Consider the following 55375-nt stretch of genomic DNA (forward strand, 5'->3'; position numbering starts at 1 on the left):
CGCGGTCAGGGCCTGCGTCACGGCCTCGACCGCCTCGGCCACCGAAACCTGACCGCGTGCCTTGGCGACAAGCCTGGCGCCGATCCCGGCGAGCGCCCCGGCGTCGAAGGGCCGTACCGGCCGGCTCAGCGTCGGCACCGTCCCGGTGGCTTTGCGGGCGCGCGTCAGGGCGGCTTGCAGCAGGTCGTCGCCGGCAATCGCGTCGATCAGACCGGCGCTCAAGGCGTCCTGTGCGGTAATCGGCTTGCCCCCGGCAATCATCCGCAGCGCCAGATCGCCCGGCACCAGACGCGGCAGGCGTACCGTGCCCCCGGCCCCCGGGATCAGCCCGAGTGTCACTTCGGGCAGACCCAGCCGGGTGCCCGGGGCGGCGATGCGGATGTGACAGCCCATCGCCACCTCCAGCCCGCCGCCCAGCACCGTGCCATGCAGCGCCGCGATCCAGGGTTTGTCAGAGGCTTCCACGGCCGCAATGACATCCGGCAGATGCGGCGCTTGGGGCGGGGCGTCAAACTCTGTCGCATCCGCCCCCGCGATAAACGTCCGCCCGGCACAGCGTAGCACAACGGCGGCGACCGCCGGGTCGCGCTCCAGCGTTTCGATCCGGCTCAGAAGCGCCGCGCGCACCGCCTGCGAGGTGACGTTGACCGGCGGATTGTCGATGGTGACGATGGCCAGATTGCCGTCGTGGGTCAGCTCTACCGTCATGGATCGGCCTTTCGAACGGGTCGGGCGCATTGATATTAGTTTAGGCCTAAAATTTCAAGCTTGAAATAAAATTCGGTCAGGTTAATCTTGCAGGCGAGCAAACCAGGGAACTTGGATCATGCGCATTGCCTGCCTGGGCGGAGGGCCGGCCGGCCTGTACTTCGCCATTTCGATGAAATTGCGTGATCCCTCGCACGAGATCACGGTGATCGAGCGCAACAAGGCAGATGATACCTTTGGCTGGGGCGTGGTGCTGTCGGACGAGACCTTGCAGAACCTCGCCGCCAACGACCCGGTTTCGGCCGCCGCCATTCAACAGCATTTCGCCTATTGGGATGACATCGCGCTGCATTTCAAGGGCGAGCGGATCGTCTCGTCCGGTCACGGCTTCTGCGGTATCGGGCGCCGGCAATTGCTGCTTCTTTTGCAGGAGCGCGCCCGCGCCTTGGGGGTGGCGCTGCGTTTCGAGACAGAGGCCGCCTGTGCCGAGGACTACCGGAGCAAATATGACATCGTGGTGGGCTGCGACGGGCTGAATTCGCGGACACGCGCGCTCTATTCCGACACCTTCAAACCCGATGTCGAGGAGCGCCAGTGCCATTTCGTCTGGCTGGGCACCCGCCAGACCTTCAAGGACGCCTTCACCTTCATCTTTGAAGAGACGGAGCACGGCTGGGTCTGGGCGCATGCCTATCAGTTTGACGATGACACCGCGACCTTCATCGTCGAATGCGCGCCCGAGACCTTCGAGGCCTGGGGCTTCGGCCGGATGAGCCAACAGGAGTCGATTGCGGTTTGCGAAAGGATCTTTGCCCGCCATCTCGGCGGCCACAGCCTGATGACCAACGCCACCCACATTCGCGGCTCGGCCTGGATCCGCTTTCCCCGGGTGCTGTGCGAAACCTGGCATCACGAGAATGTCGTGCTGATGGGCGACGCGGCGGCGACGGCGCATTTCTCGATCGGATCGGGGACCAAGCTGGCGCTTGAAAGCGCCATCGCGTTGGCGACGTTGCTGGACAGCGAACCGACCATCGACGCTGCCTTCGAGAAATACACCGATGCCCGCAGGCTCGAGGTGCTGCGGCTGCAATCGGCGGCGCGCAACTCGCTGGAATGGTTCGAAGAGGTCGAACGGTATTTCAATCTCGATCCGGTTCAGCTCAATTATTCCATGCTGACCCGGTCGCAGCGGATCAGCCACGAAAACCTGCGCGCGCGCGACAAGGCCTGGCTGGAAAGCGCCGAGCGCTGGTTTCTGGCCCGTGCCGGGGTGGCGCAGGACACGCCACTGCGCAGCCCGATGTTTGCGCCTTATGCCTTGCGCGGCATGCGGCTCAAGAACCGCGTCGTCGTGTCGCCGATGGCGCAGTACATGGCGAAAGACGGCTGTCCCACCGACTGGCACCTGACCCATTACGGCGAACGTGCCAAGGGCGGCGCCGGGCTGGTCTATACCGAAATGACTTGCGTCAGCCCCGAGGGACGGATCACCCCCGGCTGCCCCGGTCTCTATACCGCCGAGCACGCGGCAGCCTGGCGGCGGCTGACCCGCTTTGTCCACGAATATACCGACGCCCGGATTTGCTGCCAGATCGGACATTCTGGGCGCAAGGGCTCGACCCAACTCGGCTGGGAAGAGATGGACGCGCCGTTGAAATTCGGCAACTGGGAGACGGTCAGCGCCTCGCCCATCCCCTGGTCCGATGCCAACCCCGTCCCGCGTGAGATCACCCGGGCCGAAATGGACGAGATCCGGGGGCAATTCGTCGCCGCCGCCGAAATGGCCGACGGTGCCGGATTTGACATGATCGAGCTGCATGCCGCGCATGGCTATCTTTTGTCCTCCTTCATCTCGCCGGTCTCCAATCGGCGCACCGACACCTACGGCGGCCCGCTGGACAACCGCCTGCGCTATCCGCTGGAGGTCTTTGCCGCGATGCGCGCGGTCTGGCCCGAGACCAAGCCGATGTCGGTCCGCATTTCCGCCAATGACTGGCTGGGCGAGGAGGGTGTGACGCCGGACGAGGCCGTCGCCGTCGCGCGTGCCTTCCGCGCGGCCGGGGCCGATCTGATCGATGTTTCGGCGGGTCAGACCAGCAACCGGGCCCGCCCGGTCTATGGCCGCATGTTCCAGACCCCGTTCAGCGACCGCATCCGCAACGAAGCCGGCATCCCCACCATGGCGGTAGGCAATATCTACGAGGCCGATCACGCCAATTCGATCCTGATGGCGGGCCGGGCCGATCTGGTGGCGGTGGGCCGGCCACATCTGGCCGATCCCTACTGGACGCTGCATCAGGCTGCCCTGATCGGCGACCGCGCCGCGCCGGACTGGCCCTTGCCCTATCATGCCGGGCGCGACCAGTTGTGGCGGCTGGCAGACCGCGATGCCGAACAGGTGCGGGCATGAGACGGGTTCTGGTCACCGGCGGCGGCACCGGCATCGGCCTCGCGATCGCCCGGGCCTTCGCGGCGGCCGGCGAGGGCGTCACCATTTCCGGCCGGCGCGAGGCGCCGCTGCGTGCTGCGGCAGCGGCCGGCGGGTTCGACTGGATCACCGCCGATGTCACCTGCGAGGACGACATGCCCCGGTTGTTCGCCCGGCCCTTTGATGTGGTCGTGGCCAATGCCGGCAGCGGCCAGCCCGCCAAGATTGCCGACCTGACGCTGGCGCAATGGAACGCGACGCTGGCCGTCAACCTGACGGGCACCTTCCTGACCTTCCGCGCGGCATTGGCCGGGATGCCTGCCGGCGGACGGTTGATCGCCCTCGCCTCCACCGCCTCCTTGCAGGGCGGCGCGGCGATCCCGGCCTATGCGGCGGCCAAGCACGGGGTGCTGGGGCTGGTGCGGTCGGTGGCGCAGGACGTGGCGCTGCGCGGCATCACCTGCAATGCCATCTGCCCGGGTTTCGTCGATACCGACATGGCGCAGGCCGCCACCGAGGGGCTGATGAAACGCTTCGACATTCCCCGCGACGAGGCCGTCGCGCGGCTGGTCGGCGGCAACCCGATGCGGCGGTTGATCGACCCCGAGGAGGTGGCGGCGACGGCGCTTTTTCTGGCCTCGGAGGGGGCTGCCGCGATCAACGGCCACGCGCTCAGCATTTCCGGAGGCGAGATATGACGCTTGACGAGAAGATTTCGACCCACACGCTGTCGAAAACCCGGCTGCGCCTCTGGCTACGGCTCCTCAAGCTGACCGGCAGCATCGAGGCCGAGTTGCGCCGCCGGCTGCGCGATCAGCATGGCACGACGCTGCCCAGGTTCGATGTGATGGCAGCGCTGGCGCGCCATCCCGAGGGGCTGAAGATGAGCGAGCTCTCGACATTCCTGCGGGTGTCGAACGGCAATGTCACCGGCGTTGTCGACCGGCTGACCGAAGATGGGCTGGCCTGCCGCGTGGCCTTTCCGGGCGACCGCCGGGCTCAGGTGGCGCGGCTGACCGAAGCGGGCAAGGCGGAATTCGCCGCGCTGGCGGTCGATCACGAAAGCTGGATCAACGACATGCTGGACGGGTTCGACGAGGACGAGGCGCAACATCTCCTGGCCCTGCTCAGCGCATCGACGGAGGGAGGACCCAGACCATGACAGGCACCCAGGCCGAACATTTCCGCTGCACGGTGTCGGGTGGCATCGCCCGCATCGCGCACGACCGGCCCGAGCGGAAGAACCCGTTCACCTTCGACAGTTACGCCGCGCTGCGCGACTGGTTTCGCGGGCTGGCCTATTCCGAGGACATCCATGCCGTGGTGATCCTGCCCAATGGCGGAAACTTCTCTTCCGGCGGAGACGTGCATGATATCATCGGTCCGCTGACCCGGATGAGCATGAAGGAGCTTCTGGCCTTTACCCGGATGACCGGTGATCTGGTCAAGGCGATGGTGCATTGCGGCAAGCCGGTCATCGCCGCCGTCGATGGCGTCTGTGCCGGGGCCGGGGCGATCATGGCGATGGCCTCGGATCTGCGGCTGGCGACACCCGAGGCAAGGACTGCCTTCTTGTTCAACCGCGTCGGCCTCGCCGGCTGTGACATGGGCGCTTGCGCCATGCTGCCCCGGATCATCGGACAGGGCCGCGCGGCAGAGCTGCTTTACACCGGGCGGGCCATGTCCGCCGAGGAGGGCGAGCGCTGGGGCTTCTTCAACCGCGTGGTCGCGGCCGAGGCGCTCGAGGGCGAAGCGGTGAAACTGGCCGAACGCATCGTCGCCGGGCCGACATTCGCCAATTCCATGACCAAGACGATGCTGGCGCAGGAATGGAACATGAGTCTGGATCAGGCGATCGAAGCGGAGGCGCAAGCCCAGGCGATCTGCATGCAGGGCCGCGATTTCACCCGCGCCTACGAGGCCTTCGTGGCCAAGGAAAAACCGGTATTCGAGGGCGACTGATGGCTGACACATCTTACCGTTCCTGGCCGTTTCTGGACGAGGCGCATCGCGACTGGGCCCGGCAAGTCGAAACCGTGGCCGCCGGGCTCGAGATCGACCACAGTGACACCGATGCGGCCTGTCGCCGGCTGGTCCAGGATCTGGGCGCGGCGGGGCTCTTGCAGGCCACCGCGAGCCCCGATGGCGCGCTCGAGGTGCGCAATCTCTGTCTCGCGCGCGAAATCCTGGCGCACCACGACGGGCTGGCCGATTTCGCCTTTGCCATGCAGGGGCTGGGCACCGGGGCGATTTCGCTGTTCGGCACCGAGGCGCAGAAATCGCGCTGGCTGCCAAAAACCCGCGCCGGCAAGGCGATTTCGGCCTTTGCCCTGACCGAGCCGGGCTCGGGCTCCGACGTCGCCAATTCCACCATGACGGCCCGCCGCGAGGGTGATGATTACATCCTCAATGGCGAAAAGACCTGGATCTCGAATGGCGGGATCGCCGATCTCTGCACGCTCTTTGCCCGCACCGGCGAGGCCCCGGGGGCCAAGGGGCTTTCCGCCTTTGTCGTCCCCGCCGATCTGCCGGGGTTCGAAATCACCGAGCGGCTCGACACCATCGCGCCGCATCCCCTGGCCACCCTGCGTTTCACCGAGTGCCGGATTCCCGCCAGCGCGATGCTGGGCGCGCCGGGGCAGGGGTTTCGCATCGCCATGTCCGTGCTCGACGTGTTTCGGCCGACGGTCGCGGCGGCGGCGCTGGGATTTGCCCGCCGCGCGCTGGACGAGGCGCTTGCTCGCGTCGACAGCCGGCACGTGCAGGGCGCGCCCCTCTTCGATCTGCAAATGGTGCAGGGCCATCTGGCTGACATGGCACTTGACGTCGATGCGGCGGCGCTTCTGGTCTATCGCGCGGCCTGGGCCAAGGACACAGGCACGCCACGGATCACCCGCGAAGCGGCGATGGCCAAGCTTTTTGCCACCGATCACGCCCAGATCGTCATCGACAAGGCGGTACAGATCTTTGGTGGCGAGGGGGTGCGCTCGGGCTCCACGGTCGAGACGCTTTATCGCGAAATCCGCGCCCTGCGCATCTACGAGGGCGCTTCGGACGTTCAAAAAGTCATCATCGCCCGCGCCGCCCGCGCGGCCCATCAGGGAGACCGCGCATGACACTCCGCCCCTCCGGCCACGTCGACACCTTTGCCCGCGACAACCTGCCCCCCGAAGAGAACTGGCCCGACCTGCTGCTTGACGGTTTCGACTATCCCGACCGGCTGAATGCCGCCGTCGAGCTGACCGATGCGATGGTCGACAAGGGCTTTGGCGACCACACGGCCCTGATCGGCAACGGGCGCAGGCGCACCTACAAGGAGCTGACAGACTGGACCAACCGCCTGGCGCATGTGCTGGTCGAAGACCTTGGCGTGCAGCCCGGCAACCGGGTGCTGATCCGTTCGGCCAACAATCCGGCCATGGTGGCCTGCTGGCTGGCCGCGACCAAGGCCGGGGCCGTGGTCGTCAACACCATGCCGATGCTGCGCGCCGGAGAGCTGGTGAAATATGTCGAAAAGGCCGAGGTCCAGTTCGCGCTCTGCGATACCCGGCTGATGGAGGAAATGACGGCCTGTGCCGGAAAATGTCCGAGCCTGAAATCGGTCATGGGGTTTGACGGCACCTCGAACCACGAGGCCGAGCTGGACCGGCTGGCGCTGGAAAAGCCGGTGCATTTCGACGCGGTCGACACGGCACAGGACGACGTGGCGCTTTTGGGCTTCACCTCCGGTTCGACCGGCGCGCCGAAGGCGACGATGCATTTTCACCGCGATCTGCTGATCATCGCCGACGGCTACGCCAAGGAAGTTCTGGGCGTGACGCCCGAGGATGTCTTTGTCGGCTCGCCGCCGTTGGCCTTTACCTTCGGATTGGGCGGACTGGCGATCTTTCCGCTGCGCTTCGGGGCCGCCGCGACGCTGCTGGAAACCGCCTCGCCGCCCAACATGATCGAGATCATCCAGAAATACCGCGCCACCGTCTCCTTCACCGCGCCGACGGCCTATCGCGTGATGTTGCAGGCGATGGAAGAGGGCGCGGACCTGTCGTCCCTGCGGGCGGCGGTGTCGGCGGGCGAGACATTGCCCAAGCCGGTCTATGACGCCTGGATTGCCCAGACCGGCAAACCGATGCTCGACGGGATCGGGGCCACGGAAATGCTGCATATCTTCATTTCGAACCACTTCGACGATCATCGCCCGGCCTGTACCGGCAAACCGACCGCCGGCTATCAGGCCAGGGTTCTGCAAGAGGATGGTCGCGAAGCGCCACGCGGCACGATGGGCCGGCTTGCCGTGCGCGGCCCCACCGGATGCCGCTATCTACACGGCGAGCGGCAGACGGAATATGTTCAGGACGGCTGGAACATCACCGGCGACAGTTTCGTGCAGGACGAAGAGGGCTATTTCCACTTCACCGCCCGCAGCGACGACGTGATCGTTTCGGCCGGCTACAACATCGCCGGGCCCGAGGTCGAGGCTGCGCTGCTGGCCCATCCCGACGTCTCCGAATGCGGCGTGATCGGTGTCCCGGACGAGACCCGCGGCATGATCGTCGAGGCGCATGTGGTGCTGATGCCGGGTGTCACGCCCTCGCAGGAGCTGACCACGCGCTTGCAAGAGCACGTCAAGGCCACCATCGCGCCCTACAAATATCCCCGGGCGCTGCGCTATGTCGACAGCCTGCCCAAGACGTCGACAGGCAAGATCCAGCGCTTTTTGTTGCGGGCGAAGGACTGAGGCATGGCCTTCGAGATCGCGCAGAAGGTGCTGTTTCGCCATTGCGACCCGGCGGGGATCGTTTTCTTTCCGCGCTACTTCGAAATGATGAACGATTGTGTCGAGGCCTTCTTTGACGAAACGCTGGGCTGGCCCTTTGCCGAGGTGCACAAGACGGCCGCCGTGCCCACGGCCGAAATCCGCACCGGGTTTCAGCGGCCGAGTTTTCACGGTGATCGGCTGACCCTGCGACTGGTCATCACCCATGTCGGGCGAAGTTCGCTCGGCTATGACATGCGTGCGATTTGCGGCGAAGAGCTGCGTTTTGCCACAGAGGCCGTGCTGGTGCATGTCGACGGGGCGGGCAAACCAGCGCCCTGGCCCGAAGAGATCCGGCAGACACTCCTGCCCTTGAAGGAAGCGAACCATGACACATGAGATCATTCACCCCGAAGGCTGGCTTCCCGCCAAGGGCTATGCCAACGGCGTTCTGGCCCGGGACGGCACGCTGCATATCGGCGGCCAGATCGGCTGGGACGGCAACAAGCAATTCGTTGGCGGCGGCTTTGTTGGCCAAATGCGGCAGGCGCTGAAAAACATCGCGGCCATCGTCGAGGCGGCGGGCGGGCAGGTGTCTGATGTTGCGCGGCTGACCTGGTTCGTGACCGACAAATCGGTCTATCTTGCCCATCAGGCCGAGGTCGGCGCGGCTTATCGCGAGGTCTTTGGCAAGCATTTCCCGGCCATGTCGATGGTGGTCGTCGCCGATCTGATCGAGGATGAGGCGATGGTGGAAATCGAAGCGACGGCGCATATCGGATGATGGAGCCGGTCTATATCTGCGATTACCTCCGCACGCCGATCGGCCGTTACGGCGGCGCGCTGGCGACGGTGCGCAACGACGATCTCGCCGCCCTGCCGGTCACGGCGCTGATGGCGCGCAACCCCGGGCTGGACCCGGCGGCGGTGGATCAGGTCATCTTTGGTGCCGCCAATCAGGCAGGCGAGGACAACCGCAACCTCGCGCGCATGGTGGTGCTGCTTTCGGGCCTGCCCGAAAGCGTTCCGGCGGTCACCGTGAACCGGCTCTGCGCTTCGGGCATGGATGCCGTTGTCGCCGGCGCGCGTCAGATTCAGGTGGGCGAGGCCGATCTGGTGATCGCCGGCGGCGCCGAGAGCATGAGCCGCGCGCCCTTTGTGATGCCGAAGCCCGAAACCGCCTTTTCCCGCGCCGCCGAAATCCACGACACGACCATCGGCTGGCGGTTCGCCAATCGCCGGATCGCCGCGCAATACGGCACCGAGTCGATGCCGGAAACCGCCGAGAACGTGGCCGAAGCCTTTGACGTGAGCCGCGCCGACCAGGATCGCCTGGCGCTATCCAGCCAGACCCGCGCCGCCCGTGCGATTGCCGACGGGCGTATGGCCGAGGAAATCCTGCCGGTCCCGGTCGCCGGACGCCGTGGCCAGATGAGCGAGGTGACGCAGGACGAACACCCGCGCGAGACCACGCTGGACAAGCTGGGTGGGCTGAAAGCCATCTGCCGCGATGGCGGTAGCGTGACCGCCGGCAATGCCTCGGGGGTCAACGATGGCGCGGCGGCGCTGATCCTGGCGTCGGAACGGGCGGTCGCGGCGCAGGGCCTGACGCCACTGGCCGAATATCGCGGCGCGCAAAGTGCGGGTGTGGCGCCACGCGTGATGGGCATCGGCCCGGTGCCGGCGGTGCAAAAGCTCTGCGCCCGGCTCGGCATGACGCCGCAAGAGTTCGACCTGATCGAATTGAACGAGGCCTTCGCAGCGCAGGCCATCGCCGTCTGTCGCGAGCTGGGTCTCGATCCCTTTGCCGCTCACGTCAATCCGCGTGGCGGGGCGATCGCGCTGGGCCATCCGCTGGGCATGACCGGGGCGCGGCTGATCGGCACGGCCGCCATGGCCATCGCCCGCGGGGAGTCGCGGACGGCCCTGGCCACACTCTGCGTTGGTGTGGGTCAGGGGGTGGCCGTCGCCCTGCGCGCACCCTGATCAGAGCACAAGAACCTTCAGCGGCATCCAGATCCCCATGACGATCATCATCAGGTTTTCGGTCAGGGAAACGAACCCGAGGGGCACGTTGCTGCTGCCGCCGACACAGGCGCATTTCAGCTCGCGCCGATCGATGTAGACCGCCTTGAAGACGGAGACCGCGCCGACCGTGCCGATGAAGAGCGCCACCGGCGCTGACAGCCAGGTCAGCGCCCCTGCGACCATGAGGATGCCGGCAAAGGCTTCGCCGAAGGGATAGATATATCCGTATCGCACCCAGCGCCGGGCGAGGAGGTCGTAGTTCAGGAACATCGTCGAAAAGCTTTCGACGTCTTGCAGCTTCTGAACCGCAAGGAAGCACATCGAGATCGCGATGAACCATTCGGCGGCGCGTAGCGTCAGGATCGAGCCGAACATCGCCCAGCTCAGGCCAAGCGCCATCAGGAAGGCGACGGAGAAGATGGCGATGACCGGCTGATAGCTGGTCTCGTCGGCATCCTGCGTCTCCTTGCCAAAGTGGACGCGCAGATCGTCGTAGCCGCCGATCCGCTCATCCCCGAGCCAGGTCTGGGGCGTGGTCTCGACGCCATGTTTCTCCATGAAGGCATCGGTTTCCTCGCGCGTGGTCAGATGGTGGTCCTCGACCGCATATCCCTCTCTCTCCAGAAGAGCCTTGGATTTCAGCCCGTAGGGGCAGAGGTGATCCGGCATGGCCATCCGGTAGAGTTTCGCGGTGCGCGAGGCGGGGTTTGTCTGCTTGTTCATGTCAGGCTCCACAGCTGTAGAAGCCGCGGTATCCGGCGCTGAGCCCGGCGTCGAGTTCGAGCACCATGGTCGCTTCGACCGGCTCCGCACCGGCGGCGTCGAGCGAGCTGCCGTCTTCGGCGGCTTCGAGACGGATCGTCAGGCCCTCGGTGCCGAGACCGGACGCGGTTTCCCCGATGCGGACCAGATCGTCGCTCAGCTTGACCAGTCCGGCAGTTTCGCCATCGGCCTCACCCAGAGCGAGCACCGGCGGGCCGCCGGGGGTGTAGTTGAAGGTGCAGCCCGGGCCGCCGGGCAGAAGCTGCGCAATCTCGTCCTCGGTCATGAAACCGGGGTCGATCACCGCGACATTCGCGGTCGAGAGCGCTTCCTCGAGGCTCACGATACTCGGCGTGGCGGGGTCTTGCGTTTCGGGGGCATCGCCGGAGTTTTCGATCTCGTTGATCAGATAGCGCATCTCGGCGATCTCCTTGTCCTGCGCATAAACGATCTCGTCGGCGAGCTTGCGCACGCGCGGATCGGAAATTTCGGCCCGGCTCGAGGTCATGATCGCAATCGAATGGTGCGGGATCATCGCGCGCATGTAGCTGGTGTCCCCGACCGTCACCTGGCTGCGCACGAGCCAGAGCGAGCCCGCAAAGGCCAGCGCGGCCCCGGCGAAAATCGCCGTGTTGATCGACTTGTTAGAATACATCGAAAGCATGAAGGCGAGCATGATGATCGCCATCGTCGCACCCATCAGAAGCGCCATGTAGGCCCGGGTTTCGGACCAGAACACATGGGAAAGCAGATAGGTGTTCAGATACATCAGGATGAACATCACGACCGTCGATGTCGCGATCATTCCGGCAAATCTCCAATAAGACATGTTTCGTTTCCTCTGCTTGGACGGATACCAATACAGATGGAAAACGACATTCCCGCGCTGGAATGTTCCGGATTTTTTTGCAGCAATCGCCAGAGACGCGATGTTTCAATCGGGTTTTCGCGTCACCACGAGAAAGAGGGTCGAGGCCGAGCAGCTTATCAAGAGAAAGCCGTTCAGCGCCTCGACGCCGGCAAGAAAGCGGAAATGGCCGGTCGGGTAAATGTCGCCCAATCCAAGCGAGGAATAATTGACCAGTGAAAAATAGAAGACATCCATGAATGAATTGACGTCCTCCTGCTCGAAACCGCCAATGCCCAGATTGTCGCCCAGCGAAAAGCCGATGGCGTAAAGCCCGGCTTCGAGAATATGCGCGCCTCCCAGCCCGTAGAGGGCAAGCAGGAGGCGCGCTGGTGTGGCGAAGGTCCGCCGCGTTGCGGCGGACATCACCCAGCTCATGGCCGCGACATGGACAAGACCGCTCATGCCAAAGAGGATGAGTGCCAGAACAATGGCCCAGCCCATGCCCGAACCCCGCTACGCCGTGTTCTCCAGCCGGTCTTCGCCGCTCTGCTCCTTGGCAAGATCGGCGAGGATCGGGCAATCCGGGCGGTGATCGCCGGCGCAGGCATCCACCAGATGCGCCAGCGTGGCGCGCATCTCCTTCAGTTCCGCGATCTTGCTGTCGATCCGTTCGAGGTGGTGTTCCGCGATATCCTTGACCTCGGCGCTGGCGCGATGTTCGTCTTCGTAGAGCGCCATGAGGTTGCGGCAGTCTTCGATGGAAAAGCCCAGCGCGCGGGCCCGGCCCAGAAAGGCCAGCTTGTGCGCATCGCTTTCGCGGAACGAGCGATAGCCGTTCGCGCTGCGCAGCGGTTTCACTAGGCCGATATCCTCATAGTAGCGGATCGTCTTGGCGGGCAGACCGGACAGGGCGGCCACATCTCCGATATTCATGTCAGTTCCTCCTTATTCAGCAACGAGGGGGGCAGGGGAGCGCGTCGGGGCCTGTGCAGGCCCCGGCATGCGGGATTCGTCCATCACCGCGCGTACGCGGCGCAACCGCAGGGCGTTGGTCAGCACAAAGACCGAGCTGAGCGCCATGGCACCGGCGGCCAGGACCGGCGACAACAGCAGGCCGAAGGCTGGATAGAGCAGGCCCGCGGCCACCGGGATCAGCGCGACATTGTAGCCGAAGGCCCAGAACAGGTTCTGTCGGATGTTGCGCATGGTCCGGCCGGAGACTTCGAAGGCGTTCACCACGCCGCGCAGGTCGCCCGACATCAGCACCACATCCGCCGACTCGATGGCGACATCGGTGCCGGTGCCGATCGCGATCCCGACATCGGCATGGGCCAGCGCCGGCGCGTCGTTGATGCCGTCGCCGACAAAGGCGATCTGCTTGCCGCCTTGCCGCAGCTCGTCCAGGGCGGCCACCTTGCCATCGGGCAGAACACCGGCGATCACGTGGTCGATCCCGGTTTCGCGGGCGATGGCAAGGGCCGTCTCGCGCTTGTCGCCGGTGATCATCGCGACCTTCAGCCCGAGATCGTGCAGCGCGCGGATCGCCGCCGCGCTGGCCGGTTTCACCGGGTCGGCCACGCCGATCACCGCCGCGACCTTGCCGTCAACCGCCGCAAAGAGCGCGGTCCGGCCCTGTTCCGCCAGGCGGCGTTCGGCATCGGCCATGGCGCCGATGTCGATCCCCTCGCGGGTCATCAGGCGATCCGCACCGACAAGCACATCATGCCCGGCGATCTTGGCCTGCACGCCGTAGCCGGTGATCGAGGCGAAATCCTCCACCTCGTGGCGCGTCGCGCCTTCGGCCTGGGCGGTGCGCACGATGGCCTCGGCAATCGGGTGTTCCGACAGCGCCTCGACCGCTGCCACCAGCGCCAGCACGTCGGCGCGGTCAAAGCCTTTGGCCAGCACCAGATCGGTCAGCTCCGGGCGGCCTTCGGTCACCGTGCCGGTCTTGTCCAGCGCCACCACATCGACCGAGGTCAGCTGTTGCAGGGCGTCGCCCTTGCGGAACAGCACGCCCATCTCGGCGGCCCGGCCGGTGCCCACCATGATCGAGGTCGGCGTGGCCAGACCCATCGCGCAGGGGCAGGCGATGATCAGTACCGAGACCCCGGCAACCAGCGCATACGACAGCGCCGGCGAGGGTCCGACCACCAGCCAGACCAGCACCGTCAGTGCGGCCAGGGCCATGACGGCCGGCACGAACCACAGGGTGATCCGGTCCACCATGCCCTGGATCGGCAGCTTGGCGCCCTGCGCCTGTTCGACCATGCGAATGATCTGGGCCAGGGTGGTATCGGCGCCGACGCGGGTGGCACGGAACTGGAAGCTGCCGGTGCCGTTGACGGTGCCGCCGGTCACCGGGTCGCCCTCGGCCTTGGCCACGGGCACCGGTTCGCCGGTGATCATGCTTTCGTCGACATGAGCGCTGCCCTGGGTCACCTCGCCGTCGACGGCGATGCGCTCACCTGGCCGAACGACAAGGATGTCGCCGGCGGCGATACGCTCGATAGCCACCTCCTGCGGTTCACCATCCACCAGAACCCGCGCGGTGCGCGCCTGAAGGCCCAGCAGTTTCTGAATCGCGGCACCGGTGCGGCCCTTGGCCCGCGCTTCCATCCAGCGGCCGAGAAGGATCAGCACCACGATCACCGCCGCCGCTTCGAAATAGACCGCGCGTGCGGTTTCCGGCAGCAGGGCGGGCGCGAACAGCGCCGTCAGTGAATAGAGATAGGCGGCCCCGGTGCCCACGGCGACCAGGCTGTTCATGTCCGGCGCGCCTTTCAGCAGGGCGGGGAACCCCTTGAGATAGAAGTGGCGCCCCGGCCAGAACAGCACCACCGATGTCAGCACGAACTGGATCATCCAGCTTGTCTGGTGGCCGATGGTGCGGCCGATCAGCTCATGCACGCCCGGCACGATATGCGCGCCCATTTCCAGCAGGAAGACCGGCAGTGCCAGCACTGCCGCAAAGACGGTGCGGCGGGCCAGCTCGCGGGCCTCGGTCTGTTTGCGCGCGCCGGGATCCTCGGTCGTGGTCGCGTCGGCCGGCTCTGCCGGATATCCGGCGTCGGCCGCGGCCTTGAGCAGATCGGAGAGCTCGACGGCGCCTTCGACATAGGTGACCGTCGCGGTTTCAGACGCGAGGTTGACGTTGACGTCGAGCACGCCGGGGACCGCTTCCAACGCCTTGTCGACGCGCCCGACGCAGGAGGCGCAGGACATGGAGGCGATGTTCAGGCGCACCGTGCCGGTGCGAGCGGGATAGCCGGCGCGCTCCAGCGCGTCGATCACAGCGGGAACGCGGGTGTCGGAATCGATCTGTGCCTGTGCCGTCTCGGACGCGAGATTGACGCTGACCGCATCGACCCCGGGCACCGCCGCCAACGCGCGTTCTACCCGGCCGACGCAGGACGCGCAGGACATATTCTGTACCGAAACCCGAATGTTTGTAGAGGGTGTCATGGCATCTCCTTCGTTGCTGGGAAGGTATCTAGGGCTTCCATTCACTGGAAGGTCAACTACTTTCGAAAGATTTTGTTTCCATCTTGACCTTCCCTGGCTGGAAGCACCCACATGACGGCAACACAGAAGGAGAAGGTCATGAGCAACTTCAAGGTTCCAAGCATGAGTTGCGGGCATTGCACCGCGGCAATCGAAAAAGCGATCAAGGCGATCGATCCGACCGCCACCGTCACCTGCGATCTCGCGGCACGGGCCGTCGCGGTCGAGACGATTCTCAGCGACCGCGCGGTGTCCGAGGCCATTCGCGACGCCGGATACGACGTGGCCGCCGAAGCTTCGGCCTGAAACGGGCCCGGCGCCGGATCTGTGGCGCCGGGTTCTCCCGAGAGCCCGGCTCTCGAAACCGGCACCGCGCGGCGCGCGCGGGCCTATCCCTATTCAGCGACCCGCCGCGGCGCTTCTTTCGGCTTGGGCCGTGCGCTGGCGTTCCGGCCAGGTCGATTTGATGTAGGCAATGATATTCCAGATTTCCGCATCCGACAGCTGCGCGCCAAAACCTGGCATTGTGCTATCGAACTCGACGCCCTCTTTCGCGAGCGCCTCCTTGCCCCCGAGCTTGGTGTAATCGAACAACACGCTGTCCGGGTGATGCCAGGTGTGCCCGGTCTCGTCATGGGGCGGTGCGGGCAAGGTGCCATCGGGTCCGGGCGAGCGCCAGTCCGGCTGGCCTTCGAGATTTGCGCCATGACAGGCGGCGCAGAAATCGCCGTAGAGCTGCTCGCCCTGCGCGATATCCACCGCGGCAGGCATGGTTGCGGTCGTCGGCGCAGCAAGCTCGCCGCGCATCCAGACCGTGGCGCCCACGCCGCCCAGGGCGATAAGCAGCACGATCAAGGTGCGTCGCTGCAATAACAAATCCGGCAGTTTCATCATTACCCCATTCTTCAGGAAAGGTGGGGCGCTGACGCGCCCCATCATACTAGTCGTAGGTTTTCTGCGGCGTCGACAAGGCGGCAACCGCGCTTTCTTTCAGGCCCTCGCCTTCCATCAGGTAGGTCGCCATCGCGCGCAGATCAGCCTGGGTCAGGAATCGTGTCCCGTTCTGCACCACCTCGCCCATGCTGCCGCCAAAGACGTCGCCGGATGGCGTGATCCCGCTTTGCAGAGCATAGCTCAGGTTGTCGACGGTCCAGCCCCTTTCCGCCAATGTCGCGGGAAGAATGGACGGCGCCTTGTTGCCACCCGGAAGAGCGTCGTTGCCGGCGAAAAAGGCTGACGGATCCCGCCCTCCGGCCAGGTTCCGGCCGGTGTGGCAGGCCGCGCAATGCGCGGCGCCGCGCACGAGCTCCCGGCCGCGGTTCCATTCGGCGCTCTTGCCGTCCACCGGCGCTGTTTCCGGGGCACCGAAAAACGCGGCCCGCCAGAGCTTGAGCCCCCATCGTTGATCGAAGGGAAAGCCGACGTCGTGTTCGGGCGTGGATTCGGCCACCGGCGCGACAGTCTGAAATGCCGCCCAGAGGTCGGCGATATCCTGATCCGAGAAATTCGCATAGAACGGATAGGTGAACGCCGGGTAGTAGGGAGTTCCATCGGGGGCGATGCCCTGCCTGATGGCCTTTGCGAATTGCTCCACGTCCCAGTTGCCGAGGCCGTGATCGGGATCGGTGGTCAGGTTCGGCGGATAGAAGGTGCCGAAATCGGTGTTGAGCGGCGCGCCACCGGCCAGCGCCGCACCACCTTCCTCGAAATTCGTGTGACATGCGACACAGCCGCTGGCCCGCGCCAGATAGGCGCCGCGCTGCACATCGCCTTCTGGTTCGATTTTCCTGGGGTCGCTGCCGATCGGCCAGGCCACGAGGGCCGCCACGGTGGTTGCGCCGGCAAGGGACAGCCCGGCGATGCCTGCAATAAGAAACTGCCTCATGTCACTTGGCCTCTTTCCGGAACCGCGTATGACAGGTCGAGCAGGTGTTGCTGACCAGCGAAAATACCTCGTTGGCCGGCATGTCCGCCAGCTCTTCACGGCCGAGCGTCGCTTCCAGCGCCATTCCTGTGCCCATCATCGACCCGGCGCCCATCATGCCGCCGCCGCCCATCATCGATGCCGCGTCGGCCATGCCCTGTTTTGGCGCGGCCGGTCCGTTCTCGGCGGCCAGGGCGAGCCCTTCGGAATAGGTGTGAAGGCGTTCGGCCAGTTCGGCAAAGGTGGCCCAGTCTTGCCAGATGGACGCCTTGACGTAAGACGCCATGTTTTCGTTGTCTGCCGGGAAAAGCCGCGTCATCGAGGCGCCGGCATGTCGGCCGATGGCCTCGGCGGCATCGCGCACGGCGGCGGCCTCGTACTCGGACGCGCCGCTCATCATCGGCGCGATGGTCTTGATGGCATCAGCCATGGCCGACATCGCGACCATCCTTTCGCGCACGATCCCCTTTGCGCCGGTATGCGCAAGCGCAGCCGACGCCAGCGAAAGTGCCGCGACGGTGGCAATAGTGAATTTGGTTCTCATTTCCTTGTCCTTCGTCTTACCGTTGGTGTTTTTCCAAATCAGTCAGACGAAGGGGCGCGGAGGAGGTGGGTCATATCCCGGGTCCAGCCCGGCCCAGAGGGCCACACGGGACCGAAATTTCTTGGTATCGAAGAGCGTCGCATGATCTTTCAGGGCCGGTTCGGCCATAATCGCCGAAACCGCGCAATCCAGCCCCGGGTGGCAATGGCCCAGGGCCTCTTCGATCAGAGAATGCGGGGCGTCGTCGTGCGCATCGCCGGCGCCGGCGAATGCCGTGGCAGAAGACAGGCTTTCGTCGGGGTGGGCGTCGTTGACCTCTGGCCCAAGGCCGAGCGCCAGCAGCACACAGAGGAGTGCCGTGCGCAGGATGGCCAGAGGAGAGCGCCCACCCCGCATCCCGCTAGAAGATTCCGTTCTCGGCTTGCAGTTCGCGGACGTATCGCGCGATCATCTTCACATCGGCATCGGTCAGGCCTTCGACCGGCGGCATGTTGCCGAATTGCCAGTGGTGGGCCCGAACGCCGTTCTTCGCGGCCATGACAAAGGCCATGTCGGAATGGTGCCCGGGTTCGTATGTCTTGTGCACCAGCGGCGGCGCGATACCGTTCTGGCCGGCGGCATTTGTCCCGTGGCAGGCCGCGCATTTGGCTTCGAAAGCCCGTTTGCCGATTTGCGCATTGGCGGACAGCTCGGCCGGCAGCGAAACTTCGACGATCGGCGCGCCGTCCGCGATATCGCTGGTGTCTGGCGGGGTCATCGAATGGCCCGCGGTCTGAGACGTGGATTGCCCCATGTTCAGATAGACCGCCAATCCGCCAAGCAGAAAAAAGGCCACGAGGGCCAGTAGAGATTTAGTCATGAATTTGGTTCCTTGCGGTCATCGGTTCGACTTGGGCCGATTTTCTCCGGGGCCGGGCTGTCATGGCCCGGGCGCCCTCGGCGCGCATTTCGCGGTCAACGTCGATGGACCCATTTGATGATTTTCTGCCATTCCTGCCGAGTCTCGCAGCGCTGCTTCCGTGGTAAGCGGATGCAACGACGCACATGCGATCATTCCGTGATGGCGCCTGCCCTGCCATGGCATGCACGCCCCTAGTTTCTTGCCTATTGAGGCAACGTAGAGCACCTTCCTGCGCAGGAAGGTCAAGCTGGTTCACCCTGACAAAACAGTGAAATTTGTATCTGATTGCAACATTGACCTTCCCGTGCTGGAGGCCGCTAGCCACCTCGGCAGGTCACTGGAGACAAGACGAACGATGGACACCAACGACAAGACGGCCGGGCAGGCCGGTAGCGACAAGATCATGAAATACGGAATGTGGGCCTGCTGCGCGGTGATGTTGCTGCCGCTGGGGGCTTTCCTTGTGTCTGGCGGGGCGTCGGGCGGGGCCGGGGGGCTCGCGACCCTGGCGCCGATCGTGCTCTGTGTCGGCGCGCATCTGGTCATGCACCGGTTCATGGGAAAATCCTGTCACGGAAAGGCGGAAGATGCTGAGACCAAGGCCGAGACGCCAGACCCCCGGGCCACTGCACGGGTCGCCGCGGAATAAACCCCGCGCGAGGATGTTTCGGTGCGCGGCCGGCATGCTGGTGCTTGCCGGTCTCGGTGCCTGTTCGACGACGCTGGCGGATTGCTTCGACCTGGAGGCGGCGCGCCTGTCCACAAACGGGGCCGAAGCGCATCTGCCGCCGGGATGCGAGATCACCGGGACCAGCGCAAACGGGGTGGCAACGCTGGCCTGTGCCGGCGGTCGCGAGGGTTTCATGGTGCTCGGGGCGGATCGCGCCGGGTAAGGCCCGCCCCCCTGGCCGCAGGACAGGGGTGTCGGGTCGCAGGCGGATTGTCAGGTCATGGCCCTCGTCGCCGTGGCCCGCGCCTCACGGCCGGTTTTGCGCAAGGACGGCACCCCGCTCGGGGGCGGTCGACGGCTCCCGGCTCGGGGTGTTGGCCGCTTCGAGCGGCAGTGTGACCGTCGCCAGCAATCCGCCTTCAGCGCGGTTGGAAAGCGCCACGTCGCCGCCATGGGCCCGGATGATGGTGCGCGCGATCGACAGCCCCAGGCCGGTGCCGCCGGTTTCGCGAGAGCGGGATTTCTCGAGCCGGAAGAACGGCTCGAACACCTGCTGAAGCTCGCTTTCCGGTATGCCGGGGCCGGTGTCGGAAATCAGTATCCGCACATGGCCGGGATCGGTCCGAAAGGAGACCCGGGCCCCGCCGCCATAGCGCTGCGCGTTTTCGATGATGTTGCGCAGCGCGCGGCGCATCGCTTGCGGGCGCAACCGCGCCTGGGCATCGTCGGCGGCGTCAAGCTCGAACCCGTTGATCATGTCTGCCTGCAACTGCTCAAGATAGCTGCGCAACTCCACTGTTTCGGAGGGTTCGGCGCTGGCCATGCCACGGGCAAAATCCAGGGTGGAACCGACCATCTCCTGCATTTCTTCGATCGAGGCGACAAGGCTTTCGCGGGTTTCGTCCTCTTCGACCATTTCCGCCCGAACCCGCATTGCGGTCAGCGGAGAGCGCAGGTCATGACCCAGCGCCGCAAGAAGCTTGGTCCGGTCCGCCACGAACCGGGTCAGCCGTTCCTGCATGCGGTTGAAAGTCTGCGTGAGCCCGCGCACCTCGCTTGGCCCGATCAGCGGCAGGGGATCCACGGTTTCCCCACGCCCAAACCGGTCGGCGGCGTGCGAAACGCGCAGCAGAGGCCCGGTCAGGCGGGTCAGAAGGAACCAGCAGGCCGCGACCAGAATGATCGCCGCGGTGATCCCGAAGCTGACGATGGAAATCCAGGGCCATTGCAGCGGCGGCGGCTCGAACCGGGTTCCGACGTTCAGCCATTGGCCGTCAGCCAGGGCGATCGAAAGCTGCATTTCGATGGCCGAGAGCTCGCCCTTCATCATGGCGAGGTGCATTTCCGCCATCTCGGGCACGAGATGGGGCATTGGCGGAATGCCATGCTCGACCTCGTGCAGCTCGACCCGGATCTCCCGGTGTTCCGCGCCGCCAAGCAGCCCGCGCACGCGGGCCTCGACAGCGCCGCCATCGGCATGGCTGGCGTGGTCGACGTCGGGGTTGTCCGCGAGTTCGAACCGCACGAGGGGCGAATTCGCCGCGCGCAGGATGGCCTGATGCAAGGACTCCGGCGCCTCTTCGAGCAACAGCGCCACATTTGCCGCCCGGCCGGCGGCCTCGAACCCCAGCGCCGCGCGCACGGCGAGGCCGCGTTCGTCGACGAACAGCCACAGGCTGATCGTCTGGGCGGCCGCCAGTGCCGCGACGATCAAGAGAACCAATTGCCCCCGGAGGCTGTCAAAGGGGCGCGGCATCAGCTCAGTTCGCGGACGTCTGATGCCAGGCAATAGCCGCCGCCGCGCACCGTCGTCACGATGCGGGGGCGCGACGGATCACGCTCGACCTTGCGGCGCAAGCGGCTGATCTGGTTGTCGATGGTGCGGTCAAAGACCGAGGCCGACCGGCCCGCCGTCAGATCGAGCAGCTGATCGCGGTTGAGCACGAACCGGGGCCGCTCCAGAAGGACGGTCAGCAGCTTGAATTCGGCGCTGGTCAGGTCGATCTGCTCGCCGTCGTCATTCGACAGCGCCCGGGTGTCGGTATCGAGGACCCAATGGGCAAACGCGATGCGCTTGCCCGAGAGCGCGCCGGCATAGGGTTCGGCCTTGGTGGTGCGGCGCAGGATGGCCTTGATGCGGGCAATCAGCTCGCGTGGGTTGAACGGTTTGGCAAGATAGTCATCGGCGCCGATTTCCAGACCGACGATCCGGTCGGTCTCTTCTCCCAGCGCGGTCAGCAGCAGGATCGGCACATTGCCATTGGCTGACAGCCGGCGGCAGACCGACAGCCCGTCCTCTCCCGGCATCATGACGTCGAGAACGATAAGATCGTACTGGCCATGGCCGAGCTTGGCGTCCATGTCGACCGCGTCGCGCGCAGAGGTCGCCCGCATTCCGTTCTGTTCAAGGTAGCGCGTCACGGCATCGCGGATTTCGCGGTGGTCGTCGACGACAAGAATGTGTGGTGGTTCGCTCATGGACCTTCTTTTAAACGAGTGAGGGGCGCTTTCCCGAAGATATTTGTCACGAAATGTAACCGCCACCGCCGTTGTGATCCGCCGATACAAAACCGTGGACTCCCCGGCATTTTGTCGCGACAAACCCCTGCCATATGTCAGGTATCGCAATACTGACATGAGGTGATCCGAATGAAACACAATTCTCTTCTCGCTGCATTTGCTCTGGCCGCGACCGTGCTTGGCGGGGCCGCTTATGCCGGTTCCGATCATGGCCACGGCGGCAAGACCGGCGGCAAATCCGGTGCGGCAGCGATGCAGGGCGGCGGCTCCGGCATGATGGGCGGCATGGACGGCATGATGGACATGATGAAGCGCATGCATGGCTCGATGATGGGTGGGGGCATGATGGGCGGCATGGGTTCCATGGGCGGCGGCATGATGAAGATGTTCGACGCCGATGGCGACGGCACCGTCACGCCGGAAGAGATGCGCAGCCAGCTGCAAGCCAAGCTGGCCGAGTACGACAGTGACGGCGACGGCACGCTTTCGATTGCCGAATTCGAAACCCTGCACAGCGCGATGATCCGGGAAATGATGGTGGACCGGTTCCAGCATCTGGACGCGGATGGTGATGGTGCCGTGACGGCGGAAGAGATGGCGGCACCGGCCGACATGATGGAACGGATGCAAAAGATGCATTCCAACATGTCTCAGATGCAGCCGGAGGCCGAAAAGGGCATGGATGGCGACGCCATGATGAACGACAACTGACCCAAGCGGGGCCGTCTCTCACGTCGCCGGTCGCAAGCGAGAGACGACCCCGCACGGACATCCTCGCCCCGCAAAGCGGGGCGAAGGCCTGTCGGCGGGGCCCTGCACGATGTCGCGAAGTTCGCGCTTGACCTTCCAGTCACTGGAAAGACTAGGCTCTAGCTGTTTCCTTCCCCGTCTTTGTCCAAGAGGACTTCAGAATGAGCGACCATGCACACCCAGTCTCGCAGGATGCCGAGACAACAACCTACGTCTGCCCGATGCACCCGGAGGTGCGGCAGGACCATCCGGGAGACTGCCCGAAATGCGGGATGCATCTTGTGCCTGAGGGTCAAGAGGCGCACCACGGCGGACACGATCACCATGCGCACGGCTCCCAGAGCGGCGCCGTGGACGGCAGATATGACAGCGTTCCCGAGGATCATGACGGCGCGGTCTATACCTGTCCGATGCATCCGCAGGTTCGCCAGACGCATCCTGGCTCCTGCCCGATCTGCGGCATGGGGCTCGAGCTGGAATCGGCGGCAATGGCCGATGCGGGCCCGAACCCGGAGCTGGTGGATTTCACCCGGCGGTTCTGGGTCGGCACGGTCCTGACCATCCCGCTGCTCATTCTCACGATGGCCCCCTTTCTCGGCTTTTCCGGCGTGCGCGAGGCCTTTGGCGAACGCACGACGCTCTGGATCGAGCTGGGTCTCGGAACGCCGGTTGTCCTGTGGTGCGGCTGGCCCTTCCTGGTGCGGGGCTGGAATTCGTTCCGCACCATGAACCTCAACATGTTTTCCCTGATTGCCATGGGCGTTTCGGCGGCCTGGCTCTTTAGTGTCGTGGCGGTTCTGGTGCCGGGCATCTTCCCGGCGGGGTTCCGCGATGCCGAAGGGCACGTCGGGGTCTATTTCGAAGCGGCGGCGGTGATCGTGACGCTTGTGCTGCTCGGGCAGCTGATGGAGTTGCGGGCCCGCGAAGGCACCGGCAAGGCCATCCGCGCCCTGCTGGACATGGCGGCCAAGACCGCGCGGGTGATCAGGCCGGATGGCACAGAAGAGGAAATTCCGCTCGAGGAGGTGCTTGTGGGCGACCGTCTGCGGGTGCGGCCCGGTGACAAGGTGCCGGTTGATGGCGTGGTCGTGGAAGGCCGCTCCTCGATCGACGAGAGCATGATTTCCGGCGAGCCGGTCCCGGTCGAAAAGGTCGAAGGCGATGCGGTGACCGGGGCGACGATCAATGGCACCGGCAGCCTGGTGATGGAGGCAACGCGGGTCGGCGCGGACACGATGCTGGCGCAGATCGTCGAGATGGTGTCGAACGCGCAACGTTCGCGCGCGCCGATCCAGAAATATGCCGACCGGGTGGCGGGCTATTTCGTGCCGGCGGTGATCGCCATCGCGGTTCTGTCGTTCATTGCCTGGGCGGTTCTGGGGCCGGCGCCGGCTCTGTCCTATGCGCTGATCTCGGCGGTTGCGGTCCTGATCATCGCTTGTCCCTGTGCGCTCGGTCTCGCGACCCCGATGTCGATCATGACGGCAACCGGTCGCGGGGCCCAGGCCGGGGTGCTGATCAAGAATGCCGAGGCGCTGGAGCGCTTCGAGAAGGTCGATACCCTGATCGTCGACAAGACCGGCACGTTGACCGAGGGCAAGCCGCGCCTTGTCGCCGTTTTGCCCGAACGCGGTCATGACGAGGCCGAAGTGCTGCGGCTTGCCGCGTCGCTGGAACGCGGGTCAGAGCATCCGCTTGCCGAGGCCATCGTCCGGGGCGCGGAAGAGCGCGACGTGAAAATGGCCGATGCCGCGGATTTCGAGGCGATTACCGGCAAGGGGGTCCGGGGCGTGGTGGATGGCAAGGCCGTCGCGCTTGGCAACCTGGCAATGATCCGCGATCTGGGTCTCCACGCGGGCGAGCTGACCGCCAAGGCCAATACCCGGCGTGACGAGGGCGAGACCGTGATGTTCGTGGTGCTGGATGGCGAGATCGCCGGGCTTGTCGGCGTTGCCGATCCGGTCAAGGACAGCACGCCCGCCGCGATCAAGGACCTGCACGCGCTGGGCTTTCGCGTCATCATGGCCACCGGCGACAACGAGCGCACGGCCAGGGCCATCGGCGCCCGTCTCGGCATCGACGAGATCCGGGCCGACGTCTTGCCCGAAGACAAGGCGCGGATCATCAAGGAGCTGCAACAGGACGGCCGCAAGGTTGCGATGGCCGGGGATGGCGTCAACGACGCCCCGGCGCTGGCGCAGGCCGATGTCGGCATCGCCATGGGCACCGGCGCGGACGTGGCCATCGAAAGCGCGGGGATCACGCTGGTCAAGGGCGACCTGGACGGCATCGTCCGCGCCCGGCGGCTGGCCCATGCCACGATGCGCAACATCCGCCAGAACCTGTTCTTCGCGCTGATCTACAACGCCTCCGGCGTGCCGGTGGCCGCGGGGGTGCTCTTCCCGGTCTTCGGCATCCTGATCAGCCCGATGTTCGCCGCCTTTGCGATGAGCGCATCCTCGATCTCGGTGGTGCTCAATTCGCTGCGTCTCCGGGCGGCGCGGATCTAGGCCGCGGAACCCACCTGATGACGAGTTGATCGGTGCTGCGTTCGGACGGATCAGCTGCGATCAAGGTCTCCGCAACCCCGGGTGCGTCGGCAAAGGTTCGCCGACGTATTCGGGGTAGATCGGCAACGATACATTCGGATACAAAAGATACGCCGGTCGGGCGTTTGCAAGTCCGGCGAATTCACCTAGGTTCCTGGGTCAGGGATCGGGAGGAGAACGCGGAAGCTGCAATCGGCGGCGCGTGGCAGACCGATGACGACCGGACCAAGGGCAGGCAGGAACAAGGACGGGCATGTCGAAATTGACGATATCGATCGTGGCGGCGGCTCTTCTCGGCCTCGGTGCCTTGGCTTGGTATGCCGCACGCCCGACCGGCCATTCCATGGACCAACCCGATCTGGCGCAGCTCTCCGAGGGGGCGGCGATCGTGGATGTCACGGTGCCCGCCGAATTCTCTGACAATGCCAAAATCGGCCAGCGGGCTTTCGAAGCGAAATGCGCCGCGTGCCACGGCACGAACGCCGCCGGACAAAACGGGGTGGCACCGCCCCTGGTTCACAAGATCTACGAGCCCAGCCATCACGGCGACATGGCCTTCGTTCTCGCCGCCAAGAACGGCGTGCGCGCGCATCACTGGAGATTCGGAGACATGCCGCCGGTCGAGGGGCTGACCCAGGGCGACGCGATGATGATTGTCGCCTATGTCCGGGAACTGCAACAAGCGAACGGGATCGACTGAACGATGCGCGGCATGATTCCCGGCCGGCTGATCCTGCTCGCTGTCGCGGCCTGTGTCGTGGCGCTGCTGAGCCTGCCTGACCTGGACTTCGCCCATTCCGACCAGCCGCCGGTTGCGGAGCAGTTGGCGCATGACACCCATTCCGACGAATCGCACAGCACCGGCATAGGCCATTGTCATGGCGAGGCCTCCTGTTCCAGCGGGCTGCACATCGTCTTTGGTCTTCGTACAATACCGCCCGAGCGGCCGCCGCTGCCGGCGCTGGATCGCGCCCCGACGAATTTCAACGACGCCACCCTCGGGCGCGAGCCACCGGTCCCTATCGCTCTCTCTTGATGCATCCGCGGCCCAAGTGCCGCATTGGAACTCAACGGAGACAAGAGATGAAATATACAGGAATTACCGGCATCGTCCTTTCGGTGACACTTGCAGGCGGCGTTCTGGCCCATTCGGGTGCGACAGGCGTCGTGAAGGAACGCATGGATGGCATGATGGCCATGAGCAAGGCGATCAAGGCGGTCACACCGGTCATGCGCGGCAAGGTCGACTATGATGCCGCGCGGGTGCGGGACTTTGCCGCCACGATCAAAGAGCATTCGGGCGAGACGATGACCAAGCTGTTCCCCGAAGGCAGCGAAGAGGCACCCTCGGTCGCCAAGCCCCGGATCTGGGAAGACTGGAGCGAGTTCGAGGCGCTGGCCGTGCGGCTGGGGACCCTCGCCGAAGGACTGGACCGGGCGGCGGACAATGGGCTGAAGGCCGCGGGCGGAGCATCGGCCAGCATGATGGGCGGCGACAACATGATGGGCGGCGGCGGCATGATGGGGGGCAGCGGGCCGATGACGGCCGAGCTTGACCCCGCGCAGCTGGCAGAGATGCCGGCGGATGCGGTCTTTCGAATGGTGAGCCAGACCTGCGCTGCCTGCCACACCAAGTTCCGCGCGGAAAAATAAGATGCGCAAAGTGACAAGAGGGCTGGTCGCCGCCGCAGCATTGGGCGCGGCGGGGCTGGCAGCGGTGGCCGCCTGGCCCGTCGGCCGGGCACCCGAGGATATCGCGCTGCAAGGCGATGCCAATCGAGGTGCCTATCTGGCGCGGGCGTCCGGCTGTATCGCCTGCCACACCGATTTCGAGAATGGCGGCGCACCGCTGGCCGGCGGTGTCGAGCTGGAAACTCCCTTCGGCAGTATCTACTCGCCAAACCTCACCACCGACCCGGAACACGGGATCGGCGACTGGACGATAGAGCAGTTCGCGGCGGCGGTTCGGCAGGGGGTGTCGCCGGAGGGTGCCCCCTATTACCCGGCCTTCACCTATCCGTTCTATCAGCAGTTCACCGATCAGGACATTGCCGATCTCTGGGCCGCGTTCCAGACCGTGCCCGCCGTGGCCGAGCCTTCGCGCGAGCCGGATATGCCGTTCCCCTTCAATCAGCGTGCACTGATGAAGTTCTGGCGCGCGCTCTATCTGGATCCGCCGCGCGCCGAGCCGGTGCCGGGGGCCGATCCGCTGTGGAATCGCGGCAAGGAGCTGGTCGAGGGCGCGGCGCATTGCGGCGCCTGTCACACCGGCCGGACGCTGCTGGGCGGCCGCGATCACGAAAGCCAGCATTTCAAGGGCAGCAACATGCTGCCGGGCGGCGGCAAGGCGCCGGCGATCGATGCCGAAACGCTGATGGCGCGGGGCTGGGATGTCGACAGCCTCTCATATGCCTTGCGCTCCGGGATCACGCCGTCGGGTGACGCTTTTGGCGGTGCGATGGGTGAAGTCGTCCTATATGGAACTCAGTACCTGTCCGATGAAGATCTTGAAGCAATGGCAACCTATCTGATGGACGATCACGGATGATCGGACGATTGCCGAACCACGAAAGGACACCGCGTTGAACGTGACACGGCGGAACATTCTGCTGGGAGGTGCGGCCTGTGCCGCCCTTCCGGGCCTGGCCTTTGCCCAGGCCGGGGCCGAGGAATTGCGGGCCGCAGCCTTTGATCACCAGCTGCTGCCCGACCCCTATGGCCCGACCACGCTCTGGGGCTATGGACCGGCCTCGCCCGGCACCGAGATCCGCGTCGCCCAGGGCGCGCGGGTGCGGCGGACCCTTGTCAACGGGCTCGATCAGCCCACCTCGATCCATTGGCACGGCATTCGCATCGACAATGCGATGGACGGTGTCGCCGGGCTGACCCAGGGTGCGGTGGCTCCCGGGGAACGCTTCGATTATGACTTCACGGTGCCGGATGCCGGAACCTTCTGGTATCACGCGCATGACCGCTCTTTCGAACAGGTTGGCCGCGGGCTTTACGGTGCGCTGATCGTCGAGGAGCCCGAACCGCTGGACATCGACCGGGACGAGGTGCTGGTGCTTGATGACTGGCTGATCGATCCCGACAGCGGCCAGCTTGCCGCCAGTTTCGGCAACATGCACGATCTGAGCCACGCCGGTCAGGTCGGAAATCTCGTCACCGCCAATGGTGCGCATGATCTTGCCATGCCGGTCAAGCGGCATGAACGCCTGCGTCTGCGGCTGATCAATGCCGCCAATGCGCGGGTGTTCCAGTTGCAGATGAGCGGGTTGGATGGCTGGATCGTCGCGCTCGACGGCATGCCGCTGCCCACGCCGCGCCCGCTGTCAGAGGCGCTCTTGCTGGCACCGGCGCAGCGCGCGGACCTGATCGTCGACGTGACCGCCGAGGCGGGCGAGACGGCGGGTCTGGTCAGTGTCGAACGCGGCGAGGGGTTTGCCCTGGCCTCCTTCCCGGTTACTTCGGAGGCCTCTGCCACCCGACGGGGCGCCGTCGCGCCGCTGCCGCCCAACACGGTGGCCCGGCCCGATCTCGCCGCCGCGACGGCACTTGATTTGCGGATGGAAGGCGGCGCCATGGGCGGCCTGCGCGGGGCGCGGCTGGATGGCGAGATGCAATCGATGAACGCCCTGGTCGCAGAGAACAAGTTCTGGGCTTTCAACGGCGCGATCGGCACCATGGAAGATCCGCCGCTGGCCGAGCTGTCGCGCGGCGAGACTGTGCGTCTGAAAATCGTCAACGACACCGCCTTTCCGCATGCCATGCACCTGCACGGCATGCATTTCCGCGAGGTCACGAAGGACGGCCAGCTTGGCGATCTGCGCGACACCACGCTGCTCTTGCGGGGCGAGACCCGCGAAGTGGCCTTTGTCGCCGACAATCCGGGCGACTGGCTGTTGCATTGCCACATGCTGTCGCATGCGGTGGCCGGCATGACGACACGGCTGCGCGTCGGCTGACCGGCCTGGCCGTGGCGGGCGCCTCACCCGGATTGCAACTGCACCAATCCGCGGGCAACGAGGGTGAGCGCCAGCGCCAGAAGCCCGCAGCAGATCGCGGCGGCGAGCCAGGCGCGCGCCCTGGGGGCAGATGTCTGCCCCCAGCTGAGGGCCGCGGCATAGATCGGCAGCGCGCCCAACAGAACGGCATAGAGGTATACCCCGGAAATATTGTCAAAAAGCGCCGACCGCGCCAAGGTCGGCGCCACGACCCGCAGCGCCGTGCCCTTGCTGCCGCCGAAAGAGCCGAACCAATCGGCCGAAGCGACATAGATCACGGCATGCAGCAGGATGAACACGGCCACCCGCATCACCATGTCGGTGAAGATCAACCCAAGGCCGCCGGCCTTGCGCGGCGTCAGGCTGATGTGCCGGGCGTAGAGGACGAAGCCCAGGAAATTGACGATGAAGACCACCGGAAATCCGTTTGTCGCAACCTGCCTGAGAAAGCGCGACAGGGCAGGGCCGCCGCTCGAGAGCATGGCGGCGAACCCGGGCTGCAAGGCGACGTAGATCGCCAGAAGCGGCAGCAGGGTGAGAAGGCTCACCAGGGCCACGTTGCGCGCAAAGATCGCGATCGGCAGGCTGAGCGAGAAATACCGGTGCATGGGGCTTCCTAGCACGATAGCGGCGGAGAACAGCCCAAGACGGGCCTTGGTTACAAAATGATACATCACAATCCGGCTGCGGAATGATAAGCCTGTAGTGAAACTCTAAAGCCGAGGCACCAAGTCCATGACCCAAAAGAAATGGTCGCGCCGCCATGTTTTGGCCTGTGCGACTGCCACGCTGGCAATGCCCTCTCTCGCTCTGGCGCAAGCCGAAAGCGCACCGACGCGGCGCAATATCTCGTCTTTCAAATTGCACGACTGGCGGGATCACTTCGATACGCTGGGCAAGGGTATCATCCTCTCCGACACCAACACCAAGGTGCTCCAGCATTGGACCGCTGACGGCGAGATGCGGATCTATCCGACCTCGGTGCCGCTGACCGACGAGCTGACGCGGCGGGGCTATACCTCGGTGGTCGAGAAACGCGAAAACCCGACCTGGCGGCCGACGCCGTCGATGCTCAAGCGGAACCCGGAATGGCCGGCGGTCGTCGAAGGCGGCGATCCGCTCAACCCGCTGGGCACCCGCGCGCTCTATCTGTCCTGGACTTATTACCGCATCCACGGCACCCAGGACACGCGCAAGATCGGCCGGCGGTCTTCGAACGGATGCATCGGCCTTTACAACCGTCAGATCGAAGAGGTCTACGAACGCACGCCGATCGGAACCCAGGTCAAACTGATCTGACAGTTCCGGCACTGAAACGGACCTTCGCGTCCTGAACGGGGTGCTCCGAAGGAGCGCCCCCAATGTCCTGCAAGGAGAGACGATCCGCCATGAAGAAACATATACTCGCGCCTTTGATCGCGCTCACATTTCTCGCCCCCCTGGCCGCCGGTGCCGAGGAGATGGACGAGGACCGGATCAAGGCGCTGGTCTATGAGGCGATCCGCGAAAACCCCGGCATCGTCATGGAAGCGGTGCGGCTTCTGGAAGAACAGCAGCAGCGCGACCAGTCGGCGGCGGCCGCCGCGGCCCTGTCGGGCATCCGGGATGAGCTCGAGCAGGATCCGAATGCGCCGGTTCTGGGCAATCCCGACGGCGATGTGACGGTGGTGGAGTTCTTCGATTACAACTGCCCCTATTGCCGCCGCGCGATGCCGCAGGTGGATGCGTTGATCGAACAGGACAAAAACGTCCGGCTGGTCTATCGCGAATGGCCGATCCTCGGCGACGGCAGCGTCTTTGCCGCTCGCGCCGCACTGGCCGCGCGCGAGCAGGGCAAATACGAGGAATTCCACGAGGCGATGATGGGCATGAACGGACGGGCCGAAGAGGCCAGCGTGCTCCGCATCGCCGGCGAGGTCGGCCTTGATATCGAGCAGTTGCGCCGGGACATGCAGGCGCCGGAGGTGAGCGAACATATCGAGACCTCGATGGAGCTGACCCGGGCGCTCGGGTTCACCGGCACCCCGTCTTTCGTGATCGGCGATACGCTGGTCGGCGGGCTGGTCGAGGCCGAGGTGCTGGCCGAGCACGTCCAGACGGCGCGCGACGCGCAGCAGTGACGCCGTGCAGACACTGGGACGTGCGCCCCGGCTGACCCGCCGCAACCTGCTGGCGGGCCTCGGTGCGGCCTGCCTGCCTTGGCCTGCGCTCGCCGCGCGGCAATCGGTCGTGCTTCGCCCCGCCGCGCTCTCGACGCGCATCGCGGGCCGCAGGCTCGACATGCTGGGCTTCAACGGAACGATTCCCGGCCCCGAGATCAGGGTGCGGCAGGGCGATCAGGTTGATATCCGCCTCGAGAACGGGCTCGATGACGGGGCGCTTGTGCATTGGCACGGCCTGCGCGTGCCCAACCGGATGGACGGGGTGAACGTTCTGACCCAGGACGTGGTCATTCCGGGCCGGTCGCACGATTATCACTTTGCCCTGCCGGATGCCGGAACCTATTGGTATCATTCGCATTACCTGTCCTATGATCAGGTAAGCCGCGGCTTGTTCGGCGCCTTCGTCGTCGAAGAGCGCGATCCGCCGGAGGTCGATCACGACATCACGGTTCAGCTCTTCGACATGATGATCGACGAAGAGGGCCGGTATGATGACAGCTTCGACCCGGCGCAATTCGCCACCGCCGGTAAGATCGGCAATGTCGCCACTGCCTTTGTGTCGCGTGACGGCATCCGCCAGGGCGACAGGCTGCGGCTGCGCTGCATCAATCCGTCGATCGACCGGATCTACGAGCTTCGGCTTTCGGGCGTCGCGGGGAACATTGTCGCGCTTGACGGAATGCCGCTGCCGGCGCCGCGGCCGTTGGCACCAATCACCCTGGCCCCCGGCCAGCGCTGTGACGTGATCGCCGATGTGACCGGCCCGGTCAGGCTGACCGATACCTATGGCGGCACGTCCGTGACCCTGGGCGAGATCGCCATGGAAGGCAGCCGGACGCCGCGCCGTTCCGCCATCCCGGGCCTGCCCGCGAATGCCATGCCGGCCCCCGGCCCGGTGGATGCCCATGTCGATCTGGTCATGCAGGGTGGCGCCGGAGGCGGAGATCACGACGGTTTCGGCACCTGGGCGTTGAACGACGTCTCGGGCCTGCCGCGCCGGCCGCTGGTGGATGTCCGGCGCGGTGCCACGGTCAGGATGACCCTGCGCAATGCGACGGCGTTTCCGCATGTCATGCACCTGCACGGGCATCACTTTCACGAACTCGATGCCAGGGGCGCATCCGGCGCCTACCGCGATTCGACGCTGGTGGGGGCAGGGGCCGCGCGCGACATTCTCTGCGTGCTCGACAACCCCGGATCATGGATGCTGCATTGCCACATGCTGAGCCATCAGACCGATGGCATGGCAACCTGGGTCCGGGTGCGCTGAGCGGCACCGCGGGCCCGGGGATCGACCCCCCCGAAAGCGCAAAGAACGTGGCCGCACCGCCACACCTGCGGCCTGTCTCTCACGCTCACGGGGAATTTTATTCGTTCCGGCGCCCGGCCGATATTCCCTTGAATAAAAGGAGTTGCCCACGTGACCGTTTCCAACCGACGCATTTTCCTGATATCGAGCCTCGCCGTCCTGGCCGCGCCGCGACTGGCGCTGGCGCACAAGCCCACCTTGGCCGAGAAGTTCCTGCCGCAGCTGGTGAATACCCGGCGCAAGGATTGGCGCGCCGGCAATCTGCATGTCGTGCCCGACGAATTTTTTCTCTACTTCATGCTGAACGACGGTCTGGCCATCCGCTATGGTGTCGGCGTCGGGCGTGACCGGCTTTATACGCCCGGCACCTTTACCGTGGCACGCAAGGCGAAGTGGCCGTTCTGGAGGCCGACGCAGGCGATGATCCGCAGGGAGCCGGAGAAATACGCCAAGTACAGCGATGGCATGAAAGGCGGCCCCGACAATCCGCTGGGCGCCCGCGCGCTCTACCTCTACGACGACAAGGGGCGGGACACCTATCTGCGCATCCACGGCACCAACAAGCCAGGCACCATCGGCACCGCAGTTTCCAATGGGTGCGCCCGGCTGACCAACGAATACATCAAGGAACTGTACGACCGGGTCGAGGTCGGCGCGAAGGTCACGCTACATCCCAAACAGGAAACGGCCTGAGCCCGCGCCGATCAGAGCAGGGCAGGCGGCAAGGCTGCCAGGGCGTCGTCCAGCGGCACCACAGGCAGCCCGGCGGCGATCCAGCCGACGCCCAGATCCGAGCCGAGCATGCCTTCCGACACATCGATGAAGCCAGTATAGCCCGCCTTGCGAAGGCTGCGCTGGATATAGCCCGAACGCCCGCCGGTCGCGCAGATCAGGGCGATCTGCCGCTCTCCGGCCAGATCGCGGGCCGCAAAGAGCCGGTCGGAAAACCGGTTCTCGTGCATGCTGATCGGCCAGGCCTGCGCGGCCACACCCGTGGCGGCCCATTCCGACCGCGCGCGTACGTCGATCATGCGGATATCATCGGCATTCAAGGCGTCCCAGGCGCGCTGTGCCGGCCAGACATCCGCCGACTGCGCCTGCGCCGGCAGGGCCTGGGCCAAGGGAAGACAGAGCAACCCGGTCGAAAAAGCACGTCGGTGAAGGTTCATTGTGTGCACCCTTTGTCGAAACCGGATTTGGACGGCGATCTCCGCCCATTCCCGCGGTTGCGTATCCGAGCAGGCGGCGGCAGCCGATCCGGTCCTATCCCGCCGAACGGTACAGGCGTTGGCCCGGTCGTATCAATGGCCGCCAGCCCTGTACCGGCTCACCTCATCGCAATTGTCTGTGATCCGCATTTTCTTGCCGTGCGTATGCTCTGGGCTAGGTCCACGATCTGGAGAACGCGCCAGCCTCTCTGAAAACGATGGATTTCATTCAATTGAGCAAAGGTCTTTCCTATTGTCGGTCTTTCTGCACGGTCTTGCCACTGCCCTTCCGCCGTATCTCCTCCCGCAGGATTTGGTGCAGGCCAAGGCGCAAGAGATCCTCGGCCACAAGTATCCGCAATTCGAACGGCTTCTGAAAACCTTTGTGACGGCCGGCATCGATCGGCGCTACTCGGTGGTTCCGATCGATTGGTTCGAGGCCGATCACGGCTGGCAGGACCGCAACGACGCCTATATCGACGGCGCATTGGCGTTGTTTGGCGTGAGCACGGAACTGGCTCTGGCGCGTGCCGGATGGGCGGCGGAGGAGGTCGATTGCATCGTGACCGTCTCTTCCACCGGCATCGCGACCCCGACACTGGAAGCGCGTGCCATGGACCGGCTGGGGTTTCGCGCCGATGTGCGCCGGGTGCCGGTCTTTGGCCTCGGCTGTGCGGGCGGTGTTTCGGGGCTGTCTCTGGCGCAGTCGCTGGCCGCGGCTCGCCCCGATGACAAGGTGCTGCTGGTCGTGGTCGAAACCTGCACCCTGTCGTTTCGGACCGACCGGCTGCAAAAGGCGGATATCATCGCGACCGTGCTCTTCGGAGATGGCGCGGCAGCGGCCTGCCTGTCGGGGCAGAAGGCCGATGGCCGGCAGGTTTCGCTCGGGGCCGGCACACAGACGACCTGGGCCGATACCTTGGGCATCATGGGTTGGGATGTCGACGACACCGGCCTCGGCGTGGTCTTCGGCCAGGAAATCCCCGGATTTGTCGAGAAAAACCTGGAGGCGGCGGTGGAGGGCGCGCTGGGCCGATCGGGATTGGAACGCAGCGACATCGCGCGTTTTGTGTGCCACCCCGGCGGGGCCAAGGTCGTCGACGCCTTGGAAGGCGCGCTTCAGCTTGAAAAGGGCACCTTGCAGGCCGAGCGGGACGTGCTGCGGGCGGCGGGCAACATGTCGGCGCCGACCGTGCTCTTCGTTTTGGAGCAGGTGTTGAAGCAAGAGGTGCAGGGACAGATGATGGCTACGGCGCTGGGGCCGGGCTTCACCGCCGCCTTTCTGCCGTTTCACGTCGGAGCAGACGCGGCATGACCCTTGGCGCGGCGCTCTTTCTGAGCTTTCTCGTTGTCCAGAGGCTGGCCGAACTGGCGCTGGCCCGGCGCAATACCGCCAGGCTTCTGGCGCAGGGCGCACGCGAGGTCGCGCCGGAGCATTACCCGCTCATCGTCGCGCTGCACACGGGCTGGCTGCTCTGCCTGGTGGCCTTCGGATATGACGCGGCGATCCGCCCCGTCTGGCTTGTCGTCTTCGTCGTGCTGCAAGCGATCCGCCTCTGGATCCTCGTGTCGCTGGGCGGGCGCTGGACGACCCGGATCATCGTCACCGACACGCCGCTTGTGGCGCGCGGCCCCTACCGCTGGATCAACCATCCCAATTACCTGCTGGTGGTCGCCGAGATCGCGGTTGCGCCCCTGGTCTTGGGGCTCGGCTGGGTCGCTCTGGTGTTCTCGGCTCTGAACGCCGCCGTCCTTGCCATTCGAATACGGGCCGAGGACCGCGCGCTCCGGCCGACGATATCGTGATGTGGGACGGGGCGCCGAGGGCCGGAAATCAATTGACCTCTGCCGCGCGGTGCCGCCAACTTGGGCAATCCCGCGCCCGCAACGACGACCCAACTTGATGTGAGGACTGCATGATCATGGCTGAAATGGGCAAAATCGCGTTTCAATTTGGCGGAGCAACCCGCATGTCCGGGCTCGCGCTGGGGGTTTTCTGTGCCGCCTTCACCGCTCAGGCTCAGGAGCAGGTGGGGGCCACGGTCGCCGAAATCCCGGTGCCGGCGGGCCCGGGATCGAGCGAGCCATCGCTCTTTGCGCTTGCGGATGGGCGCGTCGCTGTCAGCTGGACGGAACCTACCGAGGCGGGCCATGCGGTGAAGGTCGCGCTCGGCAATGAGGCCGGGTGGAGCGCGCCGTCCACGGTGGTCGCCGCCGGCGATCTGATCGTCAACTGGTCGGATTTCGCCTCGGTCGCGGTGCTGCCCGACGGCACGATGGCTGCGCATTGGCTGAAAGAGACCGATGTGACGTCCTTTTCCTATGATGTGAACATCGCCCTGTCATCCGACAAGGGTGAAACCTGGAGCGCCCCGGTTGTTCCGCACCGCGATGGCACCCAAAGCCAGCATGGCTTCGTCACGCTCCTGCCGGTCTCGGACAGCCGGTTCGAGGTGTTCTGGCTGGACGGCCGGGAGTATGGCACCGAGGACACCGGCGCGATGCAGCTGCGGTCGGCCTCGCTTGATGCCGACGGAACTCTGTCTCCGGAAAGCCTGCTCGATTCCCGCGCCTGCTCTTGCTGCCAGACATCAGCCGCGGTGGCGGGCGACGGCAGCATTCTGGTGGCATACCGGGACCGCACGGTCGAAGAAGTGCGCGATATCTCGGTGGTGCGCAAGGTGGCGGGGGCCTGGAGCGAACCCCGCCTGGTTCACGCCGACGGCTGGGAGATTTCGGGTTGCCCGGTGAACGGCCCGGCGATCGACGCGGAAGGCAGCGATGCAGTCGTGGCCTGGTTCACCGCGGCACAGGGCGATCCGGCGGTCAAGGTGGCCTTTTCCCGTGACAGCGGCGCCAGCTTTGATGCGCCATTCCGCATCGACGGCGGCGAGGCGGCCGGCCGGGTGGATGCGCTGCTTTTGCAAGACGGATCGGCCGTGGTTTCCTGGGTCGAATGGACCAGGCTGGGCGAGATCCTCCGGCTTTGCCGCGTCACCCCCGAGGACGGATGCCCGGCGCCGCAGGCGGTTGCCCTGAACACCGCCGCCGGGTCGATCAATTTCCCGCGCATGGCCGGGAGCGGCGAGGAGATCTATATCGCCTGGGGCCAGCCGGCTGCCGGCCGCACCCCCGCCGGGATCAGGATGATCGTGGCAAGATACTGAGACCGCATGGAAAGTTTCGATACCGATGTTGTGGTGGTCGGGGCCGGCGTCGTCGGTCTCGCGGTGGCGCGGGCCCTGGCGCTGGCCGGGCGGGAAGTGTTGATCCTCGAAAAGAATCCGGTGATGGGCGAGGAAACCAGCGCCCGCAATTCCGAAGTGATCCATGCCGGCATCTACTACCCGCCGGGCACGCTCAAGGCGCGGCACTGTCGGCGCGGCCGCGATCTGCTTCATCGCTATTGCGAGGCGCGCGGTGTCGGCCACCGTCGTTGTGGCAAGCTGATTGTTGCCAGCGACACCGACGAGGCGGCCCGCCTGCCACAGATCGCGGCCCATGCCCAAGGCAACGGCGTCACCGATCTGCGGCTGATCGGAGCGGCAGAGCTGCAAGCGCTCGAGCCGGCGCTCCGGGCGTCTGCGGCGTTGTTTTCGCCCTCGACCGGCATCGTCGACAGCCACGCGCTGATGCTGGCACTGCTGGGCGAGGCAGAGGCGCATGGGGCGCAGCTTGTCACCCGGTCACCGGTCTCGGGCGGGCAGCTGTGCGGCGACGGCTCGGCCGAGCTGGCGGTGGGCGGCGACGAGCCGATGCTGCTGCGCTGCCGGTCGCTGGTGAATTGCGCCGGGCTCTGGGCCCCGGCGCTCAGCGCGCGGATCGACGGCCTGCCGCCGCCGCCCGGTCTGGCGCTGGTCAAGGGCAATTACTTTGCGCTCAGCCGGCCGGCGCCGTTTTCGCGGCTGATCTACCCGGTGCCGCGCGATGGCGGGCTGGGCGTTCACTTCACGCTCGATCTGGCCGGGCGCGGCAAGTTCGGCCCCGATACCGAATGGCTGGACGACACCGATCCGGCGCGCATCGACTACACCGTGAACCCGGAGCGGCGGGCGGGTTTTGCCGAGGCGATCGCGCGCTATTGGCCAGCGATCGAGGCGCGGGATCTCAGCCCCGATTACGCCGGATTGCGGCCCAAGATCGCGGGGGCCGCCTATGGCGATTTCGTGATGCTCGGGCCGGGTCAACTCGCCGGCCCGCATGCGCTTCTTTACGGGATCGAATCGCCCGGTCTGACCAGCGCCCTTTCGATTGCCGAAGAGGTAGCGGACTGGCTGGCCGAGGGCTGATCGCCGGCGCGCGTTGCGCCGAAACACCTCGGCCGCAATCTCTGATTGCGCGAGGTCCGGCGCGGCCCGGGCCCGAGGGCCGCACCTCTAAACGCCTTGCCGGGGCCGGCGGATTTGCCAGCGTGGCGGCCATCGCCTATATTGCTTGGTTCAAAGGCCCAAGAAAAAAGGGGCGGAGCAGCGAGACGTGACACCAGACAAGAGCATTTCCAACGGCTTGATCACCAGGCTTTGGGCGCTGATCAAGAAATTCTACGCCGACGTTGCCCTCCCTATGGTGCAGCGGCCCAGGCAGTTGCAAACTGCTGCGCTGTGCTATCGCGCGACGGATGAGGGTCGGCAGGTCCTGCTGATCACCAGCCTCGATTCCGGCCGATGGATCATCCCCAAAGGCTGGCTGATGCGCGACAAGAACGCCAGCGAGGCCGCGGTGGTGGAGGCCTGGGAAGAAGCCGGGGTGCGCCCGGGCCGGATCTCGCGGCAGCCGGTCGGCTCTTATGTCTATGACAAGATCAAGTCGAGCGGGCTGCCCGTCACCGTCGAGACCCTGGTCTTTGCCGTCGAGGTCCGCGCCCTCGAGGACAGCTTTCCCGAAGCCGGGCAGCGCGAGCGCCGCTGGCTCGATCCGGCAGAGGCCGCCGAACGGGTCAGAGAACCGGGCCTGCGACAAATCCTGCTCGAATTTGAGGCCGATACCCGCCGCGCTAGGTGATCTGTTGCCCATGGCGATCACTTGATGTAGCTGCGCCGGAATCATCGGGAGGACACATGTCGGACAACAGCACTTCGGACAACAGCAATCTTGATCCGAGCCATCTGGAGACGCTGGACCGCGACCTCGGCCGGCTGTCGACGCTTGAACAGGCCACCGCCTATGTAAGCCGTCCCATGATGGGCACCGGGCTTGCGCTGATCTTCGTGGTCTTTGCGGCGCTGATCGCGGCGCTGATCTTTGGGCAGGCGGACAACACCTTTATCGTCGTGATCGCGGCGGCGTTCGGGGCCTACATGGCGCTCAATATCGGCGCCAATGACGTGGCCAACAACATGGGGCCGGCGGTCGGGGCCAATGCCATGTCGATGGGGCTTGCCATCGTCATCGCGGCGATCTTCGAAAGCGCCGGGGCGCTCCTGGCGGGGGGCGACGTGGTATCGACCATCGCCAAGGGCATCATCGCGCCCGAAAGCATGGCGACCTCGGGGGCCTTCATCTCGGCGATGATGGCGGCGCTTCTGGCTTCGGCGCTCTGGGTCAACCTGGCGACATGGATCGGCGCGCCGGTCTCGACGACGCATTCGGTGGTCGGCGGCGTCATGGGCGCGGGGATCGCGGCGGCGGGCTTTGGCGCGGTCAGCTGGGGCCAGATGAGCGCCATCGCGGCCAGCTGGGTGATCTCTCCGTTGCTGGGCGGCCTGATCGCGGCCGGGTTCCTGTGGTTCATCAAGGCCAACATCATCTACCGCGACGACAAGATCGCGGCGGCGCGAAAATGGGTACCGGTGCTTGTCGGCATCATGGCCGGCGCCTTTGCCTCTTACCTGGCGGTCAAGGGGCTCAAGAAGATCGTCAAGATCGAGCTGGGCAGCGCGCTGCTGATCGGTCTGGGCGTTGCCATCGCCGCCTGGATGATCATGATCCCGGTGATCCGGCGGCAATCGGCCAATCTCGAGAACCGCAACAAATCGCTCAAGGTGCTGTTCGGCATTCCGCTGATCGTCTCGGCGGCGCTGCTGAGCTTTGCGCATGGCGCCAACGACGTGGCCAATGCGGTCGGCCCGCTGGCGGCCATCGTGCAGGCCTCGTCGACCGGCGATTTCACCCAGGCGGTGGAAATCCCGCTCTGGGTCATGGTCATCGGCGCGCTGGGGATTTCCTTTGGGCTGTTCCTCTTCGGGCCCAAGCTGATCCGCATGGTCGGCAACCAGATCACCAAGCTCAACCCGATGCGGGCCTATTGCGTGGCGCTTTCGGCGGCGATCACGGTGATCGTGGCAAGCTGGCTGGGGCTGCCGGTCAGCTCGACCCATATCGCGGTGGGCGGCGTATTTGGCGTCGGGTTCTTCCGCGAATGGGACACCGAGCGGCGAATGCGCAAGGCCAAGAAGGCGGTATCCGGCCTGCCCGATCTGGCGCCGGAAGAACGCCGCCGTCGCAAGCTGGTGCGGCGGTCGCATTTCATGACGATCGTGGCCGCCTGGATCATCACCGTGCCAGCGGCGGCGCTGCTCTCGGCGGGCATCTTCGTCGTCATCAAGGGCATCAGCCTCTGACCACATGGCCGGGGCCCGGTGTCGGGCCTCGGCCAGCCCAGGGCGCAGGCGACCGGGACAAGGCGGTTTCCCCGCGCAGGCGGGGTTTGGCCGAGCGGCGGGCGGAATTCTGCTGATTGCCGGCAAAAGCTGTCTTTCTGCCCGGATCCTGGGCAGGTACACTGCCGCCCAAGAACAAAGGCGCGACACGAGTCGCGCGACAATTGAGCAGGAGCAGTCCCACCGTGTCAGCAGGATACGCGCAGGATCGGCGTGCCCAGGCGCCGGTCACCGTCAGGCCATTCCAGGTTCGGGGCCATTTTCTCACCGCGCTGGCGCTGCGGATGGAGACCGATGTCACCGATCAGGGCTTTTTCGACGCGCTGGACGAACATCTGCAAACCACGCCGCAGTTCTTTGCCGATGCGCCGGTGGTGCTTGACCTCGACCGGGCCCGCGGGCTGAGCGAGGCCGCCCGCCTGAGCGATCTGGTGGAGGCCCTGCGACAGCGCGATCTCAAGGTGTTCGGGGTGCAGAATGCCGGCAGGATCGCACCCGAGCTGTTGCAACGGCTGGCGCTGATCGCGGTCAGCAACGGCCGCGACGCGCCGGCGCCGACGGAGCAGGCGGGCCGCGGGCGGCGCAAGGACCGGCTGTTGCCACCTGACAACAAGGTCATCACCGGGTCGGTCCGCTCCGGGCAGATGGTGATCACCGAGCGCGGCGACCTGACGATCATCGGATCGGTCGGTTCGGGCGCCGAGGTCATCGCCGGCGGCAATATCCACATCTACGGCACCTTGCGCGGACGGGCCCTGGCCGGTGTCCAGGGCGATACGGGGGCGCGCATCTTCTGCCAACGCCTCGACGCCGAGCTGGTGGCCATCGCGGGTCTCTACCAGACCAGCGAAACCCTGGGGCCGGCGCCCGGCGAAGGTGGCGTGCAGATTTTCCTCAAAGACGACAGATTGCAGAAGGAGGCGCTCGGATGACGACGCAACTCACGGAAGAGCCGCCCAAGGGAAAGGTGATCGTGATCACCTCGGGCAAGGGGGGCGTGGGCAAGACCACCTCGGCTGCGGCGATCTCGGCCGGGCTGGCCAAGCGCGGTCACAAGACGGTGGTGATCGATTTCGACGTCGGCCTGCGCAACCTGGACATGACGATGGGCTGCGAGCGGCGGGTGGTGTTCGATTTCATCAACGTCATCCAGGGCGACGCGCGGCTGAAACAGGCGCTGATCCGCGACAAGCGGATCGATACCCTGTCGATCCTGCCGACCTCGCAGACCCGCGACAAGGACGCGCTGACCAAGGAAGGCGTGGAAAAGGTTCTCGACGAGCTCAAGACCGAGTTCGATTACATCATCTGCGACAGCCCTGCGGGCATCGAACGCGGCGCGCAGATGGCGATGTATTTCGCCGACGAGGCGGTGGTGGTGACCAACCCCGAGGTCTCTTCGGTGCGCGACAGCGACCGCGTGCTGGGCCTGCTCAGCAGCCAGACCCGGCGCGCCGAGACCGAAGGCGCCGATCCGATCAAGGCGCAGGTTCTGCTGACCCGTCATGACAGCGCCCGCATCGACACCGGCGAGATGATGACGGTGGAGGATGTGCTCGAAATCCTCGCCGTGCCGCTGCTCGGGATCGTGCCGGAAAGCAAGGCGGTGCTGCGGGCCTCGAACGTCGGCACGCCGGTGATCCTTGACGGTCCGTCCAACGCCGCCGCCGCCTATGAGGATGCGGTGGCGCGGCTGATCGGCGAAGAGGTCGAGATGCGGGTTCTGGCCGAGCGCCGGCCCAACCTGTTCCATCGCTTGCTGGGGCGCACGGCATGAGCTTTTTCGGATTTTCCCTGAAATCCCGCCGTCCCTCCTCGGCGCAGACCGCCAAGGACCGCTTGCAGGTGCTGCTGGCGCATGAACGCCGGGGCGGCTCGCCTTCGCCGGATTACCTGCCGCAGCTCCAGAGCGATATCATCGCGGTGATCCGGAAATATGTCACGGTCGAGGATGATGGCGTCGATATCCGGATGGAAAACGGGCAGGAGGTCTCGAGCCTCGAGATCAATATCGAGCTGCCGTCGCGGACCACCGCGGCCGGCTGACGTTCGCCCGCCGTCCCGGCGGGCGAACCCTGACCCCGGGCCTGGCAATATCCGAATCGCTCATCGTTGGGTCCAGAAGCGAATGTTTGCCAGACCGGCCGGATGACAGAATTCCGGCCGTCCTTCGGGGCGGGCGAGGGCCGGCGGGTTACTGGCTGCCCGGCTTGCGAAACAGGCGGGTCTGTTCGAACAACCCGTCAAGCCGTTCGTACCGCGCCTTGGTTTGCGGCCAGGCCTCTTCCTGTGCGGCGGCGATCAGCGCCTCGAGCAGCATCAGGGTCGAGACGTTGCTGTCCCAGGCCGACGGGATCTCGACCCAGCAGGTGAAGCTGTGCGAGGCGATCTCGGCCACCGGACTGGCCCATTGATCGGTGATCAGCACCACGTCGACCCCGCGTTCGCGCGCCAGTTCCGCCAGCCGCAGCAGGTTCGATTCATAGCGCCGGATGTCGAACATCAGGAGGGTGTCGCCGCGCGCCATGTCGAGCAGGTAGTGCGGCCAGGTGGCGGAGGATGAGGTGAGATGAATCACCCGGGGCCGCACCGCCTGAAGATGGGTAAAGGCGTAATCGGCCAGCGCATGGGTGATCCGGCCGCCGACGATGAACAAGGTCTGATCGGTATTGGCCAACAGCTGTGCGGCGGCATCGAAGGCCTCGGAGGGCACATTGCTGAAGGTGGTCTGGATGTTCTGGGTCACCGCCTTGGCGAAGCGGTTGAGCAGATGCGACTCCGGCGCCTCGGTGGCCCAGTTGGCACGGCGCTCGGTCGGGCCCGAGACCTTGGCCTGCAATTCCTTGAGCAACGCCTGGTGAAACTGTGGAAAGCCCTTGAACCCCAGCTTCTGGACCATCCGCGCGATGGTCGGTGTCGAGACCCCGGTCTGTGCCGCGACGATGGTGATCGAGGCCAGCCCGGCGGCCGGGTAATTCTCGAGCAGCGCATTGGCGAACTTGCGTTCGGATTGCGTGAGGTCGGTGTAATGCTCGCGGATCAATTCCCGGACGGTGGCGGTGGGCTGGCTCACGGGGGGCCCTTTCCTTGCATCGCTTTGCGCAGGTCTTTGGCAGATGCCTGTCAATCAAACAATCTGCTGCGCGTGTTGTGAAGAAATATTGACACAACCCGCTGCCATGTGGAAAGTTTTTTTCAGAACAGGGGGAATTCAATGTCGGAGCGCCAGCAGGACGGCTGTGAAGCGACGGTTTGCGTGACAAATGCCGCAGGCGCCGGGGCTGTGCTGCTGCTCTGCGAGCATGCCTCGGCGCATATCCCGTCGCGGTACGGCGATCTCGGGCTGCGGCCCGAGTGGCGCGACAGCCATGCGGCCTGGGATCCGGGGGCGCTGGCGCTGTCGCAGCTCTTGTCCGAGGCGCTGGATGCACCGCTGGTGTCTGGCCGCGTGTCGCGGCTGGTCTACGACATCAACCGCCCGCCCGAGGCCGCGGCCGCCATGCCGGCGCGTTCGGAGCTGGTGGAAATTCCCGGTAACGCCGATCTGACCCCGGCGCAACGCGCCGAGCGCATTGCAACGGTCTATCGGCCCTTCTGCGAGGCGGTGTCCGGGCTGCTGGATGCCGAGGCCCGCGCCATCGTGACGGTGCACAGTTTCACCCCGGTCTATTTCGGCGCCGCCCGCCCGACCGAGATCGGCATCCTGCATGACAGCGATGCGCGGCTGGCCGAGGCGATGCTGGCCCATGCCCCCGCCACGCGACGGGTCGACCGCAACATGCCCTACGGCCCCGAGGATGGCGTCACCCATTCGCTGCAATTGCACGGCATCGCGCGCGGTCTGCCCAATGTGATGCTCGAGGTGCGCAACGATCTTCTGACCACACCCGGAGATATCTCAGGCATCGCCCAAGAGCTGCTGGCGATGTTGCGCCCGGCGCTGGCCGCCGTACCGGTGGAGGCCGCCGATGCCTAGGGTGATCACCGCTTTCGTGCACGGCGTCGATGCGATGAACCGCTTCATCGGGCGGATCGCGATGTATCTGATCTTTGTGCTGATCGGCGTGCTGCTCTGGTCGTCGGTCTCCAAGGTCGCCTTCCTGCCGTCGCTCTGGACGCTGGAGACGGCGCAATTTGTCATGGTCGGCTATTACATCCTGGGCGGGCCCTATTCGATCCAGCTCGGATCGAACGTGCGGATGGACCTGTTCTATGGCGGCTGGTCGGTCAAGACCAAGGCCTGGGTCGATGCCTTTACCGTGCTGTTCCTGATGTTCTACCTCGGGGTCCTGCTTTACGGCGCACTCGGTTCTCTGGCCTATGCCATGGGCTATTTCGGCATGGCGCCGCTGGAGTATTTCTCCGAGTTCCTTGGCGCACTCTTTACCGGCGGCTTTGCCCAGGCAGGCGAGACGCTGGGCTACCTCGAACGTTCCTCGACCGCCTGGCGACCGTTCCTCTGGCCGGTCAAGCTTTTGCTGGCCGTCGGTATCTTTCTGATGCTGCTGCAAACCCTTGCCGAGTTTTTCCGCGATATTGGCCGCATTCGCGGGGTGGAGATCTGATGTCTCATGAAATGATCGCCATCCTGATGTTTTCCGGCATGATGCTGATGCTGCTGACCGGTCAGCGGGTGTTCGGCGCCATCGGCTTTGTCGGCGCGGCGGCGGGGCTCCTGCTTTGGGGGACCGGCGGCGTCGACGTGCCCTTTGCCGCGGCCATGAAGCTGATGAAATGGTATCCGCTGCTGACCCTGCCGATGTTCATCTTCATGGGCTACGTCCTGTCGGAATCCAAGATCGCCGACGATCTCTACAAGATGTTCCACGTCTGGATGGGGCCGGTGCGGGGCGGGCTGGCGATCGGCACCATCGGGCTGATGGTGCTGATCTCGGCGATGAACGGGCTGTCAGTGGCGGGCATGGCCATCGGCGCCACCATCGCCCTGCCGGAGCTGCTCCGCCGGGGGTACGACAAGATCATGGTGACCGGGGTGATCCAGGCCGGATCGTCGCTGGGCATCCTGGTGCCGCCCTCGGTGGTGCTGGTGCTCTATGCGATGATCGCGCGTCAACCGGTGGGGCAGCTCTGGCTGGCGGGGGTGATGCCCGGACTGCTGATGGCCGCGCTCTTCATCGTCTACATCTACATCCGCTGCCGGGTGCAGCCCGAGCTCGGCCCGCCGCTGGCAGAGGACGAACGCGACGTGAGCCGGGCCGAAAAACTGCGCCTGCTGCGCGCCGGCATCCTGCCGCTGGTGATCTTTGCGGTGATGATGGTGCCTTTCGTCAGAGGCTGGACCTCGCTGGTGGAAAGCTCGGCCATCGGCGCGCTGGCGGCCTTTGTCGCGGCGGTGCTCAAGCGGCGGATGACCCGCGAGGTCTTCGAGACTTCGGTGCGCCAGACGCTGGCGATTTCCTGCATGTTCATGTGGATCATTCTGGCCGCCCTGGGCTTTGGCGCGATCTTCGACGGGCTGGGCGCGGTGCGCGCCATCGAGATGCTGTTTACCGAACGCCTCGGCCTCTCGCCCTGGATGATCCTGATCCTGATGCAGCTGTCGTTCATCGTCATGGGCACCTTCCTCGACGACACCGCCATGCTGGTGATCGTCGCGCCGCTTTACGTGCCTCTGGTGGGGGCGCTGGGCTTTGATCTGATCTGGTACGGCGTGCTGTACACGATCACCACCCAGATCGCCTATATGACGCCGCCCTTTGGCTATAACCTCTTTCTCATGCGCGCCATGGCGCCGCCCGAGATCGGCCTGACCGACATCTACCGCTCGATCATCCCCTTTGCGCTGGTGATGGTGCTGGCGCTGTCGCTGGTGATGATCTTTCCGCAGATCGCGCTCTGGCTGCCGGGCCTCGTATACGGACAATAACCCCAGAAGCCCCGGACAGGGGACATATTGCAACAAGGAGAACGGACATGACGACTTCGAGAAGAAAGTTCCTGCAAACTGCCGGGGTGGGTGTCGCCGCCGCGCCGCTGGCCGCACCCGCGCTGGCGCAATCCACCATCACCTGGCGGATGCAGACCTATGCCGGCGCCGCGCTGGCCGAGCATGTGGTGAAACCCGCCATCGACCGCTTCAACGCCATTGCCGGCGACCGGATGCAGATCGAGCTGTTCTATGCCGATCAGCTGGTGCCCACCGGCGAGCTGTTCCGCGCGATGCAGCGCGGCACCATCGACGCGGTGCAATCGGATGACGACTCGATGGCCTCGCCCACCGAAGTGACGGTTTTCGGCGGCTATTTCCCCTTTGCCTCGCGCTACTCGCTGGATGTGCCGGTGCTGTTCAACCAGTACGGGCTGAACGAGATCTGGGCCGAAGAATACGCCAAGGTCGGCGTCAAGCACATCTCGGCCGGCTCTTGGGATCCCTGCCATTTCGCCACCAAGGATCCGATCAATTCGCTGGCCGACCTGCAAGGCAAGCGGGTCTTCACTTTCCCCACCGCCGGCCGCTTCCTGAGCCAGTTCGGCGTGGTGCCGGTGACCCTTCCCTGGGAGGACATCGAGGTCGCGGTACAGACCGGCGAGCTTGACGGCATCGCCTGGTCGGGCATCACCGAGGATTACACCGTCGGCTGGGCGGATGTGACCAACTATTTCCTGACCAACAATATCTCGGGCGCCTGGATCGGGCATTTCTTTGCCAACATGGGCCGCTATGAGGAGCTGCCCGAGGACCTGAAGCTCTTGCTGGCGACCTGCATGGAACAGTCGCATTATTACCGCCAGTGGTGGTACTGGGGCGGCGAGGCGCGCCTTCGAGTGCATGGCGAAAAAATGCAGCTCACCACCATCCCGGATGCGGAGTGGGATCAGGTCGAGGCCGCGGCGCAGACCTTCTGGGACGAGATCGCGGCGGAGAGCGAGACCAAGGCCAAGGTCGTGGAGATCTTCAAGCAGTACAATGCCGACATGGCCAAGGCCGGCCGGCCGTATCGCTACAACACCTGAGCCATTGCCCGGGCGCTGTCCGGGCAACCCCGTCCCGGCCCCCGCGCCGGGACCTCCCCCTCAACCATGAGGCCCCGGGTCTTGCCCGGGGCGCGCGCAGGACACAAGAACCGGAATGCCCATGACATTCGAAGAGCTGAAATCGAAATTCGCGGCTGGAGAGATCGACACCGTTCTGGCCTGCACCATCGACATGCAGGGCCGGCTGATGGGCAAACGGTTCCACGCCGCGCATTTCATCGACAGCGCCTGGGAAGAGACCCATTGCTGCAACTATCTGCTGGCCACCGACCTGATGATGGCCACACCCGACGGCTATGCCGCGACCTCCTGGGAAATGGGTTATGGCGACTATGTGATGAAGCCCGACCTGTCGACGCTGCGGGTGATGCCCTGGCTCGAGGCCACGGTCATGGTGATCTGCGACGTGCTCGATCATCACAGCCACGACGAAGTGCCGCATTCTCCCCGCGCCATGCTCAAGAAACAGGTGGCCCGTGCCGAGGCTCTGGGTTTCACACCGATGATGGCGACCGAGCTGGAATTCTTCCTGTTCGAGAAGAGCTTTGACGAGATCCGCCGCTCCGGTTTCCGCGATCTCGCCACGCTTTCGGGCTACAACGAGGATTACAACATCCAGATGACCAGCCGCGAGGAACATGTGATGCGCCCAGTGCGCAATCACCTCTACGCGGCCGGCCTGCCGATCGAGAATTCCAAGGGCGAGGCCGAGACCGGGCAGGAAGAGCTCAACATCAAATATGCCCCGGCGCTGGACACGGCCGAATACCACACCATCGCCAAACATGCGGTCAAGGAGATCGCTCACCAGCAGGGCCACGCGGTCAGCTTTCTGCCGAAATGGGCCTCCGACAAGGTGGGCTCGTCCAGCCATGTGCATCAGTCGCTGTGGCAGGACGGCAGCCCGGCGTTCTACGACGCTGACGACAGGCTCGGCATGTCACCGCTGATGAAGAGCTACACCGCCGGATTGCTGAAATACGCCAAGGATTACATGTACTTCCTTGCGCCCTACATCAACAGCTACAAGCGGTTCCAGGTCGGTAGCTTTGCCCCCACGCGGATCATCTGGTCGATCGACAATCGCACTGCCGGGTTCCGGCTTTGCGGCGCGGGCACCAAGGGGGTGCGGATCGAATGCCGGGTTGGCGGCTCCGACATCAACCCCTATACCGCCATGGCGGCGATGCTGGCCGCGGGCCTCAAGGGCATCGAGGAGAAGCTGGAGTTGCAGCGGGCGTTCACCGGCGACGCCTATGCCACCGATGCCGCGCAATTGCCGACCACGCTGCGCGACGCACGCGAGGCGCTGCTCGCCTCCGACATGCTGCGGGCGGCCTTTGGCGATGGCGTGGTGACCCATTACGCCCGCGCCGCCGAAGTGGAGATCGAGGATTTCAACCGCGCGGTGACCGATTACGAGATCGCCCGCGGATTCGAGATGGCCTGAACGGGCCGACAGACAGAGGATACCATGACCAACACATTGAAATGCGTCTCGCCCATCGACGGAGAGGTCTTTGCCGAACGCCCGGTGCTGACGCTCGACGCGGCGCGGGACGCGGCCGCCAAGGGCCGCGCCGCGCAGGCGGCCTGGGCGGCGCGGCCGCTGGCGGAACGCACCCGCCTGGTGATGGCGGGCGTCGCCCGCGTCGGCGAGATGAATGACGAGATCGTGCCGGAACTGGCGCGGATGATGGGCCGCCCGGTGCGCTATGGCGGTGAATTCGGCGGTTTCAACGAACGCGCCTCGCATATGGCCGAGATCGCGGAGCAGGGGCTGGCGCCGATCGAGGTCGGCGAAGATGCGACTTTCAAGCGCTACATCAAACGGGTGCCCCTGGGGCTCGTGCTGGTGGTGGCGCCGTGGAACTATCCCTACATGACCGCGATCAACACCGTTGCGCCCGCGCTGATCGCCGGCAATGCGGTGATGCTGAAACACGCCACCCAGACGCTGCTGGTGGGCGAACGCATGGCCCGCGCCTTTCACGAGGCCGGCGTGCCGGAAGAGGTGTTCCAGAACATCTTTGTCGACCATGACACCACCTCGGCGCTGATCGCCGGCAAGGCTTTCGATTTCGTGAATTTCACCGGTTCGGTCGGCGGCGGCAAGGCGATGGAACAGGCCGCGGCGGGCACTTTCACCGGGGTCGGACTGGAACTGGGCGGCAAGGATCCGGGCTATGTCATGGAGGACGCCGACCTCGATGCGGCGCTGGACACGTTGATTGACGGGGCGATGTTCAACTCGGGCCAATGCTGCTGCGGGATCGAGCGGATCTATGTGCATGAAAGCCTTTTCGACGCCTTCGTCGAAAAGGCGGTGGCCATCGTGAAGGGCTACAAGCTGGGCAACCCGCTGGAGGCGGAAACCACCATCGGCCCGATGGCGCATGTCCGCTTTGCCAAGGAGGTGCGCGCGCAGATCGCCGAGGCAGTGGAGATGGGTGCAACCGCGCATATCGATACCTTCCCCGAGGATGACGGCGCCGCCTATCTGACACCGCAAATCCTGACCGGCGTCACCCATGACATGCGGGTGATGCGGGACGAGAGCTTTGGCCCGGTGGTGGGCATCATGAGCGTAAAGGACGACGAAGAGGCCATCGCGCTGATGAACGACAGCCACTTCGGCCTGACCGCCTCGCTCTGGACGGCCGATGTCGACCGCGCGATGGCAATCGGCGACCGGATCGAGACCGGAACCGTGTTCATGAACCGCGCAGATTACCTCGACCCCGGATTGTGCTGGACCGGCTGCAAGCAGACCGGGCGCGGCGGCGGGCTGTCGGTGATCGGCTATCACAACCTCACACGTCCGAAATCCTACCATCTGAAGAAAGTCACCCAATGAGCCTGACGGGAAACTGGTCTTACCCCACCGCCATCAAGTTCGGCGCCGGCCGCGTCTCGGAATTGCCCGGCGCCTGCGCGCAGGCGGGCATGACACGGCCTCTGCTGGTCACCGACCGGGGTCTGGCCGATCTGCCGATCACCTCGGCCACGCTCGACGTGCTGGAGCAGGCGGGGCTTGGCCGCGCGCTTTTTGCCGAGGTCGATCCGAACCCGAACGAGAAAAACCTCGCCGCCGGCGTAGCGGCCTATAATGACGGCGGCCACGACGGGGTGATCGCCTTTGGCGGGGGCTCGGGGCTGGATCTGGGCAAGATGGTGGCCTTCATGGCCGGCCAGACCCGGCCGCTGTGGGATTTCGAGGATATCGGCGACTGGTGGACCCGCGCCGACGCCGATGCCATCGCGCCCATCGTGGCGGTACCGACCACCGCCGGCACCGGCTCCGAGGTGGGGCGGGCCAGCGTCATCACCAATTCGGAGACCCACGAGAAGAAGATCATCTTTCACCCCAAGGTGCTGCCCTCGGTGGTGATCTGCGACCCGGAGCTGTCAATCGGCATGCCCGGCTTCATCACCGCCGGCACCGGGCTCGATGCCTTTGCCCACTGCGTCGAGGCCTACAGCAGCCCGCATTACCATCCGATGTCTCAGGGTATCGCGCTCGAGGGCATGCGGCTGGTCAAGGACTACTTGCCGCGCGCCTTCCAGAATGGTCAGGATCTCGAGGCACGGGCGCAGATGATGTCGGCGGCGATGATGGGGGCGACGGCCTTCCAGAAGGGGCTGGGCGCGATCCACGCCATGAGCCACCCGGTGGGCGCGCGGTTCAACACACACCACGGCACCACCAACGCGGTCTGCATGCCGGCGGTGCTCGATTTCAACGCCGAGGTGATCCGCGCCCGCTTTGACGCGGCGGCGGCCTACCTCGGGATCGACGGCGGCTTTGACGGCTTCCGCGAATTCGTGCAGGATCTGAACGACAGCCTGAACATCCCGCGCAAGCTCTCCGATCTGGGCGTCACCGAAGAGGCGATCCCGGCGCTGGTCAAGGGCGCGGTCACCGACCCCTCCTGCGGCGGCAACCCGATCGCGCTGACCGAAGAGAACCTGACGGCGCTGTTCAAGGCAGCGCTCTGACATGCGGTGCCCGGCGACAAAAAACCGGGCACAACCCTCTGAAACCAAAAAGGTTTCACAAGACTGATACCAAAGAGGCCCATAAGGCCCGCATCCCGCCCCGGTGCTGTCCGGGGCCCAATCGACAGAGGAGACGACCCATGACCAGAACCATCCTTCTGACTTCCACCCTGATTGCCGGGCTGGCCGGCGCGGCCCAGGCCGAAACCCTGCGGCTCTTGACCTGGGGCGGATATGCGCCCGATGACGTGGTGCAGATGTTCGAGGAACAGACCGGCCACACCGTCGAGGTGACCAAATCCAACAACGAGGAAATGATCGCCAAGCTGCGCGCCACCGGCGGCGGCGGCTTTGACCTGGCCCAGCCCAGCCAGGACCGGGTGATGGGCCCGCAGATGGAGTTCGGCATTTACAAGCCGATCGACATGTCCAAGATTGATCAGTCGCAGTTCATCGAGTCGATGCTGATGGCCACCATGGCCAATACCACCGTCGGCGATGACGTTTATGGCGTGCCGCATGTCTGGGGCACCTCCGGCCTGGTGATGAACACCGCCGAAGCCGGCGAGGTGGTCAAGGATTACACCGATCTCTGCGATCCGGCGGTCGCGGGCAAGGTGTCTTACCGGCTCAAGCGCCCGACGCTGATCGGCTTTGCCTTCGCCATGGGCGAGGATCCCTTTGCCGCCTATGGCGACGAGGCCAAGTACACCGAGATCATGGAAAAGGTCGAAGCCAAGCTGATCGAGTGCAAGGCCAATGTGAAAACCTATTGGGGTGGCGGCGACGAGCTGATGAACCTTGTGCGCTCGGGCGAGGTGACCGCCTCGATGGCTTGGGACACCGGCGGCTGGAAACTGAACGACGACAATGCCGACATCACCTTCGTGGCGCCTGCCTCCGGTGCCCTGGGCTGGATCGACACCTTCGTTCTGCCGGCGAAAGGGCAGGCTGACGAGGCCGCCTATGCCTGGATCAACTTTGTCATGCAGCCCGAGATCGCGGCCAGGATCACCGCGGCGGCGGGCAACTTCACCGCTTCGGCTGGCGCCGACGAATTTGCCGAGGATGCGTTGAAGGCCAAGTATCAGGCCAGCTTCCCGCAAGAGGCGATCGACAACATCAAGTGGTATCCGCCGGTTCCCGCCGGGCTGGAATCCATCGAGGGCGAAGTGCTGGACCGGGTTCAGGCCGCCAATTGATTTGAAACTGGCGGCACCCGGTCCTCGGGTGCCGCCACAAGACCGGACCCCGCAATGACCCCTGATCTCGCATGTGTCGATCTCGTGAAACGGTTCGACGAGACGACGGCCGTCGACAATGTCTCCTTCTCGGTGCCGCCGGGGAGCTTTTTCTCGATCCTCGGGCCGTCGGGCTGTGGCAAGACAACGATCATGCGGATGATCGCCGGCTTCCTCGATCCGACCTCGGGCGACATCAGGATCAAGGGCCGTTCGGTGCTTGACACCCCGCCCAACAAGCGGCCGGTGAACATGGTGTTCCAGCATCTGGCGCTGTTCCCGATGATGACCATCGCCGAGAACATCGGCTATGGCCTCCGGCGGCAGAAGATGCCGAAGGACCAGATCGCCCGCAAGGTCGACGCGGCGCTGGAGCGGATCGGCCTGCCGGGGATCGGCGCCCGCAAGGTCGACGAGCTGTCGGGCGGCCAGAAACAGCGCGTCGCCATCGCGCGCTGCATGGTGCTCGAGCCGGATGTGCTCTTGCTGGACGAGCCTCTGGGGGCGCTGGATCTGAAGCTGCGCGAGCACATGAAGGTCGAGCTGAAGGCGCTTCAGGCGGCGTTTGACACCACCTTCGTCTATATCACCCACGACCAGTCCGAGGCGCTGGTGATGTCCGACCAGATCGCGGTGATGAATGCCGGCCGGTTCGAACAGGTCGGCACCGGGCAGGACCTTTATTACCGCCCCGAAACGCCGTTTGTGGCGGGTTTCATCGGCGAGGCCAACCGCTGGAAGGGCCGCATCGAGCGGGCCGAGGGCGACGTGCTGCAACTGCGCACCGAGACCGGCCTTGCCATTCGTGCCACGACCGCCGGCGGGTTGGCCGCAGGCGACCGGGCAGAGATTTTCGTTCGCCCGGAATCGATCCGGCTGGCGGGCAGCGCCGGCGCGCTTTCGGATGTCGACAACCATTTGCAGGGCAGCGTGACCAGTATCCTGTTCAACGGCGCCGCCTCGCGCGTGCTGGTCGTGGACGAGGCTGGCGAGACGCTGGAAGTGACCCTGCCGCAATCGGGCGAATTCGCCAACCTGCAACGGGGCGACACGGTGCATATCGGCTGGGGGGCGGCGCAGGCCAGCTGTTTCGGGGGGCAGGGCTGATGCGTGCCCAATCCCGCATCGCGTTCATCCTGCTGCTGACCCCGCTGCTTCTCTGGCTCGGGCTGCTGATCCTGATTCCGCATATCGACATGGCTCTGATCTCGCTGCGCGAGCGCATCAGCTTTGGCGTCTACGAGACCAGCCTGCTGCAATACCAGAAGGCGCTGACCGAGCCGCTTTACCTGCGCACCTTCTGGCGCACCGCCGTCATGTCGGTGCTGGCGACGGCGATCACCCTGCTGATCGCCTTTCCGGTGGCCTATTACATCGCCAAGATGGCGCGCGGGCGCTTGCAGCAGGTGCTCTTCATGCTCTGCCTCATCCCGTTCTACGTCTCGGAGCTGGTGCGCACCTTCGGCTGGATGATCCTGCTGCGCGAGACCGGGCTGATCTCGAACCTGCTGCAATGGACGGGGCTGGCCGACCAGCCGGTCGAGATGCTCTATAACGATGCGGCGATGATGGTGGGGCTGGTCTATACCTCGATGCTCTTCATGGTGGTGCCTTTGGTGACCACGCTGGAAAGCCTCGACGACAGTGTGGTCGAGGCGGGCTATGATCTCGGCGGCAACGGACTGTCGGTCTTGCGCGAGATCATCATTCCCCATGCCATGCCGGGCATCGTCTCGGGCTGCATCGTGGTTTTCATGCTCAGCTTGGGCAACTACCTGACGCCCACCATGCTCGGTGGCAAGGACAGCCTGTGGTTCACCGAGATGATCTACAACCAGTTCATCGTGCGCTCGAACTGGGAGCTGGGCGCCGCCTTCGGCTTCATGTTGCTGGTGCTGTCCTCGGGGATCGTCTGGGGCATGCTGCGGCTGACAGGCCGGACCCTTCAAGAGACGATGGGATGACCGCATGATCCCCACCATTCCCCGCTCGCGCGCCTTCCGGCTGATCTATGGCAGCTATGTGCTGGCGTTCTTCCTTTATCTGGCACTGCCGCTGACGGTGGTTGCGGTCTTCGCCTTCAACGACAGCCAATTCCCCTCGCTGCCCTGGGAGGGCTTCACCTGGAACTGGTTCTTCGGCGAGGACCGCCCGCAGATCGGCGTGTTCCACGAACGCGGCATCCTGCGCGCGGTGGGCACCTCGGCCTTCGTGGCGCTCTGCGTGGCGGTGCTGTCGGTCAGCGTCGGCACCACCAACGCCTTTCTCTTCAACCGCTACGACTTTCGCGGCAAGGGGCTGCTTTATGTGCTGATGCTGCTGCCGCTGGTCATTCCGGGCATCGTGCTGGGGATCTCGATCCTGGTCTTTTCCTCGACGCTGGCCAATGGCATCTGGGATCTGGCGCAGATCGATATTCAGGCGTTGCGGCCCGGGTTGTTGCTGGTGATCCTGGGCCAGTTCTCCTTCATCACCACGATCGCCACGCTGGTGATCACCGCGCGGTTGCAGAAGTTCGACCGCACGCTGGAAGAGGCGGCACTGAACCTGGGCGCGACGCGGCTGGTGGCGGTGCGCACGATCACTCTTCCCTTTCTGATGCCGGCGATGATCGGCGCCGTGGTGGTGGCCTTTCTGATGAGCTTCGAGAATTTCAACACCACGCTGATGCTGGTGGGCTCGGATGCGCCGCTGACCATCGCCATGTTCGACCGGCTCAAGGAAGGCTCGACGCCGCTTCTGAATGCGGTCTCTCTGCTCCTGATGCTGGGCTCGTCGCTGCTGGCGCTGCTGGTGATCCTGTTTCAGCGGCGCTGAGCCGGCCCGTCCCTACCAGGGCCGGGCGCGCGGGGCGGACCGGTCTTCGGCTTCGGCCATCGCGTCGCGCAGCAGCGCCTTCATCCGCCGTCGCTGGCCGGCGTGCTCCGGGCGGTGATAGAGATTGTCGAGTTCGCCCGGATCCT

General features: G+C 65.2%; 60 protein-coding genes and 1 pseudogene (2 of these 61 only partly in view). 44 read left to right on the forward strand and 17 right to left on the reverse strand.

All coding sequences use genetic code 11. From position 1 onward, the window contains the following. A protein-coding gene (locus tag PVW49_RS08370) for a 3-hydroxyacyl-CoA dehydrogenase NAD-binding domain-containing protein (RefSeq protein ID WP_274590332.1) crosses the window boundary here: on the reverse strand, positions 1-708 show its 5' end (the start). 1224 nt of this gene lie to the left of the window's left edge; 708 of the gene's 1932 nt are visible here — the first part of the coding sequence; its start codon is at positions 706-708; the stop codon falls past the left edge of the window. Between the two features lie 118 nt (positions 709-826). Between PVW49_RS08370 and PVW49_RS08375 the strand changes: the two genes are divergently transcribed. Genes PVW49_RS08375 through pcaF form a run of 9 tightly spaced genes read left to right on the forward strand, consistent with a single transcriptional unit; the run spans position 827 to position 9878 of the window. After that, positions 827-3121 carry a bifunctional salicylyl-CoA 5-hydroxylase/oxidoreductase gene (locus tag PVW49_RS08375; protein WP_274590333.1) on the forward strand — a complete coding sequence of 765 codons (2295 nt, stop codon included), beginning with the start codon at positions 827-829 and terminating at the stop codon, positions 3119-3121. Next, positions 3118-3837, forward strand: coding sequence for an SDR family NAD(P)-dependent oxidoreductase (locus PVW49_RS08380; RefSeq protein WP_274590334.1), 720 nt, complete (start codon positions 3118-3120; stop codon positions 3835-3837). Before PVW49_RS08375 ends, PVW49_RS08380 begins: the two co-directional genes overlap by 4 nt. Beyond that, positions 3834-4301, forward strand: a complete 468-nt coding sequence (locus PVW49_RS08385; protein WP_274590335.1) for a MarR family winged helix-turn-helix transcriptional regulator — start codon at positions 3834-3836, stop codon at positions 4299-4301. Before PVW49_RS08380 ends, PVW49_RS08385 begins: the two co-directional genes overlap by 4 nt. Then, positions 4298-5101: an enoyl-CoA hydratase family protein gene (locus PVW49_RS08390; RefSeq protein WP_274590336.1), complete on the forward strand. Its 804-nt coding sequence runs from the start codon at positions 4298-4300 to the stop codon at positions 5099-5101. The genes PVW49_RS08385 and PVW49_RS08390 overlap by 4 nt, the downstream gene beginning before the upstream one ends. Next, positions 5101-6255 (forward strand): acyl-CoA dehydrogenase family protein, encoded by a 1155-nt coding sequence (locus tag PVW49_RS08395; RefSeq protein ID WP_274590337.1) that lies wholly within the window; start codon positions 5101-5103, stop codon positions 6253-6255. Before PVW49_RS08390 ends, PVW49_RS08395 begins: the two co-directional genes overlap by 1 nt. After that, positions 6252-7874, forward strand: a complete 1623-nt coding sequence (locus PVW49_RS08400) for an AMP-binding protein (RefSeq protein WP_274590338.1) — start codon at positions 6252-6254, stop codon at positions 7872-7874. Before PVW49_RS08395 ends, PVW49_RS08400 begins: the two co-directional genes overlap by 4 nt. 3 nt (positions 7875-7877) lie before the next feature. Beyond that, positions 7878-8291 carry an acyl-CoA thioesterase gene (locus tag PVW49_RS08405; RefSeq protein WP_048535076.1) on the forward strand — a complete coding sequence of 138 codons (414 nt, stop codon included), beginning with the start codon at positions 7878-7880 and terminating at the stop codon, positions 8289-8291. After that, entirely contained in the window at positions 8281-8676 is a 396-nt protein-coding gene (locus tag PVW49_RS08410; RefSeq protein WP_274590339.1) for a RidA family protein, read from the forward strand. Before PVW49_RS08405 ends, PVW49_RS08410 begins: the two co-directional genes overlap by 11 nt. Then, positions 8676-9878, forward strand: a complete 1203-nt coding sequence (pcaF, locus tag PVW49_RS08415; RefSeq protein ID WP_274590375.1) for a 3-oxoadipyl-CoA thiolase — start codon at positions 8676-8678, stop codon at positions 9876-9878. Before PVW49_RS08410 ends, pcaF begins: the two co-directional genes overlap by 1 nt. Here pcaF and PVW49_RS08420 read toward each other — a convergent pair whose 3' ends face one another. From PVW49_RS08420 to PVW49_RS08440, 5 genes are all read right to left on the reverse strand, one after another. After that, positions 9879-10643 carry a glutaredoxin gene (locus PVW49_RS08420; RefSeq protein WP_274590340.1) on the reverse strand — a complete coding sequence of 255 codons (765 nt, stop codon included), beginning with the start codon at positions 10641-10643 and terminating at the stop codon, positions 9879-9881. A gap of 1 nt (position 10644) precedes the next feature. Further along, positions 10645-11511: a DUF305 domain-containing protein gene (locus PVW49_RS08425; protein WP_274590341.1), complete on the reverse strand. Its 867-nt coding sequence runs from the start codon at positions 11509-11511 to the stop codon at positions 10645-10647. Positions 11512-11616: 105 nt separating this feature from the next. After that, on the reverse strand, positions 11617-12033 hold the full coding sequence (locus PVW49_RS08430; protein WP_048535065.1) for an ion channel: 417 nt from the start codon (positions 12031-12033) through the stop codon (positions 11617-11619). A 12-nt stretch (positions 12034-12045) separates the two neighbouring features. Continuing rightward, positions 12046-12465, reverse strand: coding sequence for a Cu(I)-responsive transcriptional regulator (cueR, locus tag PVW49_RS08435; protein ID WP_048535064.1), 420 nt, complete (start codon positions 12463-12465; stop codon positions 12046-12048). Positions 12466-12477: 12 nt separating this feature from the next. After that, positions 12478-14997: a heavy metal translocating P-type ATPase gene (locus PVW49_RS08440; RefSeq protein ID WP_274590342.1), complete on the reverse strand. Its 2520-nt coding sequence runs from the start codon at positions 14995-14997 to the stop codon at positions 12478-12480. A 138-nt stretch (positions 14998-15135) separates the two neighbouring features. Here PVW49_RS08440 and PVW49_RS08445 point away from each other — a divergent pair, with 138 nt between their 5' ends. Continuing rightward, a complete protein-coding gene (locus tag PVW49_RS08445; RefSeq protein ID WP_274590343.1) occupies positions 15136-15342 on the forward strand; it encodes a heavy-metal-associated domain-containing protein in 207 nt (68 codons plus the stop codon). A 93-nt stretch (positions 15343-15435) separates the two neighbouring features. Here PVW49_RS08445 and PVW49_RS08450 read toward each other — a convergent pair whose 3' ends face one another. The 5 genes from PVW49_RS08450 to PVW49_RS08470 form a co-directional block, all read right to left on the reverse strand. Next, positions 15436-15843 carry a c-type cytochrome gene (locus tag PVW49_RS08450; RefSeq protein ID WP_274590376.1) on the reverse strand — a complete coding sequence of 136 codons (408 nt, stop codon included), beginning with the start codon at positions 15841-15843 and terminating at the stop codon, positions 15436-15438. A 133-nt stretch (positions 15844-15976) separates the two neighbouring features. Further along, a complete protein-coding gene (locus PVW49_RS08455; RefSeq protein WP_074837088.1) occupies positions 15977-16921 on the reverse strand; it encodes a c-type cytochrome in 945 nt (314 codons plus the stop codon). 1 nt (position 16922) lies between these two features. Next, positions 16923-17504, reverse strand: coding sequence for a cytochrome c (locus PVW49_RS08460; RefSeq protein ID WP_074837089.1), 582 nt, complete (start codon positions 17502-17504; stop codon positions 16923-16925). Between the two features lie 42 nt (positions 17505-17546). Next, positions 17547-17849, reverse strand: coding sequence for a hypothetical protein (locus PVW49_RS08465; RefSeq protein WP_139211373.1), 303 nt, complete (start codon positions 17847-17849; stop codon positions 17547-17549). 55 nt (positions 17850-17904) lie between these two features. Then, a complete protein-coding gene (locus PVW49_RS08470; RefSeq protein ID WP_048535056.1) occupies positions 17905-18363 on the reverse strand; it encodes a c-type cytochrome in 459 nt (152 codons plus the stop codon). A 397-nt stretch (positions 18364-18760) separates the two neighbouring features. Here PVW49_RS08470 and PVW49_RS08475 point away from each other — a divergent pair, with 397 nt between their 5' ends. After that, positions 18761-19054 carry a DUF2933 domain-containing protein gene (locus tag PVW49_RS08475; protein WP_048535055.1) on the forward strand — a complete coding sequence of 98 codons (294 nt, stop codon included), beginning with the start codon at positions 18761-18763 and terminating at the stop codon, positions 19052-19054. 34 nt (positions 19055-19088) lie between these two features. Further along, the gene (locus PVW49_RS08480) at positions 19089-19298 is read left to right on the forward strand and encodes a hypothetical protein (RefSeq protein ID WP_074837091.1); all 210 of its coding nucleotides are present in this window, start codon (positions 19089-19091) and stop codon (positions 19296-19298) included. Between the two features lie 84 nt (positions 19299-19382). On the opposite strand, the gene PVW49_RS08485 is transcribed toward PVW49_RS08480, so the two are convergent. Continuing rightward, positions 19383-20831: an ATP-binding protein gene (locus PVW49_RS08485; RefSeq protein ID WP_274590344.1), complete on the reverse strand. Its 1449-nt coding sequence runs from the start codon at positions 20829-20831 to the stop codon at positions 19383-19385. After that, a complete protein-coding gene (locus PVW49_RS08490) occupies positions 20831-21553 on the reverse strand; it encodes a response regulator (RefSeq protein WP_048535052.1) in 723 nt (240 codons plus the stop codon). The genes PVW49_RS08485 and PVW49_RS08490 overlap by 1 nt, the downstream gene beginning before the upstream one ends. 171 nt (positions 21554-21724) lie before the next feature. On the opposite strand from PVW49_RS08490, the gene PVW49_RS08495 reads away from it, so the two are divergent. The 7 genes from PVW49_RS08495 (at position 21725) to PVW49_RS08525 (ending at position 28859) form a co-directional block, all read left to right on the forward strand. Beyond that, positions 21725-22306 carry an EF-hand domain-containing protein gene (locus tag PVW49_RS08495; protein WP_170850549.1) on the forward strand — a complete coding sequence of 194 codons (582 nt, stop codon included), beginning with the start codon at positions 21725-21727 and terminating at the stop codon, positions 22304-22306. Between the two features lie 260 nt (positions 22307-22566). Continuing rightward, positions 22567-24855, forward strand: coding sequence for a copper-transporting P-type ATPase (locus PVW49_RS08500; protein WP_274590377.1), 2289 nt, complete (start codon positions 22567-22569; stop codon positions 24853-24855). Positions 24856-25147: 292 nt separating this feature from the next. Continuing rightward, positions 25148-25594: a c-type cytochrome gene (locus PVW49_RS08505; protein ID WP_048535048.1), complete on the forward strand. Its 447-nt coding sequence runs from the start codon at positions 25148-25150 to the stop codon at positions 25592-25594. Positions 25595-25597: 3 nt separating this feature from the next. After that, positions 25598-25930 carry a hypothetical protein gene (locus PVW49_RS08510; RefSeq protein ID WP_048535047.1) on the forward strand — a complete coding sequence of 111 codons (333 nt, stop codon included), beginning with the start codon at positions 25598-25600 and terminating at the stop codon, positions 25928-25930. A gap of 47 nt (positions 25931-25977) precedes the next feature. Further along, positions 25978-26547: a c-type cytochrome gene (locus PVW49_RS08515; RefSeq protein ID WP_274590345.1), complete on the forward strand. Its 570-nt coding sequence runs from the start codon at positions 25978-25980 to the stop codon at positions 26545-26547. Between the two features lies 1 nt (position 26548). Next, on the forward strand, positions 26549-27442 hold the full coding sequence (locus tag PVW49_RS08520) for a c-type cytochrome (RefSeq protein WP_274590346.1): 894 nt from the start codon (positions 26549-26551) through the stop codon (positions 27440-27442). A 34-nt stretch (positions 27443-27476) separates the two neighbouring features. Continuing rightward, positions 27477-28859 (forward strand): multicopper oxidase family protein, encoded by a 1383-nt coding sequence (locus PVW49_RS08525; protein WP_274590347.1) that lies wholly within the window; start codon positions 27477-27479, stop codon positions 28857-28859. A gap of 23 nt (positions 28860-28882) precedes the next feature. On the opposite strand, the gene PVW49_RS08530 is transcribed toward PVW49_RS08525, so the two are convergent. After that, entirely contained in the window at positions 28883-29506 is a 624-nt protein-coding gene (locus tag PVW49_RS08530) for a hypothetical protein (protein ID WP_274590348.1), read from the reverse strand. Positions 29507-29633: 127 nt separating this feature from the next. Here PVW49_RS08530 and PVW49_RS08535 point away from each other — a divergent pair, with 127 nt between their 5' ends. The 5 genes and pseudogenes from PVW49_RS08535 (at position 29634) to PVW49_RS08550 (ending at position 33062) form a co-directional block, all read left to right on the forward strand. Beyond that, positions 29634-30197: a L,D-transpeptidase gene (locus PVW49_RS08535; RefSeq protein ID WP_074837097.1), complete on the forward strand. Its 564-nt coding sequence runs from the start codon at positions 29634-29636 to the stop codon at positions 30195-30197. A gap of 89 nt (positions 30198-30286) precedes the next feature. Beyond that, the gene (locus PVW49_RS08540; RefSeq protein ID WP_274590349.1) at positions 30287-31018 is read left to right on the forward strand and encodes a DsbA family protein; all 732 of its coding nucleotides are present in this window, start codon (positions 30287-30289) and stop codon (positions 31016-31018) included. 160 nt (positions 31019-31178) lie between these two features. After that, a pseudogene (locus PVW49_RS23730) lies at positions 31179-31418 on the forward strand (multicopper oxidase domain-containing protein); the annotation flags it as partial. Positions 31419-31526: 108 nt separating this feature from the next. Next, positions 31527-32330: a multicopper oxidase family protein gene (locus tag PVW49_RS23735; RefSeq protein WP_433962413.1), complete on the forward strand. Its 804-nt coding sequence runs from the start codon at positions 31527-31529 to the stop codon at positions 32328-32330. 150 nt (positions 32331-32480) lie between these two features. Further along, positions 32481-33062: a L,D-transpeptidase gene (locus tag PVW49_RS08550; protein ID WP_371398994.1), complete on the forward strand. Its 582-nt coding sequence runs from the start codon at positions 32481-32483 to the stop codon at positions 33060-33062. 11 nt (positions 33063-33073) lie between these two features. On the opposite strand, the gene PVW49_RS08555 is transcribed toward PVW49_RS08550, so the two are convergent. Beyond that, entirely contained in the window at positions 33074-33538 is a 465-nt protein-coding gene (locus tag PVW49_RS08555) for a rhodanese-like domain-containing protein (RefSeq protein WP_274590351.1), read from the reverse strand. Between the two features lie 355 nt (positions 33539-33893). Between PVW49_RS08555 and PVW49_RS08560 the strand changes: the two genes are divergently transcribed. The 9 genes from PVW49_RS08560 to minE all read left to right on the forward strand — a co-directional run bounded on the left by PVW49_RS08560 (position 33894) and on the right by minE (position 42222). Then, on the forward strand, positions 33894-34892 hold the full coding sequence (locus tag PVW49_RS08560; protein ID WP_274590352.1) for a type III polyketide synthase: 999 nt from the start codon (positions 33894-33896) through the stop codon (positions 34890-34892). After that, the gene (locus PVW49_RS08565) at positions 34889-35383 is read left to right on the forward strand and encodes an isoprenylcysteine carboxyl methyltransferase family protein (RefSeq protein ID WP_274590353.1); all 495 of its coding nucleotides are present in this window, start codon (positions 34889-34891) and stop codon (positions 35381-35383) included. Before PVW49_RS08560 ends, PVW49_RS08565 begins: the two co-directional genes overlap by 4 nt. 164 nt (positions 35384-35547) lie before the next feature. Further along, positions 35548-36744 carry a sialidase family protein gene (locus PVW49_RS08570; RefSeq protein ID WP_274590354.1) on the forward strand — a complete coding sequence of 399 codons (1197 nt, stop codon included), beginning with the start codon at positions 35548-35550 and terminating at the stop codon, positions 36742-36744. A 6-nt stretch (positions 36745-36750) separates the two neighbouring features. Next, positions 36751-37866: an NAD(P)/FAD-dependent oxidoreductase gene (locus PVW49_RS08575; RefSeq protein ID WP_274590355.1), complete on the forward strand. Its 1116-nt coding sequence runs from the start codon at positions 36751-36753 to the stop codon at positions 37864-37866. A gap of 187 nt (positions 37867-38053) precedes the next feature. Further along, the gene (locus PVW49_RS08580) at positions 38054-38578 is read left to right on the forward strand and encodes an NUDIX hydrolase (RefSeq protein ID WP_244526507.1); all 525 of its coding nucleotides are present in this window, start codon (positions 38054-38056) and stop codon (positions 38576-38578) included. A 56-nt stretch (positions 38579-38634) separates the two neighbouring features. Further along, entirely contained in the window at positions 38635-40137 is a 1503-nt protein-coding gene (locus tag PVW49_RS08585; RefSeq protein ID WP_048535027.1) for an inorganic phosphate transporter, read from the forward strand. A 224-nt stretch (positions 40138-40361) separates the two neighbouring features. Further along, entirely contained in the window at positions 40362-41108 is a 747-nt protein-coding gene (minC, locus tag PVW49_RS08590) for a septum site-determining protein MinC (RefSeq protein ID WP_274590356.1), read from the forward strand. Further along, positions 41105-41953, forward strand: coding sequence for a septum site-determining protein MinD (gene minD, locus PVW49_RS08595; RefSeq protein ID WP_048535023.1), 849 nt, complete (start codon positions 41105-41107; stop codon positions 41951-41953). The genes minC and minD overlap by 4 nt, the downstream gene beginning before the upstream one ends. Next, entirely contained in the window at positions 41950-42222 is a 273-nt protein-coding gene (gene minE / locus PVW49_RS08600; RefSeq protein WP_048535021.1) for a cell division topological specificity factor MinE, read from the forward strand. The genes minD and minE overlap by 4 nt, the downstream gene beginning before the upstream one ends. Before the next feature lie 148 nt (positions 42223-42370). Here minE and PVW49_RS08605 read toward each other — a convergent pair whose 3' ends face one another. Continuing rightward, positions 42371-43249 (reverse strand): MurR/RpiR family transcriptional regulator, encoded by an 879-nt coding sequence (locus PVW49_RS08605; protein WP_048535020.1) that lies wholly within the window; start codon positions 43247-43249, stop codon positions 42371-42373. Between the two features lie 141 nt (positions 43250-43390). Here PVW49_RS08605 and PVW49_RS08610 point away from each other — a divergent pair, with 141 nt between their 5' ends. The 11 genes from PVW49_RS08610 (at position 43391) to PVW49_RS08660 (ending at position 55229) form a co-directional block, all read left to right on the forward strand. After that, the gene (locus tag PVW49_RS08610) at positions 43391-44152 is read left to right on the forward strand and encodes an N-formylglutamate amidohydrolase (protein WP_074837103.1); all 762 of its coding nucleotides are present in this window, start codon (positions 43391-43393) and stop codon (positions 44150-44152) included. Next, positions 44145-44741, forward strand: a complete 597-nt coding sequence (locus PVW49_RS08615; RefSeq protein WP_074837104.1) for a TRAP transporter small permease subunit — start codon at positions 44145-44147, stop codon at positions 44739-44741. Before PVW49_RS08610 ends, PVW49_RS08615 begins: the two co-directional genes overlap by 8 nt. Next, positions 44741-46063, forward strand: a complete 1323-nt coding sequence (locus PVW49_RS08620) for a TRAP transporter large permease (RefSeq protein ID WP_274590357.1) — start codon at positions 44741-44743, stop codon at positions 46061-46063. Before PVW49_RS08615 ends, PVW49_RS08620 begins: the two co-directional genes overlap by 1 nt. 47 nt (positions 46064-46110) lie before the next feature. Further along, a complete protein-coding gene (locus tag PVW49_RS08625) occupies positions 46111-47151 on the forward strand; it encodes a TRAP transporter substrate-binding protein (RefSeq protein ID WP_048535012.1) in 1041 nt (346 codons plus the stop codon). Between the two features lie 115 nt (positions 47152-47266). Further along, entirely contained in the window at positions 47267-48622 is a 1356-nt protein-coding gene (locus PVW49_RS08630) for a glutamine synthetase family protein (RefSeq protein WP_274590358.1), read from the forward strand. Positions 48623-48646: 24 nt separating this feature from the next. Further along, entirely contained in the window at positions 48647-50029 is a 1383-nt protein-coding gene (locus tag PVW49_RS08635; RefSeq protein WP_048535009.1) for an aldehyde dehydrogenase family protein, read from the forward strand. Further along, positions 50026-51171, forward strand: coding sequence for an iron-containing alcohol dehydrogenase (locus PVW49_RS08640; RefSeq protein ID WP_274590359.1), 1146 nt, complete (start codon positions 50026-50028; stop codon positions 51169-51171). Before PVW49_RS08635 ends, PVW49_RS08640 begins: the two co-directional genes overlap by 4 nt. Before the next feature lie 140 nt (positions 51172-51311). Continuing rightward, positions 51312-52373, forward strand: a complete 1062-nt coding sequence (locus tag PVW49_RS08645; protein ID WP_048535006.1) for an extracellular solute-binding protein — start codon at positions 51312-51314, stop codon at positions 52371-52373. Positions 52374-52427: 54 nt separating this feature from the next. Then, positions 52428-53519 (forward strand): ABC transporter ATP-binding protein, encoded by a 1092-nt coding sequence (locus PVW49_RS08650; RefSeq protein WP_274590360.1) that lies wholly within the window; start codon positions 52428-52430, stop codon positions 53517-53519. Continuing rightward, a complete protein-coding gene (locus PVW49_RS08655) occupies positions 53519-54376 on the forward strand; it encodes an ABC transporter permease (RefSeq protein ID WP_274590361.1) in 858 nt (285 codons plus the stop codon). The genes PVW49_RS08650 and PVW49_RS08655 overlap by 1 nt, the downstream gene beginning before the upstream one ends. A gap of 4 nt (positions 54377-54380) precedes the next feature. Beyond that, positions 54381-55229 (forward strand): ABC transporter permease, encoded by an 849-nt coding sequence (locus PVW49_RS08660; protein WP_274590362.1) that lies wholly within the window; start codon positions 54381-54383, stop codon positions 55227-55229. A gap of 12 nt (positions 55230-55241) precedes the next feature. Here PVW49_RS08660 and PVW49_RS08665 read toward each other — a convergent pair whose 3' ends face one another. After that, positions 55242-55375, reverse strand: partial view of a sulfatase-like hydrolase/transferase gene (locus tag PVW49_RS08665; RefSeq protein WP_274590363.1) — the end only. The gene runs 1345 nt beyond the window's last position; the window shows 134 of its 1479 coding nt (coding positions 1346-1479); its start codon lies off the right edge, out of view — the gene reads right to left on this strand; it ends in the stop codon at positions 55242-55244.

The sequence above is a fragment of the Marinovum sp. PR37 genome (assembly GCF_028807375.1).
GTDB lineage: Bacteria > Pseudomonadota > Alphaproteobacteria > Rhodobacterales > Rhodobacteraceae > Marinovum > Marinovum algicola.

Bases quoted from the DNA above. Each gene is read 5' to 3' on its own strand.
- pcaF (WP_274590375.1), top strand. From the start codon at position 8,676: ATGGAGCCGGTCTATATCTGCGATTACCTCCGCACGCCGATCGGCCGT.
- PVW49_RS08530 (WP_274590348.1), bottom strand. From the start codon at position 29,506: ATGCACCGGTATTTCTCGCTCAGCCTGCCGATCGCGATCTTTGCGCGC.
- PVW49_RS08625 (WP_048535012.1), top strand. From the start codon at position 46,111: ATGACGACTTCGAGAAGAAAGTTCCTGCAAACTGCCGGGGTGGGTGTC.
- PVW49_RS08640 (WP_274590359.1), top strand. From the start codon at position 50,026: ATGAGCCTGACGGGAAACTGGTCTTACCCCACCGCCATCAAGTTCGGC.
- PVW49_RS08645 (WP_048535006.1), top strand. From the start codon at position 51,312: ATGACCAGAACCATCCTTCTGACTTCCACCCTGATTGCCGGGCTGGCC.
- PVW49_RS08500 (WP_274590377.1), top strand. From the start codon at position 22,567: ATGCACCCGGAGGTGCGGCAGGACCATCCGGGAGACTGCCCGAAATGC.
- PVW49_RS08390 (WP_274590336.1), top strand. From the start codon at position 4,298: ATGACAGGCACCCAGGCCGAACATTTCCGCTGCACGGTGTCGGGTGGC.
- PVW49_RS08460 (WP_074837089.1), bottom strand. From the start codon at position 17,504: ATGAGAACCAAATTCACTATTGCCACCGTCGCGGCACTTTCGCTGGCG.
- PVW49_RS08630 (WP_274590358.1), top strand. From the start codon at position 47,267: ATGCCCATGACATTCGAAGAGCTGAAATCGAAATTCGCGGCTGGAGAG.
- PVW49_RS08405 (WP_048535076.1), top strand. From the start codon at position 7,878: ATGGCCTTCGAGATCGCGCAGAAGGTGCTGTTTCGCCATTGCGACCCG.
- PVW49_RS08425 (WP_274590341.1), bottom strand. From the start codon at position 11,511: ATGTCTTATTGGAGATTTGCCGGAATGATCGCGACATCGACGGTCGTG.
- PVW49_RS08400 (WP_274590338.1), top strand. From the start codon at position 6,252: ATGACACTCCGCCCCTCCGGCCACGTCGACACCTTTGCCCGCGACAAC.
- PVW49_RS08570 (WP_274590354.1), top strand. From the start codon at position 35,548: ATGTCCGGGCTCGCGCTGGGGGTTTTCTGTGCCGCCTTCACCGCTCAG.
- PVW49_RS08615 (WP_074837104.1), top strand. From the start codon at position 44,145: ATGCCTAGGGTGATCACCGCTTTCGTGCACGGCGTCGATGCGATGAAC.
- PVW49_RS08380 (WP_274590334.1), top strand. From the start codon at position 3,118: ATGAGACGGGTTCTGGTCACCGGCGGCGGCACCGGCATCGGCCTCGCG.
- PVW49_RS08450 (WP_274590376.1), bottom strand. From the start codon at position 15,843: ATGCGCGGCGAGCTTGCTGCGCCGACGACCGCAACCATGCCTGCCGCG.
- minD (WP_048535023.1), top strand. From the start codon at position 41,105: ATGACGACGCAACTCACGGAAGAGCCGCCCAAGGGAAAGGTGATCGTG.
- PVW49_RS08585 (WP_048535027.1), top strand. From the start codon at position 38,635: ATGTCGGACAACAGCACTTCGGACAACAGCAATCTTGATCCGAGCCAT.
- PVW49_RS23735 (WP_433962413.1), top strand. From the start codon at position 31,527: ATGATCGACGAAGAGGGCCGGTATGATGACAGCTTCGACCCGGCGCAA.
- PVW49_RS08510 (WP_048535047.1), top strand. From the start codon at position 25,598: ATGCGCGGCATGATTCCCGGCCGGCTGATCCTGCTCGCTGTCGCGGCC.
- PVW49_RS08565 (WP_274590353.1), top strand. From the start codon at position 34,889: ATGACCCTTGGCGCGGCGCTCTTTCTGAGCTTTCTCGTTGTCCAGAGG.
- PVW49_RS08445 (WP_274590343.1), top strand. From the start codon at position 15,136: ATGAGCAACTTCAAGGTTCCAAGCATGAGTTGCGGGCATTGCACCGCG.
- PVW49_RS08555 (WP_274590351.1), bottom strand. From the start codon at position 33,538: ATGAACCTTCACCGACGTGCTTTTTCGACCGGGTTGCTCTGTCTTCCC.
- PVW49_RS08455 (WP_074837088.1), bottom strand. From the start codon at position 16,921: ATGAGGCAGTTTCTTATTGCAGGCATCGCCGGGCTGTCCCTTGCCGGC.
- PVW49_RS08655 (WP_274590361.1), top strand. From the start codon at position 53,519: ATGCGTGCCCAATCCCGCATCGCGTTCATCCTGCTGCTGACCCCGCTG.
- PVW49_RS08430 (WP_048535065.1), bottom strand. From the start codon at position 12,033: ATGGGCTGGGCCATTGTTCTGGCACTCATCCTCTTTGGCATGAGCGGT.
- PVW49_RS08395 (WP_274590337.1), top strand. From the start codon at position 5,101: ATGGCTGACACATCTTACCGTTCCTGGCCGTTTCTGGACGAGGCGCAT.
- PVW49_RS08375 (WP_274590333.1), top strand. From the start codon at position 827: ATGCGCATTGCCTGCCTGGGCGGAGGGCCGGCCGGCCTGTACTTCGCC.
- PVW49_RS08505 (WP_048535048.1), top strand. From the start codon at position 25,148: ATGTCGAAATTGACGATATCGATCGTGGCGGCGGCTCTTCTCGGCCTC.
- PVW49_RS08475 (WP_048535055.1), top strand. From the start codon at position 18,761: ATGGACACCAACGACAAGACGGCCGGGCAGGCCGGTAGCGACAAGATC.
- cueR (WP_048535064.1), bottom strand. From the start codon at position 12,465: ATGAATATCGGAGATGTGGCCGCCCTGTCCGGTCTGCCCGCCAAGACG.
- PVW49_RS08535 (WP_074837097.1), top strand. From the start codon at position 29,634: ATGACCCAAAAGAAATGGTCGCGCCGCCATGTTTTGGCCTGTGCGACT.
- PVW49_RS08515 (WP_274590345.1), top strand. From the start codon at position 25,978: ATGAAATATACAGGAATTACCGGCATCGTCCTTTCGGTGACACTTGCA.
- PVW49_RS08440 (WP_274590342.1), bottom strand. From the start codon at position 14,997: ATGACACCCTCTACAAACATTCGGGTTTCGGTACAGAATATGTCCTGC.
- PVW49_RS08575 (WP_274590355.1), top strand. From the start codon at position 36,751: ATGGAAAGTTTCGATACCGATGTTGTGGTGGTCGGGGCCGGCGTCGTC.
- PVW49_RS08495 (WP_170850549.1), top strand. From the start codon at position 21,725: ATGAAACACAATTCTCTTCTCGCTGCATTTGCTCTGGCCGCGACCGTG.
- PVW49_RS08620 (WP_274590357.1), top strand. From the start codon at position 44,741: ATGTCTCATGAAATGATCGCCATCCTGATGTTTTCCGGCATGATGCTG.
- PVW49_RS08660 (WP_274590362.1), top strand. From the start codon at position 54,381: ATGATCCCCACCATTCCCCGCTCGCGCGCCTTCCGGCTGATCTATGGC.
- PVW49_RS08610 (WP_074837103.1), top strand. From the start codon at position 43,391: ATGTCGGAGCGCCAGCAGGACGGCTGTGAAGCGACGGTTTGCGTGACA.
- PVW49_RS08420 (WP_274590340.1), bottom strand. From the start codon at position 10,643: ATGAACAAGCAGACAAACCCCGCCTCGCGCACCGCGAAACTCTACCGG.
- PVW49_RS08490 (WP_048535052.1), bottom strand. From the start codon at position 21,553: ATGAGCGAACCACCACACATTCTTGTCGTCGACGACCACCGCGAAATC.
- PVW49_RS08480 (WP_074837091.1), top strand. From the start codon at position 19,089: ATGCTGGTGCTTGCCGGTCTCGGTGCCTGTTCGACGACGCTGGCGGAT.
- PVW49_RS08385 (WP_274590335.1), top strand. From the start codon at position 3,834: ATGACGCTTGACGAGAAGATTTCGACCCACACGCTGTCGAAAACCCGG.
- PVW49_RS08635 (WP_048535009.1), top strand. From the start codon at position 48,647: ATGACCAACACATTGAAATGCGTCTCGCCCATCGACGGAGAGGTCTTT.
- PVW49_RS08650 (WP_274590360.1), top strand. From the start codon at position 52,428: ATGACCCCTGATCTCGCATGTGTCGATCTCGTGAAACGGTTCGACGAG.
- minE (WP_048535021.1), top strand. From the start codon at position 41,950: ATGAGCTTTTTCGGATTTTCCCTGAAATCCCGCCGTCCCTCCTCGGCG.
- PVW49_RS08485 (WP_274590344.1), bottom strand. From the start codon at position 20,831: ATGCCGCGCCCCTTTGACAGCCTCCGGGGGCAATTGGTTCTCTTGATC.
- PVW49_RS08520 (WP_274590346.1), top strand. From the start codon at position 26,549: ATGCGCAAAGTGACAAGAGGGCTGGTCGCCGCCGCAGCATTGGGCGCG.
- PVW49_RS08540 (WP_274590349.1), top strand. From the start codon at position 30,287: ATGAAGAAACATATACTCGCGCCTTTGATCGCGCTCACATTTCTCGCC.
- PVW49_RS08470 (WP_048535056.1), bottom strand. From the start codon at position 18,363: ATGACTAAATCTCTACTGGCCCTCGTGGCCTTTTTTCTGCTTGGCGGA.
- PVW49_RS08410 (WP_274590339.1), top strand. From the start codon at position 8,281: ATGACACATGAGATCATTCACCCCGAAGGCTGGCTTCCCGCCAAGGGC.